The sequence below is a fragment of the Rhodococcus sp. 852002-51564_SCH6189132-a genome, from assembly GCF_001665495.1.
GTDB classification, from domain to species: domain Bacteria; phylum Actinomycetota; class Actinomycetes; order Mycobacteriales; family Mycobacteriaceae; genus Rhodococcus; species Rhodococcus pyridinivorans.
In genome coordinates this window covers 114,213-158,784 of the sequence record NZ_LZMJ01000086.1, presented here as the reverse complement: position 1 = coordinate 158,784, position 44,572 = coordinate 114,213, and the positions used below count along the sequence as shown (strand labels likewise).

The 44,572-nt window shown below is 69.8% G+C and carries 36 protein-coding genes and 1 tRNA gene (1 of these 37 running past the window's edge); 14 read left to right on the top strand and 23 right to left on the bottom strand.

Annotation, left to right across the window (positions count from 1 at the left end; all coding sequences use genetic code 11):
- Nucleotides 1-93: 93 nt before the first annotated feature.
- A tRNA-Met gene (locus tag A5767_RS22185) sits at nucleotides 94-170 on the bottom strand.
- A 465-nt stretch (nucleotides 171-635) separates the two neighbouring features.
- On the opposite strand from A5767_RS22185, the gene A5767_RS22180 reads away from it, so the two are divergent.
- Complete coding sequence (locus A5767_RS22180) at nucleotides 636-1,160, top strand: transglycosylase family protein (RefSeq protein ID WP_006550275.1); 525 nt, start codon at nucleotides 636-638, stop codon at nucleotides 1,158-1,160.
- Between the two features lie 111 nt (nucleotides 1,161-1,271).
- Here A5767_RS22180 and A5767_RS22175 read toward each other — a convergent pair whose 3' ends face one another.
- The gene (locus tag A5767_RS22175) at nucleotides 1,272-4,286 is read right to left on the bottom strand and encodes a UPF0182 family protein (protein WP_174556232.1); all 3,015 of its coding nucleotides are present in this window, start codon (nucleotides 4,284-4,286) and stop codon (nucleotides 1,272-1,274) included.
- A 192-nt stretch (nucleotides 4,287-4,478) separates the two neighbouring features.
- On the opposite strand from A5767_RS22175, the gene A5767_RS22170 reads away from it, so the two are divergent.
- Nucleotides 4,479-5,084: a PPA1309 family protein gene (locus tag A5767_RS22170; protein WP_006550273.1), complete on the top strand. Its 606-nt coding sequence runs from the start codon at nucleotides 4,479-4,481 to the stop codon at nucleotides 5,082-5,084.
- 63 nt (nucleotides 5,085-5,147) lie between these two features.
- Here the strand turns inward: A5767_RS22170 and A5767_RS22165 are convergent, their stop codons facing one another.
- Nucleotides 5,148-6,173, bottom strand: a complete 1,026-nt coding sequence (locus A5767_RS22165; protein ID WP_024101465.1) for a YlbL family protein — start codon at nucleotides 6,171-6,173, stop codon at nucleotides 5,148-5,150.
- 115 nt (nucleotides 6,174-6,288) lie between these two features.
- Here A5767_RS22165 and A5767_RS22160 point away from each other — a divergent pair, with 115 nt between their 5' ends.
- The 3 genes from A5767_RS22160 to A5767_RS22150 all read left to right on the top strand — a co-directional run bounded on the left by A5767_RS22160 (nucleotide 6,289) and on the right by A5767_RS22150 (nucleotide 10,032).
- The gene (locus A5767_RS22160) at nucleotides 6,289-7,734 is read left to right on the top strand and encodes a zinc-dependent metalloprotease (protein WP_024101466.1); all 1,446 of its coding nucleotides are present in this window, start codon (nucleotides 6,289-6,291) and stop codon (nucleotides 7,732-7,734) included.
- 85 nt (nucleotides 7,735-7,819) lie between these two features.
- Complete coding sequence (locus tag A5767_RS22155; RefSeq protein WP_064255714.1) at nucleotides 7,820-8,710, top strand: hypothetical protein; 891 nt, start codon at nucleotides 7,820-7,822, stop codon at nucleotides 8,708-8,710.
- Nucleotides 8,707-10,032, top strand: a complete 1,326-nt coding sequence (locus A5767_RS22150; protein ID WP_033097113.1) for an ABC1 kinase family protein — start codon at nucleotides 8,707-8,709, stop codon at nucleotides 10,030-10,032. Before A5767_RS22155 ends, A5767_RS22150 begins: the two co-directional genes overlap by 4 nt.
- 19 nt (nucleotides 10,033-10,051) lie before the next feature.
- Here A5767_RS22150 and A5767_RS22145 read toward each other — a convergent pair whose 3' ends face one another.
- Nucleotides 10,052-10,378, bottom strand: a complete 327-nt coding sequence (locus A5767_RS22145; RefSeq protein ID WP_228044579.1) for a WhiB family transcriptional regulator — start codon at nucleotides 10,376-10,378, stop codon at nucleotides 10,052-10,054.
- A 661-nt stretch (nucleotides 10,379-11,039) separates the two neighbouring features.
- Nucleotides 11,040-13,184, bottom strand: a complete 2,145-nt coding sequence (locus tag A5767_RS22140) for an ATP-dependent DNA helicase UvrD2 (RefSeq protein ID WP_064853143.1) — start codon at nucleotides 13,182-13,184, stop codon at nucleotides 11,040-11,042.
- A gap of 109 nt (nucleotides 13,185-13,293) precedes the next feature.
- Between A5767_RS22140 and A5767_RS22135 the strand changes: the two genes are divergently transcribed.
- Nucleotides 13,294-13,548 carry a mycoredoxin gene (locus A5767_RS22135; RefSeq protein ID WP_024101470.1) on the top strand — a complete coding sequence of 85 codons (255 nt, stop codon included), beginning with the start codon at nucleotides 13,294-13,296 and terminating at the stop codon, nucleotides 13,546-13,548.
- A gap of 156 nt (nucleotides 13,549-13,704) precedes the next feature.
- Here A5767_RS22135 and nudC read toward each other — a convergent pair whose 3' ends face one another.
- Together nudC and A5767_RS22125 are read right to left on the bottom strand one after the other, a co-directional pair.
- Complete coding sequence (nudC, locus tag A5767_RS22130) at nucleotides 13,705-14,604, bottom strand: NAD(+) diphosphatase (protein WP_006550265.1); 900 nt, start codon at nucleotides 14,602-14,604, stop codon at nucleotides 13,705-13,707.
- Between the two features lie 9 nt (nucleotides 14,605-14,613).
- Nucleotides 14,614-15,702, bottom strand: a complete 1,089-nt coding sequence (locus tag A5767_RS22125; RefSeq protein ID WP_006550264.1) for a potassium channel family protein — start codon at nucleotides 15,700-15,702, stop codon at nucleotides 14,614-14,616.
- 121 nt (nucleotides 15,703-15,823) lie between these two features.
- On the opposite strand from A5767_RS22125, the gene A5767_RS22120 reads away from it, so the two are divergent.
- Entirely contained in the window at nucleotides 15,824-16,213 is a 390-nt protein-coding gene (locus A5767_RS22120; RefSeq protein WP_033097208.1) for a DoxX family protein, read from the top strand.
- Nucleotides 16,214-16,263: 50 nt separating this feature from the next.
- Nucleotides 16,264-17,325 (top strand): NAD-dependent epimerase/dehydratase family protein, encoded by a 1,062-nt coding sequence (locus A5767_RS22115; RefSeq protein ID WP_064853142.1) that lies wholly within the window; start codon nucleotides 16,264-16,266, stop codon nucleotides 17,323-17,325.
- A gap of 7 nt (nucleotides 17,326-17,332) precedes the next feature.
- Here A5767_RS22115 and A5767_RS22110 read toward each other — a convergent pair whose 3' ends face one another.
- Both A5767_RS22110 and A5767_RS22105 read right to left on the bottom strand, forming a co-directional pair.
- The gene (locus tag A5767_RS22110) at nucleotides 17,333-20,689 is read right to left on the bottom strand and encodes an ATP-dependent helicase (protein ID WP_064853141.1); all 3,357 of its coding nucleotides are present in this window, start codon (nucleotides 20,687-20,689) and stop codon (nucleotides 17,333-17,335) included.
- Entirely contained in the window at nucleotides 20,686-24,012 is a 3,327-nt protein-coding gene (locus A5767_RS22105) for an ATP-dependent helicase (RefSeq protein ID WP_064853147.1), read from the bottom strand. The genes A5767_RS22110 and A5767_RS22105 overlap by 4 nt, the downstream gene beginning before the upstream one ends.
- 154 nt (nucleotides 24,013-24,166) lie before the next feature.
- Here A5767_RS22105 and A5767_RS22100 point away from each other — a divergent pair, with 154 nt between their 5' ends.
- Both A5767_RS22100 and A5767_RS22095 read left to right on the top strand, forming a co-directional pair.
- Entirely contained in the window at nucleotides 24,167-24,952 is a 786-nt protein-coding gene (locus A5767_RS22100; protein WP_197483288.1) for an alpha/beta hydrolase, read from the top strand.
- 3 nt (nucleotides 24,953-24,955) lie between these two features.
- A complete protein-coding gene (locus A5767_RS22095) occupies nucleotides 24,956-25,297 on the top strand; it encodes an MGMT family protein (RefSeq protein ID WP_006550258.1) in 342 nt (113 codons plus the stop codon).
- Here the strand turns inward: A5767_RS22095 and A5767_RS22090 are convergent.
- The 3 genes from A5767_RS22090 to A5767_RS22080 are packed head-to-tail and all read right to left on the bottom strand — an operon-like array spanning nucleotide 25,256 to nucleotide 27,610.
- The gene (locus A5767_RS22090) at nucleotides 25,256-26,620 is read right to left on the bottom strand and encodes a DUF6297 family protein (RefSeq protein WP_064853139.1); all 1,365 of its coding nucleotides are present in this window, start codon (nucleotides 26,618-26,620) and stop codon (nucleotides 25,256-25,258) included. The two genes, A5767_RS22095 and A5767_RS22090, sit on opposite strands and share 42 nt — an antisense overlap.
- Complete coding sequence (locus tag A5767_RS22085) at nucleotides 26,611-27,264, bottom strand: ABC transporter ATP-binding protein (protein ID WP_039584788.1); 654 nt, start codon at nucleotides 27,262-27,264, stop codon at nucleotides 26,611-26,613. Before A5767_RS22085 ends, A5767_RS22090 begins: the two co-directional genes overlap by 10 nt.
- Nucleotides 27,197-27,610, bottom strand: a complete 414-nt coding sequence (locus A5767_RS22080; protein ID WP_033097107.1) for a DUF6412 domain-containing protein — start codon at nucleotides 27,608-27,610, stop codon at nucleotides 27,197-27,199. Before A5767_RS22080 ends, A5767_RS22085 begins: the two co-directional genes overlap by 68 nt.
- 119 nt (nucleotides 27,611-27,729) lie before the next feature.
- Between A5767_RS22080 and A5767_RS22075 the strand changes: the two genes are divergently transcribed.
- Nucleotides 27,730-29,466 carry an NTP transferase domain-containing protein gene (locus tag A5767_RS22075; RefSeq protein ID WP_064853138.1) on the top strand — a complete coding sequence of 579 codons (1,737 nt, stop codon included), beginning with the start codon at nucleotides 27,730-27,732 and terminating at the stop codon, nucleotides 29,464-29,466.
- A gap of 1 nt (nucleotide 29,467) precedes the next feature.
- Here the strand turns inward: A5767_RS22075 and A5767_RS22070 are convergent, their stop codons facing one another.
- From A5767_RS22070 to A5767_RS22035, 8 genes are all read right to left on the bottom strand, one after another.
- Nucleotides 29,468-30,196 carry a sirohydrochlorin chelatase gene (locus A5767_RS22070; protein ID WP_024101478.1) on the bottom strand — a complete coding sequence of 243 codons (729 nt, stop codon included), beginning with the start codon at nucleotides 30,194-30,196 and terminating at the stop codon, nucleotides 29,468-29,470.
- Complete coding sequence (locus A5767_RS22065) at nucleotides 30,193-31,332, bottom strand: uroporphyrinogen-III synthase (RefSeq protein WP_024101479.1); 1,140 nt, start codon at nucleotides 31,330-31,332, stop codon at nucleotides 30,193-30,195. The genes A5767_RS22070 and A5767_RS22065 overlap by 4 nt, the downstream gene beginning before the upstream one ends.
- Nucleotides 31,329-31,763: a nitrite reductase small subunit NirD gene (gene nirD, locus A5767_RS22060; RefSeq protein WP_006550251.1), complete on the bottom strand. Its 435-nt coding sequence runs from the start codon at nucleotides 31,761-31,763 to the stop codon at nucleotides 31,329-31,331. The genes A5767_RS22065 and nirD overlap by 4 nt, the downstream gene beginning before the upstream one ends.
- Before the next feature lie 89 nt (nucleotides 31,764-31,852).
- Nucleotides 31,853-34,369: a nitrite reductase large subunit NirB gene (gene nirB, locus A5767_RS22055; RefSeq protein WP_033097106.1), complete on the bottom strand. Its 2,517-nt coding sequence runs from the start codon at nucleotides 34,367-34,369 to the stop codon at nucleotides 31,853-31,855.
- Nucleotides 34,370-34,398: 29 nt separating this feature from the next.
- Complete coding sequence (locus A5767_RS22050) at nucleotides 34,399-35,853, bottom strand: nitrate/nitrite transporter (RefSeq protein ID WP_039584791.1); 1,455 nt, start codon at nucleotides 35,851-35,853, stop codon at nucleotides 34,399-34,401.
- Between the two features lie 121 nt (nucleotides 35,854-35,974).
- A complete protein-coding gene (locus tag A5767_RS22045; protein WP_006550248.1) occupies nucleotides 35,975-36,829 on the bottom strand; it encodes a TIGR02569 family protein in 855 nt (284 codons plus the stop codon).
- 75 nt (nucleotides 36,830-36,904) lie between these two features.
- A complete protein-coding gene (gene moeZ / locus A5767_RS22040; RefSeq protein ID WP_064853137.1) occupies nucleotides 36,905-38,137 on the bottom strand; it encodes an adenylyltransferase/sulfurtransferase MoeZ in 1,233 nt (410 codons plus the stop codon).
- 108 nt (nucleotides 38,138-38,245) lie between these two features.
- Complete coding sequence (locus tag A5767_RS22035) at nucleotides 38,246-39,304, bottom strand: DUF3152 domain-containing protein (RefSeq protein ID WP_442978771.1); 1,059 nt, start codon at nucleotides 39,302-39,304, stop codon at nucleotides 38,246-38,248.
- Between the two features lie 194 nt (nucleotides 39,305-39,498).
- Between A5767_RS22035 and A5767_RS22030 the strand changes: the two genes are divergently transcribed.
- Entirely contained in the window at nucleotides 39,499-40,155 is a 657-nt protein-coding gene (locus A5767_RS22030; protein WP_006550245.1) for a TetR/AcrR family transcriptional regulator, read from the top strand.
- A 145-nt stretch (nucleotides 40,156-40,300) separates the two neighbouring features.
- Here A5767_RS22030 and A5767_RS22025 read toward each other — a convergent pair whose 3' ends face one another.
- Nucleotides 40,301-40,531 (bottom strand): DUF3107 domain-containing protein, encoded by a 231-nt coding sequence (locus tag A5767_RS22025; protein WP_006550244.1) that lies wholly within the window; start codon nucleotides 40,529-40,531, stop codon nucleotides 40,301-40,303.
- 57 nt (nucleotides 40,532-40,588) lie between these two features.
- A complete protein-coding gene (locus A5767_RS22020) occupies nucleotides 40,589-41,293 on the bottom strand; it encodes a ferritin-like fold-containing protein (RefSeq protein WP_006550243.1) in 705 nt (234 codons plus the stop codon).
- A 206-nt stretch (nucleotides 41,294-41,499) separates the two neighbouring features.
- Between A5767_RS22020 and A5767_RS22015 the strand changes: the two genes are divergently transcribed.
- Both A5767_RS22015 and A5767_RS22010 read left to right on the top strand, forming a co-directional pair.
- Nucleotides 41,500-43,164: a DEAD/DEAH box helicase gene (locus tag A5767_RS22015; RefSeq protein ID WP_033097103.1), complete on the top strand. Its 1,665-nt coding sequence runs from the start codon at nucleotides 41,500-41,502 to the stop codon at nucleotides 43,162-43,164.
- 4 nt (nucleotides 43,165-43,168) lie between these two features.
- Nucleotides 43,169-44,374 (top strand): Rv3212 family protein, encoded by a 1,206-nt coding sequence (locus A5767_RS22010; protein ID WP_064853135.1) that lies wholly within the window; start codon nucleotides 43,169-43,171, stop codon nucleotides 44,372-44,374.
- A gap of 56 nt (nucleotides 44,375-44,430) precedes the next feature.
- Here the strand turns inward: A5767_RS22010 and A5767_RS22005 are convergent, their stop codons facing one another.
- Nucleotides 44,431-44,572 carry the 3' portion of a ParA family protein gene (locus A5767_RS22005; protein ID WP_024101487.1) on the bottom strand. It continues 659 nt past the right edge of the window, so 142 of the gene's 801 nt are visible here — the last part of the coding sequence; the start codon falls outside the window, past its right edge — the gene reads right to left on this strand; it ends in the stop codon at nucleotides 44,431-44,433.

Below are 44,572 nucleotides of genomic sequence, written 5' to 3'. Positions count from 1 at the left end.
TCCCTCGCACCCCTTCATGGGTAACCCCCCGGGGGGGGGGTGACCCCCTCGAACGAACGACGGCGGGGCGCCCCCCCCCCCCGGCCTTCGTGGTGGTAGCGGGGACAGGATTTGAACCTGCGACCTCTGGGTTATGAGCCCAGCGAGCTACCGAGCTGCTCCACCCCGCGTTGCATGAATGAACCTACACGAGCACGAAAACGGAATGCAAATCGCCTCGTCGGACGCGGATGGGCCTCGACGACAACCGAAATCGCAACCCCGAGGTGTCTCGGTTCACATTTCCACCATGACTATCGCCACATAACGGCGGTGTAACGATCTTGCATCGACCCCCGTTATCACCTTCCTGAGCTGCGAAGACTCAATCGTCCCATCCCATCAGGTGGACAAACACCTCTCCCGGCGGAGGATGACGCGCCGCGGAGCGCTTTGTACTGTCGGTCCCGGCTCGAAACAGCCGAGCCACCACCGGCCCGTCGCCGCCAGTCTGCCCCGCGGGATCCGGTGCCTACGAAGACCCGAGGGGCAGGGACGCAACCGACGTGGTCCCCGATCCGGACGGAGACATTTCTCCGTCGACCGAGATCGACGAGGGCCGTCGCGCTCCGCGAGCGCGGGAAGGACTCCACAGAATGACCAACTTCAGCACGCGTGCATTCCGCACTGCCGTCGTCACCGGTGCACTCGCCGCGGTTCCGTTCGCGCTCGCCACCGGCACCGCGTCCGCCGCCCAGCACAACTGGGACGGCGTCGCCCAGTGCGAGAGCGGTGGCAACTGGGCCATCAACACCGGCAACGGCTACTACGGCGGCCTGCAGTTCTCGCAGAGCACCTGGGAGGCCAACGGCGGCAGCGGCCGCGCGGACCAAGCCTCGAAGGCGGAGCAGATCCGTGTCGCCGAGAACGTCCTGCAGACGCAGGGCCCCGGCGCGTGGCCCGTCTGCGGTCAGTACCTGACAACCGAATCCGCGCCGGCTCCCGCCGCACCCGAGGCGCCCGCACCGGCACCCGAGGCTCCGGCACCCGCGGCTCCGGCCGCCCCCGAGTTGCCGGCCGAGGTCACCCAGGCCGTCGACACCGCGAACCAGCTCGCCCAGCAGTACGGCTTCGGCGCCGAGTTCGCGCAGATCGTCGATATCACGCTGGCCGGTCGCTGACGCAGACCGTCTCTGCGAACACGACGAAGGCCCGCGGTGCGAACCGCGGGCCTTCGTCGTGTCGGTTTCCGTTACCGGATCAGCCGCCGGTGGATTCAGCCGCCAGTGGATTCAGCCGCCCGTGGATTCGTAGGCATCGACGGCTTGCTGCACCCGCCGCAGCGCCCGTCCGTAGGCTTCGAAATCGCCGCTGGTCTGCGCGTTGGCCAGCTCCGCGAGTGCCGAATCGAGCTCCGCGACCGCGGCATCGCGATTCGCGGGAGTCGTCGGCGCCGGCGAGGTGGGCTGCTGTTGCTGCTGATCGGAAGGCTGGTTCTCGTCCGTGGTGCCCTCGATCACCTCGCCCCGCGTCTCGTCCTCCACCTCGGCGGTGGGCAGCGCCTCGCCACCGGGAGCGGTGGCCGCGTCGCCGACGCCGGGACCGAACACCTGGTCGAGCGCACCGGCGAGAGTCGGTGCGTAACCGATCCGGACGCCACCGCTGGCACCCGGCTCCCGGTAGCTGACGAGCACGCGCGACAGCTGCGGGAAGGTCGACGTGCTACCCGCCGTCGCGTTGCGCTCGGTGTACATCGGCTGGACGTACAGGATGCCGCCGTCCGCGATGGGCAGGGTGAGCAGGTTGCCGTATTGGATCCGGTTGGACCGTTCGAGCAGGGTCCGTTCCGAAGCCACTCGGGTGTCGGAGATCATCGCATTCTGCGTCTGCTCCGGACCGAAGGTCTGCGTATCCGTCGGCAACTGCAGGATCGTGAACTTCCCGTAGTTCTCCGGATCGGATTCGACCGAGATGTACGCCGACAGGAACTGCCGGTTGTAACCCACCATCGCCGAGGTCAGACGGAACCGGGGATCCGCCGTCTCGCGATCGCCCATGAGCAGGTAGTAGGGCGGCTGGTTCGCGCTGGTGTCGACCGTCGGGTCCGCCGGCACCGACCAGAACGCATTGTTCGTGAAGAACTCGCGCGGGTCGTCGACGTGGTACTTGGCGAGCATCTCGCGCTGCACCTTGAACAGATCCTCCGGGTACCGGAAGTGCGCCCGCAGCTCGTCGGAGATCTGGTCCTGCGGGGTCACCGCATCAGGGAAGACACCCATCCACGCCTTCAGGACCGGGTCCTCATCGTCGACCTGGTAGAGCGTCACCGTGCCGTCGTAGGCATCGACCGTCGCCTTCACCGAGTTGCGGATGTACGAGACCTCCTTGCGGGGCAGCAACCGGCCGGTGTTCTGGTCGATGCTGTCCTCGACGAGGCCCTCGAGCGACGCGCGCTGCGCGTACGGGTAGTAGTCGAGCGTGGTGTACGCGTCGACGACCCACTTGATGCGGCCGTCGATCGCGGCCGGGTAGGCGTCGCCGTCGGCCGTCAGCCACGGCGCGACCTTCGTCACGCGCTCACGCGGGTCGCGGTTGAACAGGATCTTCGAGTCGCTGCCGATGGCGCTCGAGAACAGGATGTTGCGTTCGCCGTACTTCGCGGCGAAGGCGAGCCGGTTGAACCAGTTGCCGATGTCGACGCCGCCCGAGCCGGTGTAGGTGTACTTTTCGGTGTCGGTGTCGTACTCGCGCGGACCGGACGAGTCGGCGCTGTTGCCGACGATCGCGTAGTCCGGATCGGCCTCGGCGATGACCTCGCCGTAGTAGATGCGGGGCTGCTCGACGGGGATGACCTGGTTCTCCGCAGCGAGCGACGCCAGGTCGCTGACGAAGTAGACGGGATAGCCGCTGTTGCTGTTGGCGGCCTCCTCCGCCGAGGCACTCGCGGCGGCGTTCACGCGGTTGGCGGGCGCCGCGACGAGACCGTTGCCGTGCGTGTACACGGTGTGGCGGTTGATCCAGTCGGTCTGGTTGCCGGTCAGGCTCGTCGGCGAGAGCTCACGCGCCGCGACGATGTAGTCCTCCATACGACCGTCGAGCTCGTACCGGTCGATGTCGAGCGACTCGGGGTAGCCGTAGAAGTTCTTCAGCTGCGTCTGCTGCGTGAACGTGCGGGGAAGCACGTTCGGGTCGAGCAGGCGGGCGTTCGCGATCGTGGTGATGTCGGCCGGGATGTTCTCGGGCGAGGTGGTGCCCACACCCGGGTAGTCCTCGTACGCCACCTTGTCGTCGGTGATGCCGTACGCCTCGCGGGTCGCGGCGATGTTGCGCTCGATGTACTCGCTCTCCTTGTCGGCAGCGTTCGGGCGCACCGAGAACTGCTCGACCATGAGCGGGTACACCGCGCCGACGAGGATCGACGAGAGCACGAGCAGCGCCGTCGCGAGCGCGGGGATCCGCAGGTCGCGCAGGAAGATCGCGGCGAAGAACGCGATCGCGCAGATGACGGCGATCGCGAGCAGGATGAGCTTGGCCGGCAACACCGCATTGATGTCGGTGAAGCCACCGCCGGTGAAGGTGGGTTCCTTGCGGCTGCTCCACAGCAGTTCGTACCGATCGAGCCAGTAGGCGAACGCCTTGAACGCGACGAACAGGCCGGCGAGGACCGCGAGCTGCACACGCGAGGCCGTCGACATGCTTCCCCCGCGACCGGCGAGGCGGATGCCGCCGAAGATGTAGTGGGTGACGAGATTCGCGATGAACCCGAGCACGATCGCGACGAAGAACCAGTTGAGCAGGAAGCGGTAGAACGGCAGGTCGAAGGCGTAGAAGCCGACGTCGAGACCGAACTGCGGATCGGTGGTGCCGAAGTCGCCGCCGTTGAAGAACATCTGGACGGTGACCCAGCCGGCCTGGGCGACCAGACCGGAGAGCACACCGAGCACGACCGGGATACCGATCCCGAAGGCGCGCATGCGCGTCATCACGGTGGTGCGGTAGCGCGCCACCGGATCGTTGGGTCCGGTGGTCGGCACGAAGACCGGGCGCGACCGGTAGGCGAGCAGCATCGCCAGCCAGACGACACCGCCGATGAACAACCCGACCGCCAGGAACAGTGCGATCCGGGTCAGGAGAACCTTGACGTATACGTCCCGGAAGTCGACCTCGCCGAACCAGAGCCAGTTGGTGTAGGTGTCCACCAACCGTGGTCCGAGCAGGAGCAGCACTGCGGCCACCACTGCCAGGATCAGCAGAACTCTGCTCCGCTTCGACAATGTAGGTACTCCGGTCGGGGGCCTCATGCCCACGTGCCACGCTCCCAACTCGTCCGGCGGCGCGATCGCACCGCATCTGTACATCTCGCGCTCGACGAAAGCGTGCGAGCACGCCTCGTTCTCACGGAGTGACCGTTTCGCCCCACTCTACGGAATCCTCGTACAGGGGGTCGCACGACGCAGATCCGGCAGCGCACACCCGCGTACGGGTGCCAGGATAGGCCGGTGAACCAACGTCTTCCCGTACCTTCCGAACAAGGACTCGCGCGCGCCGTCCACGAGATCATCGATTTCGCGGATGCGGAGGGTTGGGACCGCCCTCCCGTCATGTTCGCGCTCGTCCCGACCGTGCTTCTCGCAGCCGCCGAACCCGCCCTCGCCGACCAGCTCGACGAGGGACACGAGTACACCCCGATCGCGCAGGAATCTTTCCCCGACGACGTCGAGGGCGGCAGTCCCGCACTCGAGGAGTTCCTCGCCACGACCACCTGGCCCGGATCGGTTGCCGGGTGCGCTCTCGTGCAGGAGGTGGTCGTGCTGCCGCCGAGCGCCGAGAACGAACTCGACGACGCCTTCACGCCGTTGCTCGCCGACGCCCACGCGGCAGACGAGGCGGCCCGGCTCGCAGCGCACAGTCACCCGGAACGACGCGCCGCCCGCCTCATCTCCGCGGTCCTGCGCGACGGGCCGTCACTCTCGCTCCTTCAGTTGCGCCCCCTCGACGACGACGATCCGTTCGCGGGCACTGAACTGCGGACCTACGACAACCTCGCCCCGCACGTCGTGGCCGCGTTGTACGCGACCCTCGAGGCGAGCGACGACGACTACTGAGAGGGCGATCACCGCACTGCCGGCCCCCGTGCGGCGCGCGGGATCGGCTGCCGACGGGCGGGATCAGCTGCAGGCGGGCGCGTCGCGTCCGTCCGCGATCGCTGCCAGCGCGTCGATCGCACCCTCGAGCGTCTCGACCTTCACGAGCTGCACACCCTCGGGGGCGCCGCTCTGCGCCTCCGCGCAGTTCTCGGCGGGCACCAGGAATACGGTCGCGCCGTCCTCCGACGCCGCGGTGAGCTTGTGGGTGATCCCGCCGATCGGACCGACCATCCCGTCCGAGTCGATGGTGCCGGTACCGGCGACGTCCAGACCGCCGTTGAGCAGGCCCGGGCTGAGCTTGTCCACCACGGCCAGACTGAACATCAGGCCGGCGGACGGTCCGCCGATGTCGGCGAGGTTGAAGGTGACCTCGAAGGGCACCTCGGGAACCTCCTCGGTGGCGATGCCCAGGAAGCCCTTGTCCGGGTCGCCGGGCCGGGAACCGACAGGAACGTCGAACGACTCCTCGGCATCGCCGCGCCGGACGGTGACGTCCACCGACTCACCGGGCGGCACGTCGCCGACCGCGCGCTGGACCTGGCCGGCCGTGCGCATCTCCTCGCCGCCGACGGCGACGATCCGGTCGCCCGCCTCGAGCAACCCGGCGGCAGGGGCGTCCTGGCCCACCTCGGCGATCCGCAGGGTCACCGGCAGGTCGAGATAGTGCAGGGCGGCGAGTTCGGCGGACCGCTCCGACTGGGCGAACTGCGCCTGGTCGACGGCCTGGACCTCGTCCTTGCTGCGGTCGGGCGGGTAGACCTGCTCGCGCGGCGCCACGCCGTAGCGCCCGCTGATCCAGGCGGTGAAGGTCTGCGCGAGGGTGAGATTGTCGGTGACCCCGACGGTCGTCATGAACAGACTGCCCTCGGTCTCGTCCGCCTCGATCCCCTCGAGCGCGACGACCGGGGTGCCCTCGATCTCCCCGAGCGTGTCGAAGACGGGGCCGGGGCCGAGCGCCACGTACGGCGCCCGGACGTTGAACGCCACGACCACGATGACGAGGATCGGGAGCACGAGCGCGAGCGGCAGGACGTAGCGACGATTCACCCGGCCAGGGTAACGGTCGCCCGACCACCCCCTTCACACCACGACCGTGTCGTGTTCGCCATGAGCGTGACCACGACGCCGGTCCCCGCCCTGGACGCCTTGTACCGTTGGATACATGAGCGACACGCCCTTCGGATTCTCGAATCCCGACGACGACCCCGACCGTAGGAAGGACGAGGGTTCCGGTAGCGGCGGAGCCGGTGGCGGCATGCCCTTCGGATTCGGACTCCCCGGCAGCGGTGGGGGCGACAACCCGTTCGGCGGTCAGGGCTTCGATCCCGCGCAGTTCGGTCAGATGCTCAGCCAGTTCGGCCAGATGCTCGCCGGTATGGGCAGCGCCATGGGTTCCGGCGGCGGCTCGGGTCCGGTCAACTACGACATCGCGACGAAGCTCGCACGTCAGCAGATCGGGTCCGTCGACCCGGTCTCGCCCCGTACCGCCGACGCCGTGACGGACGCCGCGCGTCTCGCGGAACTGTGGCTCGACGCGGCCACCACGCTGCCCGCGGGTGCGTCGAAGGTTGTGGCGTGGACGCCCGTCGACTGGCTCGACAACACCCTCGAGACGTGGAAGCGCCTGTGCGATCCGATCGCCGAGCAGGTCAACGGCATGATGCTGAACGGTCTGCCCGAGGAGGCCCGTGCGATGGCCGGGCCCATGCTCGGGATGTTCTCGCAGATGGGTGGGGTTGCTTTCGGCTCCCAGCTCGGCCAGGCCCTCGGCCAGTTGTCGAAGGAAGTGCTCACCTCCACCGACATCGGTCTCCCCCTCGGCCCGGAGGGCACCGCCGCTCTCCTGCCGGCCGCGGTCGAGAGCTTCGGTGAAGGACTCGAGCAGCCCGCTCAGGAGGTGCTCGTCTTCCTCGCCGCACGCGAGGCCGCCCACCAGCGCCTCTACAGCCACGTGCCGTGGCTGCGTCAGCGGATGCTGGCGACCGTCGAGGAGTACGCACGCGGCATCCGCATGGACATGTCGTCGATCGAGGATCTCGCCCAGGGACTCGACCCGTCGGCACTCACCGACCCGTCCAAGCTCGAGGAAATCCTCAAGCAGGGCGCGTTCGAACCCCAGACCACCCCGGAGCAGAAGGCCGCACTCGAACGACTCGAGACGATGCTCGCGCTCGTCGAGGGCTGGGTCGAGACGGTCGTCGCCGACGCGCTCGGCGAGCGGCTCCCGGGTGCCTCGGCCCTCACCGAGACCCTGCGCCGTCGCCGCGCCACGGGCGGACCGGCCGAGCAGACCTTCGCTACGCTCGTCGGCCTCGAGCTCCGGCCCCGGAAGGTGCGCGAGGCCGCTGCGCTGTGGCGACGCCTCACCACCGACGCCGGCACCGAGGCCCGCGACCATGTGTGGGCGCATCCCGACCTGCTGCCGGACTCGTCGGATCTCGACAACCCGACGGCCTTCGTCGATCGTGTGATCGGCGGTGGCACCGGAGCCTTCGAGGATCCGATCGCCCAGCTTCAGGCGACCATGGAACGTGAGCAGGCCGAACGGGATCGCGCGGCCGAGGACGGATCCGGCGAGGACCGGCCCGGGGACGACAGCACCTCCTAGAACGACCCGATAGAGGCACCCGCGCCTGTGGACAAACTGCTCCTCGTGAGCCGTCCACGGGCGCGGATACTGTCAGTCTGTCTCCATGATCACCGCATCGCGCGAGACGACCACGAATCCCGCGCCGGCCGAGGCTGCGGTTCTCCGGGTCGATCCGGAACTGGCCGTGCTCGAGCGGTCCGACGGCTCGCTCCAGCTCGGCTGGGGTCCCGGCACCGCGACCGTCGTCCTGCCACCCCAGGGCATGGACAGCTTCGACCTCGGCGTTCTCGTCCGACTGCTCGACGGCCGGCTCACCCTCGACGAGGTGCTGGACGTCGCAGCCGAGCGCGGGCTTCCGTCCGGACGGGTCCGGCAGGTGCTCGATGAGCTCACCGCGACGGGTGCGGTCCGGCAGGTCCCCGCGTCGCACGGTCCGGCGCGACCGCGGCGGGTGCGGGTCCACGGCTCGGGTCCGCTCGCTTCGGCGATCGTCGAGGATCTCCCGGTATGGGATGTGCGGTGGGTGCGCTCGTCGTCCGGTGACGAACTGCAGGACCCGGCCGACTGTGTCGTCCTCGCCGACGGGCAGGTGCCCGACCCCCATCTCGTGAACATGCTCGTGCGGGCCGGTATCCCCCATCTCGCGGTGCGGATCAGGGACGGACGCGGCATCGTCGGCCCGTTCGTACTCCCCGGCCGGAGCAGTTGTCTGCGCTGCGCCGATCTCGTGCGGGCCGATCTCGATCCGTCCTGGCCGCGACTGGCGAGTCAGCTGTACGGGCGGCAGGGCCACGCCGGCAGGGCGGTGACGTCGGCGACCGCGGCGATGGCCGTCGGCCAGATCGAGGCGTTCCTCTCCGCAGATCCGTCCGTGACCCCGGCGGTCGACCGCACACTCGAACTGGACCTGCGAACCCACCGCATCGTCACGCGCCGATGGTTCCGTCACCCCCGGTGCGACTGCTCGGCCATCGCTCGGGTCGGTCAGGCATGATGGGGGGCGTGCCAGACATCCCTCGCAGAAGCTCGTCCCGCACTGCCAAGCTCGCGAGCATTCCTCTGGGAATCGCCGGGCGCGCCGCTGTCGGTTTCGGCCGTCGACTCGCCGGCGGAGATCGGGAGGAGATCGACGCCGAGATGACGGCGAAGGCCGCCGAACAGTTGTTCAGTGTGTTGGGCGAACTCAAGGGCGGCGCCATGAAGTTCGGCCAGGCCCTGAGCGTGATGGAAGCCGCCGTCCCGGAGGAGTTCGCCGAGCCGTATCGGGAGGCGCTCACCAAACTGCAGGCGGAGGCCCCTCCACTGCCCGCCCAAGCCGTGCACCGCGTGCTCGACCAGCAACTCGGCACGAAGTGGCGTGAGCGCTTCGAGTCGTTCGACGACGTGCCCGTCGCGTCGGCCAGTATCGGCCAGGTGCACCGGGCCGTGTGGTCGGACGGACGCGAGGTCGCGGTGAAGGTCCAGTACCCGGGCGCCGACGAGGCTCTGCGCGCCGACATGCGCACGCTGTCCCGGTTCGCCGGATTGTTCGCCACGATGATGCCGGGTGCCGATGTGCGTGCGCTGCTCGACGAGTTGTCCGCACGCACCGAGGAAGAGCTCGACTACCGGATCGAGGCCGACAACCAGCGAGCCTTCGCGAAGGCCTTCGCCGGCGACGAGAAGTTCGTGATCCCGCGTGTCGTCGCGAGCGCCCCGAAAGTCGTCGTGACCGAATGGCTTTCGGCCACTCCGCTGTCTGTGATCATCAGCGGTGGCACGCGGGAGCAGCGCAACCGGGCCGGTGCGCTGCTCGCGGAGTTCCACTTCTGTTCGCCCGCGCGCGCCGGTCTGCTCCACAGCGACCCGCATCCGGGCAATTTCATGCTTCTCGACGACGGCCGTCTCGGAGTCATCGACTTCGGGGCCACGGCGTCGATGCCCGACGGCTTCCCGCCGGTGCTCGGACGGATGGTCCGACTCGCCCTCGAGGAACGTTTCGACGAACTCACCCGGCTGCTCTACGACAACAAGTTCGTCCTGCCCGGCCGCACGGTCACCGACGAGGAGATCGCCGACTACCTCCGGCCGTTCACCGACCCGATCCACACCGAGTCGTTCCACTTCACCCGCACATGGCTGCAGCGGGTGGCGGGCACGGCCACGGACTTCTCGAGTTCGACCTTCAAGACGGCTCGGACGCTGAATCTTCCGCCCGAGTACGTGAGTGTGTTCCGGGTGCTGCTCGGCTCGGTCGGCATCTGCGCTCAGCTCGACGCCGAGGCGCCGTACATGCGCATCCTCAGTGAATGGCTACCCGGCTTCGTCGAGGAGTGACGAAGCCGGGCAACCGTATTCACGCACAGACCAGTTCCTTGCGGGGTTCGGGCAGCGGATTCTTCCGCGGCCGGCCCCGCGGCCGCTTGCGGGCCACGACGACACCACGGTCGATGATCTCCCCGCCCCACACGCCCCAGGGTTCCTCCCGCTCGAGAGCGGCGTCGAGACACTGGGCACGCACCGGGCAGCCCGCACACAGCGTCTTGGCGTACTCGAGATCGGCCGGGGTCTCAGCGAACCAGAGGTCGGGGTCGTTGTCGTGGCACGGCAGGGTGTCGCGGTCGCGGTCGTTGCGGGAGACCGCGAAAGTGTCGCTGCGCGACAGGATGTCGGTACAACGCATCTCGTCTCCTTCCGTTCGGTTCGGCAGGCTCGACGGGTATTCGCTCGGCACGTGAGCTCCTTCGTTGGTTCGGTGGAATGCGATGCGAACCCGGCCGGAGAACGAGAAAGGCCACGGTCCGCTGGGCGGGGTCCGTGGCCTGGAGGAGACGAAAGGTCTACCGGGAAACAGTTCCCGATCGACTTCCGACCACGGACGAGACGGCGGCGGCGTGCACACGTCGGCGTGCACGCGGCGCGGCTGCCACTGCGGGTGCCACAGATGTGGCGGTGCGAGTGGTAGCGGCGGCCCCAGCGACACGAGGGGCCGCTGCCGCTGCAAAAGCATCGAAACCGAGCATCGGGGCCACCTCACTTTCTCGTCGCGCACGGACCGTCTCCCGTGACATCGTCATCCAGACTAGATTCGTGAGCACGATCGGCACAAGTTATTTTCTACCTGCGGTTTCGTGCCGCGTTCTTCGTCCCCGCACCAAAGTCGGAGGGCATGTCCCTCGCGACCACGAGACTCCTGCCCGACCTCGACGAGGCCGAACGCCTCGTCCTCGGGCTCGATGCGTTGCGCGCCGACGACGGCTCGAACAAAAGCACCTTCCGGGTGTTCCGCGACCGGCCGGGCACTACTTTTGCCTGTGCGCCGAATGAACACGGTCGGGTAGTCGTCAGAGGTCGAGGGTGTCGACGGTGCGCTCCCCCCGCACGAGGGCGAGCACGTCGGCACCGTACTGCTCGAGCTTCTTCGCCCCGATCCCCGGGATGGCGACCAGCGCACGATCGTCGCGCGGCTGCTGTTCGGCGATCGCGACGAGGGTGTTGTCGCTGAAGACGACGTAGGCCGGAACCTTCATCTCCTTCGAACGCTCCCGGCGCCATTCCTTGAGCGCGACCAGCAGATTCTCGTCGAGATCGGATGGGCAACCCTCGCAGCGGCCGAGCATGGTCGAGGTGGTGCCCATGAGCGGCTTGCCACAGACGCGGCATTGCGGGCGCTTCTTCCGCGGGGAGGACGGTTCGGCGATCTTCGACGCGGGTGAACTGTCGGGGATGAGCCCGTGAAGGAATCGAGAGCGTCGCCGCGACCGACGTCCGCCCGCCGTGCGGGACAACGCCCACGACAGTTGCAGGTGCACACGGGCTCGGGTGACACCGACATAGAGCAGCCGCCGTTCCTCCTCGATGCCGGCCTCGTCGGGCGGTGTGTCCTTGTCGCCGGTGACATGAGTGATCGGCAGGGTGCCGTCGGTGAGTCCGACGAGGAAGACGGCGTCCCATTCGAGGCCCTTCGCCGCATGCAGCGACGCGAGGGTGACGCCCTGGACCGTCGGTGGCTGGCGCGCCTCGGCACGGGCCGCGAGATCGCGCAACAGACCCTGCAGATCGAGATCGGGTTCGTGCTCGAGCAGTTCCTCGGTGAGCTGCACGAGCGCGACGAGCGACGCCCAGCGCTCGCGTGCCTGCGCACCCACCGGTTCGGTGTCGGTCAGGCCCAGCGGCACCAAGGTGGCCCGGACGAGGCTGCGCAGCCCGGCACCGCGACCGGCATCCTCCGGCAGGTCGTCGCGCGTACCCACCTGACGCAGGGCGTTGACCGCCTGCCGGACCTCCGCGCGGTTGAAGAAACCTTCACCGCCGCGCACCTGGTACGGGATACCCGCCTGCGTGAACGCCTGCTCGTAGGCCTCGGACTGGGCGTTGATGCGGTAGAGCACCGCGATCTCGGCCGCCGGGACCCCCTTGCCCATCAGCTTCGCGACGGCCTTGGCGACCGCCTGCGCTTCGGCCGGTTCGTCGTCGAACTCGGCGAAGGTGGGCTCCGGCCCGGACGGACGCTGACCGATGAGCTCGAGCCGGGTGCCGGCGATGCGGCCCCGCGCCGCGCCGATCACGCGGTTGGCGAGGTCGACCACCTCCGGCGTGGAGCGGTAGTCGCGTTCGAGGCGCACGACCGTGGCGTCGGGGAACCGGCGGGAGAAGTCGAGCAGGTGCTTCGGGGTGGCGCCCGTGAACGAGTAGATGGTCTGGTTGGCGTCGCCGACCACCGTGAGGTCGTCGCGCGCGCCGAGCCACGCGTCGAGCACGCGCTGCTGCAGCGGCGTGACGTCCTGGTACTCGTCGACGACGAAGCAGCGGTAGCGGTCGCGGAACTCCTCGGCCACCGCGAGGTTGTCCTCGAGGGCCGCGGCGGTGTGCAGCAGCAGGTCATCGAAGTCGAGATACATCCCGTCGCCCGACCGGGTCTTGAGCTGCTCGTACGTCTCGTAGACACGCGCGACCCGCTCGGGATCGGCCGGTGGGGTGCGGTGGGCGCGGGCGGCCGCGGCGGGATAGTCCTCGGGCGCGACGAGCGTGCCCTTGGACCATTCGATCTCGGACAGCAGGTCGCGCACGGTGTCGGTGTCGGTCGGGAAGCCGCACCGGTGCGCCGCCTGCGAGACCGCCGCGAACTTGCGATCGAGCAGTTGCCAGGGTGTGTCGCCGACCACCTGCGGCCAGAAGTACCGCAGCTGCCGCAGCGCAGCGGCGTGGAAGGTGCGGGCCTGCACCTGCGTACCGTCGCCACCGATGCCCAGGGCGCGTAGGCGGGAACGCATCTCCCCTGCCGCGCGGGCGGTGAAGGTGACGGCGAGGACTTGGCTCGCGGAGACGTGACCGGCCGAGACGAGATGGGCGATGCGGCGGGTGATCGTGCGGGTCTTGCCGGTACCGGCGCCGGCGAGCACGCAGACCGGCCCGCGTGGGGCGAGCACCGCTGCTGTCTGCTCGGGGTCGAGACCGTCCACCACATCCGCACACATGGCCTCCATCATGACAGCGACCGCCGACAGCGCAGCCCACCGGTGAGATCACCCGGTGTGGTGAGGACCACAGCTCACCCCGCCGCGGAACATGTTCGGCGGCTGTGATGTTCTCGAAGACATGACGCCCACCGACGCACCCGCCCTCACCGTCTACTCCACCACCTGGTGCGGTTACTGCAGGCGGCTGAAGACCCAGCTCGACCAGAACGGCATCCCATACGCCGAGATCGACATCGAGTCGGATCCGGCCGCCGCGGAGTTCGTCGGCAGCGTCAACAACGGCAACCACGTGGTGCCCACCGTCAAGTTCGCCGACGGCAGCACCGCGACCAACCCGTCGCTCGCCGAGGTCCAGCGCGCTCTGGGTCTGTAGCTCCCGCTCTTCCGGTAAGGCCGGTCGCGTTCGTCGCGGCCGGCCTCTCCCGTGTCCGGGCCCGACTCGATCCTGTGCCCTCTACCGCAGTGCCCTCTACCGCAGTGCCCTCTACCGCAGTGCCCTCTACCGCAGTGCCCTCTACCGCACGGCCTGCTACTCCTTGGCCCAGCCCTCGAGCATCCCGCGCGCAATGGAGATCGAACCGGGCAACAACAGCGGGGCGTCCTCGGCGGACGCCCAGTCGCCAGTCGCCAGCGCCGCACGGACCTCGTCACGAGTGAACCACCGCGCCTCGGTGATCTCCCCGTCGCGGAAGTCCAGCGCCTGCTCGGGATCGGCGATCGCCGCGAATCCGAGCATGAGCGATCGAGGGAACGGCCAGGGCTGACTGCCGAGATACCGCACGTCGCGCACCTCGACACCGACCTCTTCACGGATCTCCCGCACCACGCACGATTCGAGCGACTCACCGGCTTCGACGAAGCCTGCGAGAACGGAGAAGCGCCGCTCGGGCCACACCGGTTGCCGGGCGAGCAGCACCCGGTCGTGTCCGTCGTGTACGAGGCAGATGATCGCCGGGTCGGTGCGAGGGAACTCCTGGTGTCCGGTCTCGGTGCTGATCCGCGACCAGCCGGACATCGTCGGACGGGTGGGCGAGCCGTCGACCGCGCTGTAGCCGGCGTTGTCGTGCCAGTTCAGCAACGCGACCGCGCTGACCATCAGATCGGCGTCGGCATCGTCGAGACGCTCGCCGATGCGCCGCAGATCGGCCACCGTGCCCGTCTGCGCCAGGACGCGAGACGCCCAGACGTGGTGTCCGTCGCGGATACCCAGGAAGATCGCGCCCTCGACCGGTTCGGGACCGAGCTCGGACGCCTCACCGAGCACGAGCGCGTTGTCGGAGACACGGACCTGGTTGCGACGATCGACCCGCAGGAGTTTCGCACCGGCCCAGCCGGCGCGCAGGGCGTCCTCGTCCGAACGCAGTTCCTCCGCCCGGTCGACGACGGTACGTGAGAGCAGCGGGGTACCCGACAAAGCGAAACCGGTCACATCAGCACCCTAGCCACGCATGGCGCCCGGCGACGAACCCACCAGCCGGATGTAGAGCAGTTTGTCGTTCGCTTCGAGCGCGTCGACCTCGGGCGAACCGATCCGCCACATCCGCCCGTCGCGGACGACGGCGAGCACGATGTCCTTGAGATGCCGCGGGGATCCCCCGACCTCGCTGGGGTCGACATCGCGTTCGGTGATGGCGAACCCGGCTTCCGGGGTGAGCAGGTCCTCGATCATCTCGACAACGTTCGGCGTGGTCGTGGCGATGCCGAGCAGTCGCCCCGCCGTCTCCGACGAGATGACCACCGAGTCGGCACCGGACTGACGCAGCAGGTGGGTGTTCTCCGACTCGCGGATGGCGGCGACGATCTTCGCGCGCGGGGCGATCTCGCGGGCGCTGAGGGTCACGAGCACCGCGGTGTCGTCGCGGTTCGCGGCGACGATCACCGCCGACGCGTGCTGCACCCCGGCGAGCCGGAGCACATCGGACTTCGTCGCCGAACCCTGGACCGTCACGAGGCCCTGGCCGGCCGCGGACTCGAGAACCACCGGATCGGTGTCGACCACGACGATCTCGGACGGGGGTACCCCGTCGCCGAGCATCGCGTCGACTGCGGTACGGCCCTTGGTGCCGTAACCGATGACGACGGTGTGATTACGCACGCGGCGCCTCCAACGCTGGATCTTGAATGCTTGCCGGGAACTCTCGGTCAGTGCCGACAGAGTGGTACCGACGAGCACGATGAGGAAGAACACCCGGAGCGGGGTGATCAGCAAGATGTTGATCAGGCGCGCTTCGGGTGTGAACGGGGTGATGTCGCCGTAGCCGGTGGTCGAGAGCGAGACCGTGGCGTAGTAGACGCAGTCCAGCAGCGACAGTTCGTCGCCCTGGGCGTCGCGGTAGCCATCGCGATCGAGGTAGACCACGACGACCGCGAGGAACAGCGCCGCGAACGCGTAGCCGATGCGACGCGCGATCGCGAGTCCGGGACTCGTCTGTTCCTGGGGTACGCGCAGCACACCGACGAGCGCGAAGTCGGGGCGCTCGGTGAGCTGATCGGAGCGGCTGAACCGCGCACGCAACCTCCCGGGCATCGCGGTGTCCCACCTTCCTGCTGTCGGCCTCCACTGGTGGCCACCCTCGGTCGTCGCGGTACCGAACGAACTGCGCCCGATACCGGATCGCAGCGTACCGCCGCGCGCTAGTGTGGCACGCATGTCCACGAAAGCGTCGCAGCGCTCTGCGATCCGGCTGGCAGGTCTACTTCTCGGCGTGGGGGTCCTGCACTTCGTGCGACCGGAACCGTTCGACGGCATGGTGCCCCGCGCCCTGCCGGGTGATGCCCGCACCTACACCTACGCCTCGGGGGTCGCGGAGATCGCCGTCGCCGGCGCGCTCGCCGTGCCCCGCACCCGGCGCCTCGGCGGTTCCCTGGCCGCGGCGCTGTTCCTGGCGGTCTTCCCCGCCAACGTGCAGATGGCCGTGACGTGGCTGCGCAGCCCGAAGCTCTCCCCCGCCGCCAAGGCGGTGTCGCTCGCCCGGCTCCCGCTGCAGGTCCCGCTCGTCACCGAGGCACTGAAGGTCCGCCGCACATCCTCCCGCTGAGCTGACCACACGCGGTGAGTGAGGTCACAGCGAGCGGGTATGCGTTCGGTATGGACACCGCACGTGGTCTGAAGGTGGTCGTCGTCGGCGCGACCGGAAATCTGGGAACCGGGATCGTCGAGGCGCTCGGACGCGAACCCGACGTCGCCGAGATCGCCGGCGTCGCGCGACGACCGACGGAATGGACGTCCCCCAAGGCGACCTTCACGGTCGCCGACACCACCACCGACGACTTCCGCCCCATCGTGCGGGGCGCGGACGCGGTGATCCACCTGTCCTGGCTGTTCCAACCCACGCACCGCCCGGAGGTGACCTGGGAGAACAATGTGCTCGGCGCGATCTCTGTCTTCGAGGCGGCTGCCGCGGAGAAGGTTCCCGCGCTGATCTACTCGTCGTCGGTCGCGGCCTATTCGCCCGGACGCTCGACGGATCGCGTCACCGAGGACTGGCCCACGCACGGGTGGCCGGGTGCCGCCTATCCCCGCGAGAAGTCGTATCTGGAACGTTTTCTCGACACCCTCGAACTGCGGGCGCCGGAGATGCGCATCGTACGGATGCGGCCCTACTTCCTCTTCAAGCGCGAATCGGCGACCTCACAGCGACGCCTGTTCGTCGGCCCCCTGCTCCCGGGAAACCTGCTGCGCAGCGGACTGCTCCCCGTGATGCCGCTGGTCGAGGATCTGCGTGCCCAGGTACTGCACACGAGCGACGTGGCCGACGCCTTCGTCCGTGCGACCGTCCGGCCCGTCCGCGCGTTCAGCCTCGCCACGGAACCGCCCGTGGACGGCGCGTTCCTGGCAGAGATGTTCTCCGCCAGGAAGATCCCCGTACCGCGTGCAGCACTCCGCAAGGCCGTGCGGGCGGCCTGGCACGCGCATCTCGTTCCGGCCTCCCCCGGCCTGCTCGACACCGTGCTGCAACTTCCATTGCTCGACGGCACGCGCGCCCGCACAGAACTGGGCTGGGAACCGCAGTATTCGCCGCCCGAGATCCTCGAGGAATTCCTGTCGGGACTGCGGGAGGGAGCCGGGATGCCCACCGCTCCCCTTGCACCCGATACTGCCGGACGCCGGGCACACGAAGTGGCCACCGGTATCGGGCAGCGCCCCTGAGGTTGCGTCACTCGCCGTCGGCACGCCCTCGCAGATTCCCCGCCTCGAGCACGAGGCGTTCGAGCATCGCCGCATTCGGCAGTTCCTCGGGCGCGACGGTGTGTCCGGTGCGGACGTAGTGGAAGGCCGCTCGGACCTTGTGCAGCGGCAGTTCGGCCGGTCGGCCGGTGAGCCGCTCGGTCCGCGCTGCCATCAACTGGGCCCAGGCGAGCCGGTAGGCGGCGAGCTGCACACCCACCGCGGCGAGCTTCTCGCTTTCCGGTTCGGCGCCGGTCTTCCAGTCGATGACCGTCCAACCGCCGTCCGGATCCTCGAAGACGGCGTCGATACGTCCGCGGATCACGGTGCCGCCCAGGGCCGTTTCGAACGGCACCTCGACCTCGACGGGGTTGCGCGACGCCCACTTCGACCGCAGGAATGCCTCCTGGAGCCGGTCGAAGTGCGAATCGTCGCCGTCCTCGTCGTCGGCACCGGGAAGCTCGTCGAGGTCGAGCAGGCGCGTCGCGCCGAATCTGCGCTCGAGCCACGCGTGGAAGGCGGTGCCGCGACGCGCGAGCGGATTGGGCCGGAACGGCAACGGACGACGCAGACGCGCGGCGAGGGCGTCGGGATCGGTGGCGAGATCGACGAGTTGGCTGACTGACAGCTGTGCGGGCAGCACCACCTCGGCGCTCTGCTCGGCGCGCTGTTCGCGTTCGGCCAGGAGCGCATCGACGTCGGTGGCCCACTCGTCGGGATCGTCGTCGTATTCGGTCGGGAGGTCGGTCCGGTCGAACTCGGCGAGGACCAGTGCCGCGCCGCGTTCGACCTCGGTGCGCCGGGCACCGAGCGGGTCGCGCGGCCACAGTGCGCTGCGCGGTGAGGCCGTGAGCGGGTTCTCCTCCTCCGGTTCGGGTTCCGGAGCCCAGTGGTCGATCGCACCGAGTTCGGGCCGGGCCGTGACGATCTCGTGCAGTTCCTCGAGGAACGGCGAGGGTCCCTTCGGTTCGGATCCGGTGTCTGCCCAGTGGTGGGCGGAGACGAACAGTGTTCGTTCGGTGCGGGTGAGAGCGACGTAGAACAGCCGACGGTCCTCGTCGAGCTTGCGGCGCTTGAGCGCGTCCTTGTGGGAGTCGATGGCCCGCTCGAGCATCTTGCGATCGGAGAGGTCGTCGAGCTCGAGCACGGGCACACCGTCGGTGCTGCCCGGATCGTCGGCGGGCAGCACCCGGTCGCCCCGCAAGTGCGGGGGAAGTTCGGTCGTCGAACCGAGCCAGGTCGCGGCGGCGGTGGAGGATGGGAAGACCCCGGCAGCGACATGTGGGACGGCGACGACCTCCCATTCGAGGCCTTTCGCGGAGTGGACGGTGAGGACCTGCACGCGGTCGGGGTCGACTTCCACCTCACCGGGCGCGAGCCCCTGCTCGATCTCCTCCGCCGCCGCAAGATAGGACAGCAAACCGGGCAGGGTCGCGTTGGTCCGCCCCGCGTAGGACGCGACGACCGAGGCGAAGGCGTCGAGATGCTCGCGGCCGGCGACACCGCGTCGGCGGCCCACGCGGGCCTCGGTCTCGATGCCGATACCGAGCACACGCTCGACTTCGGCGACGAGTTCGGTGAGCGGCTGGCCGAGCCGCTCGCGCAGGGAGGTCAGCTCGCGACCGAGCGCGACGATGCGCGCGTAGCCGAACTTCGAATAGCGGCTGCTGTCGCCGGGATCGGAGATCGCATCAGCGAGACCGGCCTGGTCGGCATATTCACCGGGCAGCGCCGAATCGAGGGCGTCCTCGAGCGCGTCGGGATCGGTCACCGCACCGGCGACACCCCAGCGTCCCGCGATGGCCAGTTCCTGGGCGCGCTCCCACAGTGCCTTCAGGTCGGCGGCACCGAGCTGCCAGCGGGCGCCGGTGAGCACCCGCACAGCTGCGCTCCCGGCCAGCGGATCCGCCGCCAGGCGCAGCATCGCGAGCACGTCGGCGACTTCGGGCGTGTGCAGCAACCCGCCGATGCCGACGACCTCGACCGGAAGGTCGCGGGCGCGCAGCGCCTCGGCGATCGGAGCGGCGTCGGCGTTGCGTCGGATGAGGACCGCAGCGGTCGGCGGTGTGCGTCCGGACTCGCGGGCGGCGGCGTACTCGTCGGCGATCCGGTCGGCGACCCAGTCGCGTTCCACCGCGACGTCGGAGTGCAACGCGAGGCGGACGTCGCCGGCGGCCGCGTCGGGGCGGGGACGCAACTGGCTGACCGACACCCCGCGATCGCGCAGAGGTTCGGACGAGACGTTCGCCAGTTCGAGGGCCTGCGGCGGATTGCGCCAGCTGGTGAGCAGTTCGCGGGTGGGTGCCGGCTCGCCGTCGGCCGCCGGGAAGTCGGTCGCGAACCGCGGCAGGTTGGCGGCCGACGCGCCGCGCCAGCCGTAGATGGACTGCATGGGATCGCCGACCGCGGTGACCGCGAGACCGGGATCGGCGCCACCGCCGAACAGGGCGGCGAGTAACACGCGCTGGGCGTGCCCGGTGTCCTGGTACTCGTCGAGCAGCACAGCCCGGAATCGTTCCCGCTCCCCGGCTCCCACCTCGCGGTGATCGCGGGCGACCCGCGCGGCGAGCGACATCTGGCTCCCGAAGTCGAGAGCACCTTCGCGGCGCAGTGTCTCGGACAGCCGTTCGACGAGCGGAAGCAACTGCAACCGCGCGTGCTGGGTTTCGAGGTAGCCGAGCAGCGTCTTCGCCGGTGCTCCGCGCTGCCCCGGGCCGGGCGGGAGGGTGTGCACCAGCTGTTCGAGTTCGACGTGGGCGTCGCGCAGCAGATCCGGCTCGACGAGGTGCTCGGAGAGCTGGCCGGACAGGGCGAGAACGGCCTCGGTCACCGATGCGGGATTGCGGTCGGTGTCGAGTTCGCCGTCCCACGAGCTGACCACGCGGTGCGCGACCTGCCACAGCTCGGTCTCGGACAGCAGCGTCGCCGATGGTTCGATGGGCAGCAGCAGACCGTGCTCGGTGAGCAGGCGACCGGCGTATGCGTGGTATGTGCTCACCTCGGGTTCGCTGCCGAGGATCCGTGCGCGCAACCCGCCGCTCGGATCGAGGTCGCGCAGGAGCGCCGATCCGGCGAGCTTGGCCAGGCGCGCCCGGATGCGGGCCGTGAGCTGCTGCGCGGCCTTACGCGTGAAGGTCAGGCCCAGTACCTGCTCGGGTTCGACGAGACCGTTGGCGACGAGCCACACCACCCGCGCGGCCATCGTCTCGGTCTTGCCGGCACCGGCCCCGGCGACGACCAGCATCGGGCCGGGCGGGGCCTCGATGACGGCGGCCTGCTCGGTCGTCGGCGGTAACTGTCCCAGTGCCTCCGCCAGGCGCTTCGCGCTCACCCGTGGTGCACTCATTCCCCTGTCACCTGTCTGCCTTCGTCGTGTGCCGGGCAGCTCGACAGCACCGGGCAGTGCCGGCACCCGTCGTTGACCCTCGCAACGAAGCGGGGGCCGCGGGTCGCGGCCGCCGCGTCGTGGATGATCTCCCGCCACTGCGCGAGACCGTCCTCGTCGAGGGGCGGCTGCACGCGCTGCGTCGCGCCTTCCTTGTTGTGCGGCTTCGCCACGAAGACCAGGCGCGCGCCACCGGGCTCCGATGCCGGTTCGCCCTCGATCGCGCCGGCCGCCGCGGCCACCTGGTAGGCGGCGAGCTGGGCATGATCGCGCGCGGCGTCCTTCGACACCGGGTTCTTCGCGGTCTTGACGTCGATGACGACCGGGCGGCCCTCGGCGTCACGTTCGAGCCGGTCGATGCGACCACGGAGCCGCACGCGGGGCTTGTCGTCGGAATCGGGTTCGAGGATGCCGTCGACCTTGATCTCGACGCCGATCTCGGTGAGCTCTCCGCGTGTGCCCTGCAGCCACGTCGAGAAGGTGTCGAGCATGCGGCGGGTGCGTTCGAGCTCGCGGCGGGCATACCATTCGGCACCCAGATCGACCGAGTCCCATGCCTTCTCGAGGGCCTGGTCGATGCGGTCGGGAGGGATCCGCCCGGCGAGCGCCTGGACGAGGGTATGTACCAGCGTGCCGGTGACGGCATGGCTGTTCTCGCCGTCGGAACCGCCGTGGCGCTCGAACATCCACCGCAGCGGACACGTCGTGAGCTGTTCGACCGTGGACGGCGACAATCGCACCGCGTCGTCGTCGGGATCCCACAGCGGGTCGGCGGTGCTGGGATCGGCCGTGCCGTACCAGTCGTCGGGGTGGGCGCCGCGCACCCCGGCGCGCGCGAGCCGCGCGAGTTGCTGGGCGGCTCGCTGCTGTCGTTCGGGTTCGGTCTCGGCGATCTCGGGATCGCAGACCACGCTGCGCAGTTCGGCGACGAGGGCGGGCAGGGCCAGCACGCGGGTGCGGACCTCGTCGGGCACCGGTTCGGCCAGGAGGTCGTCGGGCGCGTCGAGGTCGTCGGTGCCGACACCGCGCAGTTCGTCGACGAAACGGGACCGGACCAGTTCGCTGTCGCCGCTCACCGAATCGACGGCGGTCACCAGAAGGTGGGTGCGGGCGCGACTGCACGCCACCAGGAACAGGCGCCGCTCCTCGGCGAGCAGCGGTGCGGTGCGGGAGAGCCGCGCACCGGCCTCGTCGCCGCCGTCGGCACCGGAGACCGCGTCGATCAGGGCCTCGATGCCGAGCAGGGTGCCGCGGGCGCGCAGGCTCGGCCACAGCCCTTCCTGGACACCGGCGACCACCACGACGTCCCATTCGCGACCGGCGGCGGAGTGCGCGCTGACGACCGTGACCGCTTCGGATTCGGCGGCGACACGGGTGCGAGCCGTCGCAGGGATCTCCTGCTCGGTGAGATAGTCGACGAACCCGGCGATGTGTGCGCGGGGCAGACGGTCGACGTAGTCGGCGGCGGCGTCGAACAGAGCCACGACGCCGTCGAGATCGCGGTCGGCCTGCGCCCCGATCGGCCCACCCCAGGCCGACGCGGCGGCCCATCGCCGTTCGAGTCCGGTGGCCTGCCATGCCTCCCACAGCACGTCCTCGAGACCGCCCCCGCGCAGCGCCGCCGAGCGGGCCTTGCGCAGCACACCGAGCACCTTCCTCAGCGGTGCCGCCTCGACGTCGGTCAGCCCGCGGATCAGATGCGAGTTCCCGGCGGTGTCGTCGCCCTCGGTGAGCAGGATGCGCAGCAGTTCGGCGGAGTCGCGGTCGTTGCCCGATGCTAGCTCGACCCGCCGCAGACCACGCCGCAGTCTCCGCAGCGCGACCGGTTCGGCACCGCCGATGGGCCCGGACAGCAGGGCAAGTGCTTCGTCCCCGCCGAAGCCACTGTCGGATACCGCGCGCAGCACGAGCAGCAGTCCCGCGACGCTGTGCTGGCGGGCCAGCGGGAGTTCGGAGGCGGCGGTCGTCATCGGGACGCCCGCCGCGAGCAGCGCGCGACGCAGCGGCGCGAGTACCCGCGGCACGGACCGGACAACGATCGCCATGCGCGACCACGGCACACCGTCGACGAGATGGGACCGGCGCAGGGTGTCGGCGACCAGCGCCGCCTCCTTGGCCTGCGACGAGCACACCGCCACGCGGACCTGCCCCGGATCACCCTCCTCGACGCGGTGCCCTGCCATACCCCGGTGCGGCGGCAGGCCCGGCAGTCTGCGGGTGATCCCGTCGGCGACGGACGCCACCTCGGGAGCGGCACGATGGTTGACACCCAACACGATGCGGCGCGATCCGTCGGCCTCGCCGAGGCTCTCGAGGAAGGAGGTGTCGGCGCCGCGGAAGCCGAAGACGGCCTGATCGGGGTCGCCGGCGATCGTGCTCGTGCGGGTGCCGGTACCGATCACGCGGACCAGGTCGGCGGCCTGCGGATCGAGATGCTGGGCGTCGTCGACGAGCAGGTGGCGGATGCGGCCGCGCTCGGCGGCCAGCAGATCGGGATCGGTCGCGAACGCCGCGAGCGCCGCGCCGACGAGTTCGGCCGCGTCGAGTGCCGGAGCGGTGGCCTCCGGAGCTTCGAGACCGACGGCACCGCGAAGCAGCATCACCTGCTCGTAGCGCTCCGCGAAACGCCCGGCCGCGACCCATTCGGGCCGATTGCGGCGCTCCCCGAGCGCGACCAGATCCTCCGGGCCGAGACCGCGCTCGTTGGCGCGCAACATCAGGTCGCGCAGTTCGACGGCGAAGCCCGTCATGCCCAGTGCCGGACGCAACCGCTCGGGCCACATCCCGGCGCCGTCATCGATGTCGCCGCGCAGCAGTTCGCGCAGCACGGCGTCCTGTTCGGCGCCGGTGATCAGACGGGGCGGCGGATTGCCGTGCGCCGAGGCCTGCAACCGCAGCACCGCGAAGGCGTAGGAGTGGACGGTACGGACGAGCGGCTCGCGTGTGGCGCGGGGCACTGCGCCGTCGCCGAGCGCGATCAGACCGGCCGTGATCGCCTCGCGCACGGCGGTGGCGGCCCGCCGCGAATGCGTGAGGATGAGCACCGACTCGGGATCGGCGCCGGAGGCGATGCGGTGGACCGCGAGGTCGACCAGCAGGGACGTCTTGCCCGTGCCGGGACCGCCGAGGACCTGCCACGGCCGCCAGCGGAGGGAGGGCGGGGCGTCGTCGAACAGCACGCGCACGTCGTCGGGCCACTCGCGGGCCACCGGCGCCTCGGCGGACCTGCGCACGAGGCGCGCGGCCGGGCGGCGGACGCGATCGGGGATCTGCGGTTCGGACATGCGCGAGACGGTGGCGGGCAGGTCGGTGACCTGCGCCCGTGGTGGGTGCAGGTCGGGGATGCCGGTATCGACGTCGAGCATGACCCCATCCCACCAGACGGGTACGACAGCGTCCGGGGCACACCGCGGAGTCACGACTGGGATAGTGGTCGGCGTGAGTGCCACGGATCTTCTGCACACCCATCTGTTCGGCCCCGTCGACGGACCGGAGGTCCTCGCCCTGCACGGACTCACCGGTCACGGCCGACGCTGGCGGAACCTCGCCGAACGACACCTGCCCCACCTGCGGTTCGTCGCTCCGGACCTCCGGGGTCACGGCCGGTCGCCGTGGACTCCCCCGTGGTCGTTCGAGGCGCACATCGCCGACCTGAAGGCCGTGCTGGACGCACACACCACCGGTCCCGTCACCGTGGTGGGCCACTCCTTCGGTGGTGCCCTCGCGCTGCATCTCACCGCCGCGGTGCCCGACAGGGTGCGGGCGCTGGTACTCCTCGATCCGGCGATCGGCCTCCCGGCCGACCGGATGCTCGAGATCGCCGACCTCACCCTCCACAACCCCGACTACACGGACGAGGCGGAGGCGCGGGCCGAGAAGGTCCACGGCGACTGGGGCGAGGTGGCCCCCGAGTTGCTCGACGAGGAGATCGCCGAGCACCTCGTCGAACTCGACTCGGGGCGTGTCAACTGGCGGATCTGCGTACCTGCGCTGGTGACCTCGTGGGGCGAGCTGGCCCGCGGACCCGTCCTGCCGCCGGCCGGTATCCCGACGATCTTCGTGCAGGCCGGGAAGGTGCAACCCCCGTACACCACGTCAAATTTCCGTCGCGACCTGGCGGAACGACTCGGCGACGACCTGACCCTGCTCGAATTCGACTGCGACCACATGATCGACCAGGCGCGTCCCGCCGAGACCGCCGAACTCGTGGCCCGGATGGTGTAGCCGGTGGTCACCACGGACGAGCAGATCGAGCGGGTCCGCGAACTCGTGGCCTCCGTGCCCGCAGGCCGGGTCGCGACCTACGGCGACATCGCCGGTGCCGCGGGCCTGTCGAGTGCACGCACCGTCGGATGGATCATGCGGACCGATTCCGCCGACCTGCCGTGGCACCGCGTGGTCCCGGCGTCCGGGCGACCGGCCTCGCACCTCGCGCGCCGGCAACTCGCGCGTCTCGAACTCGAGGGCGTCCCGATCTCCGGCGACCGGATCGATCTCACCCGTGCTCGACACCGGTTCCCGCCGGGCTCAGGCGAGCACGGCGGCGAGCCACGCGCAGACGACGAGTAGGTCCGGTCCCCGCGCCCACTGCCGGAGCAGATCGACCGGAATCTGCCCGACGGCCGTCTCGAGGATCAGACCGTCGTACCCGATCGGAGGTCGCGTGCGCATCCGATAGGCGGCCGCGCACCCACCGACGATGACGATCACGACGCTCGCCACCGACGCACTCCCGGCGAATCCCGTCACGGCACCGGCGACGACCGCGGCCGACCCCGGGACGGCCGAGAGTGCGCGACGCAGGTACGTGTCGCTCGTACCGAGCAGGACGGCGAAATCGGGATCGCGGCTCACGTCGCGCAGACCCGCACCGAAGATCGTCGCCACGGTGAAGACGGCGACGAGCTGCACCACGACAGCGGCGGGCGGCGATACGACCGACATCAGCACCACGACGCCGAGCAGCGCCACGCACGCGACGAGCACGGGTGTGGGCCTACGGACATGGCGGAGCAGATCGGAACGGACGAGTGCCGCGATCCGGCGGCGCGGCAGGGCCCGCGAGCGGCGGGATCCGATGCGCAACCAGGCCTTCCGTTCGACCACGCCTGTCAGCAGCGAAGGATCGAGTGCCGTGAACGACGCCGACACACCGACCGCGGTGTCCGATCCCACCCTCCACTCCGGTGCAGCGATCCTGTCGCATCGACGCAACGCCGAGACCGCCGGTGCCGCAACGGCGATCCACGCCCCCACCACGAACAACGGTCCCGGCGGTGGCACCGCGACGCCGACGGCGGCGACCGTCACCACGCCCGGAACGGCGACGAGGCACGGCCCGACCACGACCCGCACGACCGCGGGCACGAGTACCCGGCACTGCACGAGCATCGGAAGGGCGACGGCACCGACACCGAGAGCGGCAGCGAGACATGTGAACGCGACGCGCCCCTCCGGGGTGGTCACGAACGTCGCGAACCGTCCCGCGAGAGCACCCGCGATTGCACCGCAGATCAGGAGCGCCGCGACTCTCGGGCGGAGTGCCGCACCGCGATCCACCGGTGTGGACAGCAGCCAGAACTCCGTCTCGGTACCGCACGTCACCGGACCTGCGGCCCGGGTGGACGCCGTCCCCGCAGCGACCGCGATCGCGACGACGGCCCATCCCCACGCCGAGGTGCACCCCGAATCGCGCACGATCGGGTCCCCGCACGCGAAGGTCGTCGCCGGAAGGGAGAACAACCACCACGCCAGTCCCCCGCCGACATACAAGCCGAGGACGACCAGCACAGCGAGGGCCGGACGATCCACCAGCGGCGCGCGCCGGCGCTCGAAGGCGTGACGGAGCGCGCGGAGGTCGCGCGCGCCGGGGACGGTTCCGGTCAGCTCCATCGGTCCGCCTCCACCACCTGGTCGGCGACCGCGTCCACCAGGGCGACATCGTGCGAGACCATCAGCACGGTGCCGCCCGCGCGCTTCTCGGCTTCCAGTGTGGACGCCAGCCACCGGCGACCGGCGTCGTCGAGATGCTGTTCGGGTTCGTCGAGGACGAGCAACCGCCGGGGCCGTACCAGCGCGGAGGCCAGCGCGAGCCGGCGGCGTTGCCCGCTCGAGAAGGCCAGCGGCAGTCGATCGGCCGACGCGGCGAGACCGACCTCCTCGAGGACCTGTGTCGCCGCGTCGAACGGGTCGGTCACGCCGTGACCGGTGGCGACGAGTTGCAGGTGTTCGTGCGCGGTGAGATGCGCGAATGTCGCCACGTCGCCGAGGACTGCGGCGACCTGCCGTCGCAGCGTCGGCGAGCTCTCGTCGACGGGGACGCCGTGGATCTCGACAACGCCCTCGTCGAGTCGGTCGACGCCGACGACGCATCCGAGCAGGGTGGACTTGCCGGTGCCGTTCGCGCCGATCACGGCGCAACATCGGCCGGGGGCGACGTCGACGTTCACCCCGGTGAAGACGGTCAGGTCACCGAACGAGCGGTGGGCGTTGCGGACGGACACGGCGGGTGTGCCGTGCGGATAGGGATCGAACATGGAAAATCTCCCGGTGTTCCTCGTCGGACGGAGTGTCGAGGGCGAGGACGGAACCGGGTGAGCGCGGACGTGGCCGTCCGGCGGTGTCGGGGTGGGAGTGGCGGCGGAACCCGCCGCGCAGACGTCGTTCCTCGGAGGTCGGGCCCCGGATGCTGCGACCGAAGGCGAACAGCGGATCCTCCGCGGCGGCGACGAACGCGAGTGCTGCGACGACCACCACCAGCAGGCCGAGGAGCAATCCGGCGGTGTCGCCGGTGGAGACCGCGGTGACCGGAACGACCGCGGAGACGAGCCAGGACATGAGGACGACGAACACCGCCGCGCCGTTCCGCCAGCCGAAGAACATACCCGCCAGTCTATCCGCGACACGGCAGTGCGATCGGTGCCGGACACGGCAGTGCGATCGGTGCCGGACACGGCGAGTACAGACGATCACGAGCGCGGCGGATGAGGCAGCATGAAGACATGAGCACGCTCACCCACGTCGAAGCCGTGATCGTCGCGGGAGGCCGCGCGACCCGCATGGGAGGCGTCGACAAGCCCGCTCTGACCGTCGGCGGCCGCAGGATGCTCGACACCGCCCTGGGCGCGGTCGAGGGGTGCGCGCGGGTGACGGTGGTGGGTCCGCACCGCGACGATCTCGACCTCCACGTGCTGCAGATCCAGGAGACACCGCCCGGCGCGGGTCCGGTCGCGGCGCTGGCAGCGGCGGATCCGGTCGCCGATCTCGTGGTCACTCTCGCCGCCGACCTTCCGTTCGTCACACCGACGACGGTTGCGGCCCTGCTGGAGGCCCTGAACGAGGATGCGACGGCCGAGGCCGCCTTCGCGGTGGACGACACCGGCCGGGTGCAGTTCCTGCTCGCCGCGTGGCGGACACCGGCGCTGGCCGCGCGTCTGGAATCTCTCGGTGGAGACGTCGCGAACCGGCCCATGAAGGCGTTGTTGCCCGAGCGGTACGTCACCGTCTCGGTGTCCGAGGCGACCGACTGCGACACCCCTGCCGATCTGGAGGCGGCGCGCGCCGGATCCGCGACCGCCCGTGTGGCCGCCGATCCGGACCGGGCGCGGAGAATCCTACGGGAAGCGTTGTCGCCGTTGCCTTCCCGCACCGTTCCGGTCGAGGAGGCGCGGGGCGCCACATTGGCGGCTCCGCTCGTCGCGGTGGAGGCGTTGCCTCGCGTCCGCACCTCGGCGATGGACGGTTACGCGGTGGCGGGCGACGGACCGTGGTTGTTGCGCAACGAGATCCGCTACGCGGGCGACGGAGGCTCGCTCACGCTCGGCGACGGGGAAGCGGCCCGGATTGCGACGGGCGCCCACCTGCCGGCCGGCGCGACCGCCGTCGTGCGCGACGAGTTCGTCCGCGTGGAAGGCGGTCTCGTCAGTCGCCTGCCCGATGCGCCCGTGCGCGACGATGCGCGGCGCCGCGGGGAGGACTGGGAGTCGGGGACGGTCCTCGCCGAGGCCGGCACCGCCGTGAGCCCGGCGGTCGCCTCCGCGGCCGCCAGCGGTGAGGTCACCGAACTCCGGGTGCGAGGTCCTCTACGGGTGCACATAGTGCTCACCGGCGACGAGATCCGACGCACCGGCCCTCTGCGCGAGGGGCAGACGCGCGACTCGCTGGGTCCGGTACTCCCGGACTTCGTCCGCTGGTGCGGCGCCACGGTGGTCGGTGAAGGGCATCTCCGCGACACCGCCGACGGATTCGATGCGTTGTTCACGGGCACCGATGCCGATGCGATCGTCATCGTGGGCGCGACGGGCGGTGGCGCCGCCGATCAGTTGCGCGGTGCGCTGGCGCGGGCCGGCGCGCAGGTGGTCGTCGAACGGGTGCGGTGCAAGCCCGGTGGATCACAGGTCGCGGCGACGCTGCCGGACGGCCGTGCCGTGCTGGGACTGCCCGGGAATCCGGTGGCGGCGGTGTCGACGCTGCTGGTGCTGCTGCCTGCGATCGTCGACGGCCGCACCCTCCGCACCCCGGCGACTCCTGTGACCGCTCCGCTGGCGAACGCCTCGGAGGTCGTCGGCGACATCACGCGGTTGCTCCCCGCCCGCCAGGACGTGCAGGGACGATGGTTGTGCGACAACACGATTCGCACCGCGCATCTCGCCGGCCTCATCGGGCGCAGCGCGATCGCCGTGGTGCCACCGGGAGCGGTGGACGGCGACCGCGTCGAATTGCTGCCGCTCCCCCGCTGATTCAGGCGCGGTGGCGAGCCGCTCCCACAGGAGCGAGGCGCAACGCATCGACTGCGGAGCGGTAGCGCCGGGCCACGAGGTCGACGACGGGTTCGGCGACACCGATCGGCGCAGCGACGCCGTCGGCGCCGACCTCCGCCAGGCGGTGGTGGAACAGACCGTCGGCGAGAAGATACGACGCGACGAACACCCGGTGTGCGCCGCCGGCGCGGACCTCGTCCACGACGGTCGCGACCCGCGGTTCTCCGGTGGCGATCCATCCGACGCGCACCGGGGTCTGCACGAGCGACGAGACCATGCGGGCCGTCACGTGGACGTCGTGGCGGGCGCGAGGGTCGGACGAGCCGGCGGCCGCGAGAACGACGTCGTCGCCCTCGACCCAGCCGGCCTGCCGCAACCGCTCGACGAGGACACGGGCGAGAGCAGGATCGGGACCGAGCGCGGGGGTGATCGTCACCGCGTCGTTCCCGCCGGCCGCGACCTCGCGCGGAACGTCGGTGTGCACGTGATAGCCGGAGGCGAGGAAGGCGGGGACGAGCACGGTCGGACGGCCGGTGTCGCGCAGGACCTCCGAGGGCGACGGTCCGAGGACATCGACGAAGGCGACACGGGTGGGACCGACGCGGGAGGAGACGGCATCGGCGAGCGCCGCGATCATGTCGACACCGCGCGGATTGCGGGTGCCGTGCGCGACGAGCAGGAGCGCCGGGTCGGCGTGTGTACCGGTCATGGATGCATTCCTTCCGGGTCGACGGCGAGGCGGTAGCCGCGCTTGACGACGGTCTGCACGATCGCCGGTGCGCCGAGAGCCGAGCGCACCCGGGCGACCGCGGTTTCGACGGCGTGAGTGTCGCCGCCACCGCCGGGCAGGGCCGCGAGGAGTTCCTCGCGGGAGACGACGAGACCGGCGCGCGCGACGAGTGTGCGCATCAGGGCCATCCCGGTAGGGGGAAGGCACCGCACGGTGCCGTCGACGATCACGCAGCGCCCTCGCGGGCTGAGGACGTGACCGCCGGCCTCGATGCGCACAGCCCGCCGGGGCAGTTCCTCGGCGATGTGCCGGGCCAGCGAGCCCAGCCGGGATCGGGTGGGCATGCTGACGGGTACGTCGAGTTCGGTGAGCGGTGCCGCGGTGACGGGACCGACGCACACCGCGGTGACGCCGGTCCGCAGCGACCGGAGCATCGGCTCGAGCCAGCCGGTCTCCTTGGCCCGCATGAGCATCGACGCGACGGCCGGTGCACTGGTGAAGCTCACGGCGTCGAGTCCGCGTTCGACGATCTGCTCGATCATCCGGTCGAGCGCGGTGAGATCCTCGGGGGCCGTCCATCGGTAGACCGGGACGGGCACGACGTCGGCGCCCGCAGCGCGCAGCGCATCGCACACGTCGGTCCCAGGCTCCCATTCGGTGCGCTCGCCGTGCAACTGCACCGCGATGCGGCGGCCGGCGACCCCCTCCTTCAGCAGAAGTTCGAGCACCTCGGCGGTCGATTCCGAGGAAGGAGACCACTCCTCGCGGAGTTCGGCGGCCCGGATCGCGCCCGTGACCTTCGGGCCACGGGCGAGGATCCGGCTCGAGCCGAGTGCCTGCGCGAGGTCGTCGGCGAGTCCCCAGCCCTCCGCTGCACCCATCCACCCGCGGAATCCGATCGCCGTGGTGGCGATCGTGATGTCCGGGGGCTGCGCGACGATGCAGCGGGTGACGCGCTCGAGCTCGTCGTCGTCGGACAGCGGGATGATGCGGATGGCGGGGGCGTGCACGACCTCGGCCCCACGCCTGGTGAGGAGCGTGGCGAACTCCTCGGCACGCCGAGCTGCCGTCACGCCGATGGTGAATCCCCGCAACGGCGCGTTGTCGTCGCTCACGAACCCTCTCCGGTCGGCCCCTCGTGCCGCTGGTCACGGGGGACGAGGCTGTGGATCTGGACGACTCCCGCCCATACGCGCACCTCGTAGACGGGCAGACGCACCGACGGATCGTCGAGGTACCGGCCGTCGTCGAGGGAGAAGACCTGCTTGAGCAGCGGCGACGCCACGGTGGGCTCTCCGCCCCGGTCGCCCACGATACCGCGGGACATCACCGCGGCGCGGCCGAACGGATCGAAGTTGCTTACTGCGCGCAGCGTTCCGTCGTCGAGCAGGAACAGGGCCACCTGCTCGCCGCCGCGCAGCAGCACGGCCACGCCGCGGCCCGGAATGAGATGGCTGAGTGGACAGGCCGAGGTCCATTCCAGTCGCCCGTCGAACACGCTGTCGCGCGTCGATCCCCCTACGGTGTGCGTCTCGATGACGGTCATCGCTGTCCTCCTTGAAACTGCTGTCCTGAAGTGTGGGTGCCGGGTGTTTCGAGCGCGTTACCCGCTCGTTCCCTCGGGGTAAGCGGTCGTCACGCCCCGGTTCCGGGTCCGATGCCCGGCATACCCACGAGGACGGGGACCTTGCGGGGGCCGCTGTCGTCGAAGCGGACCGTGGGGTCGGGCTGCTCGGGCGCGTTGACGAACGAGACGAACCGCGCCAGCTTCTCCGGATCCTCGAGGACACCGGCCCACTCGTCCTTGTAGCCCTCGACATGCTTGGCCATCGCGGCCTCGAGATCGTCGGCGATGCCGAGGACATCGTCGCACACGACCTCCTCGAGGTGCGCGAGACCGCCCTCGAGTGCGTCGAGCCACGGCGCGGTGCGCTGAAGCCGGTCGGCAGTGCGGATGTAGAACATCAGGAACCGGTCGATGTAGCGGACGAGGGTCTCGTCGTCGAGACCACCGGCGAGGAGCTGTGCGTGCTTGGGCGACTGGCCGCCGTTGCCGCACACGTACAGGTTCCAGCCGTTCTCCGTCGCGATGACACCGACGTCCTTGCCGCGTGCCTCGGCGCATTCACGGGCGCAACCCGACACACCCATCTTGAGCTTGTGGGGCGATCGCAGTCCGCGGTAACGCAATTCGAGGGCGACGGCCATCCCGACCGAGTCCTGCACGCCGTAGCGGCACCAGGTGGAGCCGACACAGCTCTTGACGGTGCGCAGCGACTTGCCGTACGCCTGGCCGGATTCCATGCCGGCGTCGACGAGACGCTTCCAGATCTGCGGGAGCTGTTCGACGCGGGCACCGAACAGGTCGACGCGCTGACCGCCGGTCATCTTCACGTAGAGACCGAAATCGCGTGCCACCTCACCGATCACGATGAGCTGCTCGGGGGTGCACTCGCCACCGGGCATGCGCGGCACGACCGAGTAGGTGCCGTTCTTCTGGATGTTGGCGAGGAAGTGGTCGTTCGTGTCCTGCAGACCTGCCTGCTTCGGGTGCAGGATGTGGTCGGAGTCGGTGGACGCGAGGATCGAGGCGACCACCGGCTTGCAGATGTCGCAGCCGTGTCCGGTTCCGTACTGCGCGATGAGCGCGGAGAAGGTGCGGATGCCGGTGGCCTGGACGATCTCGAACAGTTCGGCGCGCGACTGCTCGAAGTGCTCGCACAGGGCCTTCGACATCTGCACACCCGACTGGGCGAGCAGTTGCTTGATGCTCGGGAGGCAGCCGCCGCAGGTGGTGCCCGCACTCGTGCACGACTTGATCTGCGCGATGTCGCAGGCGCCCTCGGAGATCGCGCCGCAGATCGCGCCCTTGGTGACACCGTTGCACGAGCACACCTCGGCGTCGTCGGGCAGCGCGCCGGCGCCCGGCTTCTCCCCCACCGGGGAGATCAGCGTGGCCGGATCACCCGGCAGTTCGCGGCCCACCAGCGGTCGCAGCGTGCCGTAGGCGGAGGCGTCGCCGACGAGGATGCCACCGAGCAGGGTCTTCGCGTCGTCGGAGACGACGAGCTTGGCGTAGGTGCCCTTCGCGGAGTCGGACAGCACGACCTCGAGGGCGCCGGGCGTCGTCGCGTGGGCGTCGCCGAAGCTCGCGACATCCACGCCGAGCAGTTTGAGCTTCGTCGACAGGTCGGCGCCGGGGAACTCGGCGGTGCCGCCGACGAGCCGGTCGGCGACGACCTCGGCGGTGCTGTAGCCGGGGGCTACGAGTCCGTAGCAGGTGCCCTCGACGGCCGCGCATTCACCGATCGCGTAGACGGCCTCGTCCGAGGTGCTCCGACAGGTGCGGTCCGTGAGCACACCGCCGCGGCCGCCGAGTTCGAGTCCGGCCTCGCGGGCGAGTTCGTCCTGGGGACGGATGCCGGCGGAGAAGATCACGAGCCCGGCCGCGAGGACGGAGCCGTCGGACAGGGTCACCTGGAGCGCCTCAGGTCCGGCCTCGATCTTCTCGGTGCCCACACCGGTGTGGGTGACGAGGCCGAGGTCGGTGACGAGACGGTCGAGGACACGGCCGCCGCCCTCGTCGACCTGGGCGGGCATGAGCCGGTTGTTGTACTCGACGACGTGCGGGGTCACGCCCAGCAGGCGCAGCGCGTTGGCGGCCTCGAGTCCGAGCAGGCCACCACCGATGACGATGCCGGCGAGGCCGGCGGCCTTGGCGCGTTCGGCGGCGGCGCGGATGCCGTCGAGATCGTCGAGCGTGCGGTAGACGAAGCAGCCGGGCAGGTCGTGGCCGGGCACGGGGGGCACGAAGGGGTACGAGCCGGTCGCGAGGACGAGGCTGTCGTAGGGCAGAACGTCGCCGCCGGCGGTGGTGACGGTGCGGGCCGCGCGGTCGATTCCCACGGCGCGGGTGCCGACACGCAGGTCGACGAGGTCGTCTGCTGCGTAGTCGTTTCCGGCGAGGGCGAGTTCCTTGCGGTCCCAGGCTCCGACGTAGGACGACAGTCCCACGCGGTCGTAGGCGGCGTCGGCCTCCTCGCCGAGCACGGTCACCGACCAGCTGTTCTGCTCGTCGCGGACGCGAAGGGCTTCGACGAAGCGGTGGGCGACCATTCCGTGTCCGACGACGACGACGTTCTTGCGGCTCATGATGTTCTCTTTCTTCGTGCCGGGATCGGTCAGACTGCGACGCGGGCCGGGGCGGGAGCCTCGGTGGAGGGCTCGCTCGTGGGGGTGGTGTTCGGGCGGCGGAGGAAGACGAACCAGGTCACCGCGATGCACACGAGGTAGAAGATCGCGAAGACCCAGAAGGCCATCGTCGCGGACTGCGCCTCGCCGCCGTAGGAGGCGCGGAAGACGAGGTTGATGCCCACGCCGCCGAGTCCGCCGATGGCACCGGCGAAGCCGATGAGGGCACCGGACATGCTCCGCGACCAGGCGGCCTTCTCGTCGCGATCCAGTTCGTCGAGATCCTGCGCACGGGCCTCGAAGATGGACGGGATCATCTTGTAGACCGAGCCGTTGCCGAGCCCGGAGAGCAGGAACAGGGCGATGAAGCCGAGCACCATGGCGGTCAGCACACCGCCGGTCGCGGCGCCGGTGGTGCGGTCGTCGAGGGTGCCGGCGACGATGAGCACCGCGGCGGCCAGGGCCATCGCGACGAAGGTGTAGAGGGTGATCTTCCCGCCGCCGATGCGGTCGGCGAGCTTTCCGCCGAGCGGGCGCGAGATGGATCCGAGGAGCGGGCCGATGAAGGCGATCTGCGCGGCGTGCAGTGCGGCCTGGGCGGGGGTGTCGCCGCCGGCGAGGAAGTTGATCTGCAGGACCTGACCGAAGGCGAAGCTGAAGCCGATGAACGAACCGAAGGTGCCGATGTAGAGGAAGGAGATGATCCACGAGTCGCGGAACTTCAGCGCGGCGCCCATGGCCCGCAGGTCGGCCTTCTGATCACGGAGGTTGTCCATGAACAGGGCGGCGCCGAGCGCGGCGACGGCGCACAGGACCAGGTAGACCGCGCACACGATCCAGGGCTCGGTGTTGCCGACGGTGGCGATGACGAGCAGGCCGATCAGCTGGACCGCCGGGACACCGATGTTCCCGCCGCCGGCGTTGAGTCCGAGGGCCCAGCCCTTCAGTCGCTGGGGGTAGAAGGCGTTGATGTTGGTCATCGACGAGGCGAAGTTGCCGCCGCCGACACCGGCCAGTGCCGCGACCAGCATGAACGTCGTGTAGGAGTGACCCGGGTTCAGCATCAGGTACAGCGCCCCGATGGTGGGGATCAGCAGTACGAGGGCACTGAAGATGGTCCAGTTGCGGCCACCGAAGCGGGCGGTGGCGACGGTGTAGGGGATGCGGAGGATCGCGCCGACGAGCGTGGGGACGGCGACCAGGAAGAACTTACCGGCGGCGTCGATGCCGTACACCTCGGTGGGCATGAACAGCACCATCACCGACCAGATCGACCAGACGGAGAAGCCGACGTGCTCGGCGATCACCGACCAGATCAGGTTGCGCTTGGCGACCTGCTTGCCGCCGGCCTCCCACGCCTCCACATCCTCGGCGTCCCACCGCTCGATGTTGTGCTTGCGCGCGAATTTGTCTCTGAGACTTTCTTTTTCGATGAAGGTCGTCATCGCCGTTCCTCCTCGGGTCCGTGTTGATCCCAAGGTAGGAAACGGGTGTTGCTACGGTGCTGCCCGCGGTGACCGTCGCGTCAAGAGTTGCTCACCCCGGCCCCGGCCGCCCTGTGAGGTGTTACAGGAGGAACCGCACGAGGTCGGCGGTGTGCGCCAGGCCCGGGAAGGCGTCCTCGGTCGAGCGCGGGTGCAGCGCGTGCACGGCCAAACGGAAGATGACCGCGCGCAGCAGCATCTGCGGCCATTCCGGCAGGTCCTCCCAGCGACCGATGAGCCCTTCGTCGGCACCGCCCCACGACAGTGCGTCGACGACGGCGACGGCGGCCGCCCACGAGGCCGGACGCCAGTAGGGGGTGATGTCGGTCAGCCCGGGTGCCGCGCGCCCGGCGAACAGGACGGTGCCGAACAGGTCGCCGTGGACGAGCTGGTCGGGCAGGTGCACGGGCTTGCGGAAGGTCGCGAGCTGGTTGATCAGGTCGAGACTCTTACGGCCGTCGGGGGTCACCGTCTCGGGCGCACCCGCCGCGCGGGCGCTGCGCAGGGGCACGGTTTCCCAGGCCGCGCGGTCGGCCGCGACGAAGACGTCGACGTCCTCCCAGGGTGCGACCGGAGGCTGCATGAGGAAACGGGGACGTTCGAGCTGCGCGGTGGCGGTGTGCAGCCGCAGCGACAGCGAGACCACTTCGTCGTGCCTGGGCTCGGACGTACCGACGATGTAGGTGTCGGCGCGCCATCCGGAGACCACGTAGCGACCGTCGGTGGACCGCACCGGACGGGCCAGCCGCACACCGTCGACGGTCAGGGTCTCCCGCACTTTGGCGGACCAGGCCGCGCGAGCATGATCGGCGACTCGGGACAGCACCACGTCTCCACACCGGAAACCGCCGTCCCAGTCGGGCCCGAGCGGGACCGGTTCGACGTCGCGGAGACCGAATGTGGAGCACACGTGCTGAGGCGGTTCGAGTGAGCTCACGCAGCTCAACCTACCGCCGCACACCGCTCGGATCGGGAAGGCACTCCGCTGTTTCAGGTCACAACGAGGTCACCGTCAGTACACCGGTAGCGAGGGATCCACCTGCTGCGCCCACGCGATCACCCCGCCGTGCAGATGTGTCGCGTCCGAGAATCCGGCGCGCGCAAGCACTTCGAGCGCCTCGGCCGATCGGATTCCCGTCTTGCAGTACAGCACGATCGGCGTGTTCTGCGGCAGGTCGGCGAGGACCTCACCGGAGAGGATGCGGTCCTTCGGCACGAGCCGGGCACCGTCGATACGGACGATCTCCCATTCGACGGGTTCGCGCACGTCGATCAGCGCGAGGTCGCGGCCCTCGTCGAGCATGCGGCGCAGTTCGGTGGGGGTGACGGCCGATCGCGCCGACGCGGCGGCATCGGGAACGATCCCGCAGAAGGCCTCGTAGTCGACGAGTTCGGTGACCGGCACCCGTCCCGGATCGCGACGCAGGGTCACCGTGCGGAACGACATCGCAAGCGCGTCGTAGATCATGAGGCGGCCGAGCAACGGCTCACCGATCCCCGTGATGAGCTTGATCGCCTCGGTGGCCATGACGGTGCCGATCGTGCCGGGCAGGACGCCGAGTACCCCGCCCTCCGCGCAGGAGGGAACCATCCCCGGTGGCGGTGCCTCGGGGTAGAGGTCGCGGTAGTTCAGGCCGCGCCCATCCGGGGCGTCCTCCCAGAACACCGACACCTGGCCTTCGAAACGGAAGATCGATCCCCACACGTAGGGCTTGCCCGCGAGGACCGCGGCGTCGTTGACGAGATAGCGGGTCGCGAAGTTGTCGGTGCCGTCGAGGATGAGGTCGTACTGCTCGAACAGCTGCACGGCATTGCTCGACTCCAGGCGCGTCTCGTGCAGGCGCACAGTCACACCGTCGTTGATCGCCAGGATGCTGTCGCGGGCACTGTCCGCCTTGGGCCGTCCGACGTCGGAGCGGCCGTGGATCACCTGGCGCTGCAGGTTGGACGTCTCCACGTCGTCGAACTCGACGATGCCGATCGTGCCGACCCCCGCCGCCGCGAGATACAGCAGGGCGGGCGAACCCAGGCCGCCGGCGCCGATACACAGCACCCGCGCGTTCTTCAGGCGACGCTGGCCGGTGACCCCGACATTCGGGATGATCAGGTGACGGCTGTACCGCGCGACCTCCTCGCGACCGAGCTCCGGGCCGGGTTCCACCAACGGCGGAAGGGATCGGCGCGTCGACGGTGTCGTTGCGGTCACGGGTTCTCCTGTCGCGATGCGTCCTGCGTCACCGTCCATGGTGCCATTCCCTGCTGCGACCCCCATTCCGCCCGTCGACCCCCACCTCGCCCGTCGACCCCCACCTCGCCCGTCGACTCCGCCCGGCCCGTCGACCCCGACCGGCGCCTACGCCCGCGGGTACGGCCACGGGTTGAACCGGCACCGCGCCCCGTCGGCGGGGACCGTGCCGCCCGGGTCCAAGCGCGCGATGTCGTCGTTGGCGGTGCCGAAGGTCTGCTGCATCATGATCGGCGCGAGGCCGCCGTCGGTGGTGCAGGCATCGTGTTGCGCCAGGCCGATGGCGTGGCCGACCTCGTGATTGACGAGATACTGGCGGTACGACCCGATGTCGCCCTGGAAGGCGACGGCCCCGCGCACCCACCGCGCTTCGTTGAGGAACACCCGCTCCATCGAGGGGTTGAAGCACGATCCCTCGAGCGGGATGTCGTAGCCGCATCCTTCGCGAATGGTCATCTGCGAAGTGAGGGAGATCCGGAAGTCCGGCTCGCCGGTGTCGATCCGGCGGAAGGCGACCGCCTCGTCGCCGATCCAGCTGCGCGGGTCGGCGAGGGTCCGGTCGACCATCGACGCGAAGGCCGCGTCGCCGCCGTAGCCGGTGGTGTCGATGCCCTCCTCGAGTTCCACCGTGTAGGTGAACACACGGGTCTGCCCCGCGCCGACCTGACCCGTGGTGCCGGGCACGACCCGCCACTCCCGCGCACCGACCTCCGTGAACGGGCCGCCCTCCGGCAGCGCACCGGACTCGAGCGACTCGGGGAAGGTTCCCTCGGGTTGCGGGGCCTCGACGATGATCTCGGTGACCTCGCTCGCGTCGGTCTGGTCGGCGGGCTCCTCCGCTCCGGCGCCACGCGCGGCGTCCCACAGCACGATCAGGGTCACGACGGCGAGGATCGGAACGGCGTAGGCGCGCCAGCCGTAGGTGGCGACGAACCTGCCCACGCGGGTCTGCTTGCGGACGTCCCGTTCGGGTCGCGGTCGGCGCGGCGGCCGGTCCGGCCGTCCCACCGGGTCCCACACGGCACGCAGGGGCTGGTGCGACCGGCGACCCGCCTCGGGTCGTTCCGTTCCTCGCGACCGGGACGAACCGGGCAGCGTCGGGGAAGGATCTGTCGGCGAGGAGCCCTGCGGGTCCCTGCTCTCGCGCACTCCTCCACGCTCGATCACGGATGTCAGGATGTCATATCGAGACCATTTCGATATCCGAAGCGCCGAACCTGCGCCCCCATTCGTGCACCGGGAACGGATACTGGGCGGTAGGCCGATCCGTTCGACACGCGACTTCACCTGTAACGTGCAGAGACGAGGAGCGCCGAGGTGGTACAGGCCACGTTCGGAAGTAGTGCAGATTGGGAGTAAGCATGACCGACGTCACCGAACGAGCATCCGGCCGGGGTTCCAACGGCAAACGGGGCGCCCGGATGCCGCGTGACGAGCGTCGTGCCCAGTTGCTCGAGGCTGCCAGCGAGGTATTCGTCACACGCGGTTACCACTCGGCCGGCATGGACGAGATCGCCGAGTGTGCCGGAGTGAGCAAGCCCGTCCTGTACCAGCACTTCCCCGGCAAGCTCGAACTGTATTGCGCCGTGCTCCAGAACTACGTGGACACCCTCATCAACGGCGTACGCCAGGCCCTGCGGTCCACCACCGACAACCGTCAGCGCGTGCGCGCCGCAGTGCAGGCCTTCTTCGATTTCGTCGACAACGACAGCCAGGGATTCCGGCTCGTCTTCGAATCCGATCTGATGGGCGAACCGCAGGTGTCGCGGCGAGTGGAGCAGGCCACCGAGGCGTGCGTCGACGCCGTCTTCGACCTCGTCAGCCACGACTCCGGTCTCGATCCGTACCGGGCCCGCATCCTCGCGGTCGGCCTGGTGGGAACGAGCCAGTTCACCGCACGCTACTGGCTCGACGCCGCACGTCCGATCCCCAAGGAGGACGCCGTGGACACCACGGTCGCGCTGGCCTGGGGCGGTCTGAAGCACGTGCCGCTGCAGCCGGAACTCCGTCGTCGCTGACGACACAGAGGCGCACCGTCGTCGCTGACGACATATGAGCACCGTCGTCGCTGACGACATATGAGCACCGTCGTCGCTGACGACACATACCGAGAACGACGAACGGGCCGGGCGACATGCCCCGGCCCGTTCTCGTCGGTCGCTCTCAGTTGGCGGCGAAGCCGACCTTGCCCAGCGTGGCAGGACCGATGTCCACGTAGCTGATCTTGGCGGCCTGCACGAGAACCTTGCGGCCCTTCTCGTCGACAAGGGCGAGCACCCCGTCGTCGGCGCCGTTCAACGCGGCCCGGACGAGCTTCTCCACCTCGTCGGGCGTCTGGTCGCTGACGACGACAACTTCGCGCGGGCTGTCCGCGACGCCGATCTTGACCTCCACGGTGGACCTCCGATTCTCATGCATTGAAACCGAGCTGGTACTGCTATCAGCCCCAGGCTAATGCAGTCCGAGCACCGACATCCGCTCGGCGTGCTCGACCTGCATGCGATCGAACAGCGCGGCGATGTTAGCCAGGTCACCGGACGCGAGAATCACCAGCTCGGCGAGTTCCTCGTTCTGCGCGAGGACGTACTGCGCCTGGGTGATGGCCTCGCCGAGCAGCCGGCGTCCCCACAGCATCAGGCGGTCCTTCTGCAGCGGGCTGCGCTCGACGACCTCGCGGACCTCATGCACCACGAACTCCGAGTGGCCGGTCTCGGCGAGGACCTCCCGGACCACCGTGGACACCTCGGGAGCAAGCATGTCGGCGATCTCACAGTAGAAATCTGCGGCGATCCTGTCACCGACGTATGCCTTCACGAGAACCTCGAGCCACGTCGACGGAGTGGTCGAGGCGTGGTAGGCGTCGAGGGCTTTGCGGTAGGGCTCCATCGCCGCGTAGATCTCCACACCACGATCGGTGAGCGCGGTGTGGAGCGTCTCGAAATGGCTCATCTCCGCAGCTGCCATGCTTGCGAGGGCGACCCGCCCGCGCAGGGACGGGGAGAACCGTGCGTCCTCGGCGAGCCGGTAGAACGCCGAGATCTCGCCGTACGCGAGCAACGCGAAGAGCTCTGCGACACCGGGGTGATCGGCGGGGACTGCGGGTCCGCCCGGCGTCGTGCCGGACTCGGAGGTGGACTGCGGCGTATCGGCTCCCATGACGACGAAGCGTAGTACTACCTCGTGGAATGCGCCGGAACCGGTACAATGGATCGGGAAGCCCGCGCTTCGAGCCGCCGACCGTGGCCCGCGAGCTTCCCAGATAATGTGCGCGCACCCGAACTGCGGATCGCTGCCGCGCTTCGCCGAGCCTGGTGGAAACCGCTCGCGCTGAGGTGCAGGCCGGTCGCCTTTCCCCCTCGTGCGTGCGTGCCGAGACCAGGAAGGCCGGACCCCTGAGCAAGATCACCATCGACCACGAAGACGACGCGAGCGAAACGACCGTCTCCGCACAACTCGACTCCACCCACGTACCCCCCACCTTCGGCGAACTCGGTGTCCGCGACGAGATCGTCCGCGCCCTCGCCGAGGTCGGCATCGAACGCACCTTCGCGATCCAGGAACTCACCCTGCCGCTGGCCCTCGCCGGCGACGACCTCATCGGGCAGGCCCGTACGGGTATGGGCAAGACCTTCGGCTTCGGCGTTCCGCTCCTGCATCGCATCGCCACCGAGGGCTCCGGCACGACCACCCTCGACGGCACTCCCCGTGCACTCGTGATCGTCCCGACCCGCGAGCTGTGCATCCAGGTCACCAACGACCTCGTGAACGCTTCCAAGTACCTGCCCGGCAGCCGCAAGTCGGGCCTCGAGGTCCTGTCGATCTACGGTGGGCGCCCCTACGAGCAGCAGATCGACGAACTGAAGAAGGGTGTCGACGTCGTCGTCGGTACTCCCGGCCGTCTGCTCGATCTCGCCAACCAGGGCCATCTGATCCTGGGCAAGATCGGCGTGCTCGTCATGGACGAAGCCGACGAGATGCTCGACCTCGGCTTCCTGCCCGACATCGAGCGCATCCTCACGATGGTCCCCGACCGTCGTCAGACGATGCTGTTCTCGGCCACCATGCCCGGCCCGATCATCACCCTCGCCCGCACGTTCCTGAACCGCCCGACGCACATCCGGGCCGAGGAGGCCGAATCGTCGGCCGTGCACGAGCGCACCCAGCAGTTCATCTACCGGGCGCATGCACTCGACAAGGCCGAACTCGTCGCCCGCGTACTGCAGGCCGAGGGTCGCGGCGCCACCATGGTCTTCACCCGCACCAAGCGCACGGCGCAGAAGGTGGCCGACGACCTCGTCGAGCGCGGTTTCGCGTGCGGCGCGGTGCACGGCGACCTCGGTCAGATCGCGCGTGAGAAGGCACTCGACAAGTTCCGCAGCGGCAAGATCGACGTGCTCGTCGCCACGGACGTCGCCGCCCGCGGCATCGACATCGACGACGTCACCCACGTCATCAACTATCAGTGCCCCGAGGACGAGAAGACCTACGTCCACCGCATCGGCCGTACCGGTCGCGCCGGACGCACCGGTATCGCGATCACCCTCGTCGACTGGGACGACGTGCCGCGCTGGCAGCTCATCGACAAGGCTCTCGATCTCGGTATCCCGGATCCGATCGAAACCTACTCGAGCTCCCCGCACCTGTTCGAGGAGCTGAACATCCCGTCCGACGCCACCGGACGCGTCCGCAAGGCCGCTCCCGCCGCCTCGGAGAACGGTGAGAAGCGCGAGCGCGTCGAGCGCGAGGGCGGATCCCGCCCGAAGCGCAACCGGGTCCGCCGTCGTACCGTCCGCGGAAAGTCTGCCGACGGCTCCGCAACGGATGTGGCCGCAACCGGTTCGGACGACTCGGTGAATGCCGAGAACGAGCCTGCCGCAGCGGAGACGGGTGAGGACACCGGGGCGGCCGCTCCGGCACGTCGTCGCCGTCGTCGCCGTCGCACCCGCTCGGGCGAGGGCCCGGCCGGTCGCGCAGAGCAGCAGGACACGTCGAACGTGGAAGCGGTCTCGACGTCGTCTGCCCGATAACCACGTGCTCGCGCCCGAGCGCCGCACCCGCACCGACCTTCTCGTCGCAGCCGCACTCGTCGTCACCGCTCTGGTGGCGGCGAGTGTCGTCTGGCTGAACTCGGATGCGCGGGGCACCACGTCGACCACCTGGGACGGCCCTGTCCCCACTCTCGCTGCCGCGCAATCTCTTCCGCGCACGCTCGCCGAACTCTGGCGTGCTCCGAGTACGGCGACGACCGCACCGGTGGTGTCCGGCGGCACGGTCGCCACGGCAGACGGTGGTGCGGTCGTCGGCCGCGACCCGCAATCCGGCGAGGAACGCTGGCGGTACGACCGCGACCGGGCGTTGTGCGCGGTCACCGAGGCCTGGGGCGACGTGGTCTCGGTCTATCGCGGCCCGCGGGGATGCGGTCAGGTCACCGCGCTCGACTCGGGCAGTGGCTCTCGGGGCGCGCAACGGTCGAGCGACGCCGACGATCCGATCCGGGTCGTCGGCGCCGGTTCGCACCTGATCGCCTTCGGCGAGTCACGTCTCGAGATGTGGCGCTCCGATCTGGTGCGCACGGTCGAGTACGGGCGCGTCGACGCACCGGTGAACCCGAACGCGCAGCCACGATCGGGTTGCGAACTGCGCTCGGCGGATTCGGGCGCCGAAGTGCTGGCCGTGCTCGAGCAGTGCGCGAACGAGCCGACCAATCGGCTCACCCTTCTCGATCCCACCCCCGACGACAGCACCAAGCCCGAGGAGTTCGCGTCGTCGGTGCTGCCGGAAGCGGGCGGGGACTCCCGCATCGTCGCGGTGGTCGGCGACCGCACGGCGGTCTACCTGGCCCCGGACGACAACGACGGGCCGCGCATCGAGGTCTTCGACAGCGAGGGCGTCCTCCTCGACACGCACGCCCTGTCGCGTCCTGCCGGCGAATCGGACGACCCAGCCCTCGAGCGCGGCGGCGTGCTCGTGTGGTGGACGGGCCGCGACACCGTCGCGTTGTCGACCACCGATTTCGCCCCGCAGTGGACCGTCGAGGACACTCTCGGCAGCGGCGACATCATGGCCGGTTCGCTGCTCCTTCCCGTCGAGGACGCCCTCGTGGGAGTCGACTCACGGACCGGTGAACCCGGCCCGCGCATCGACGTCGAGCGCGGGACGGTCTCCACGGTGAACGTCGCCGTCGCCGGGGATGTCGTGGTCGAGCAACGCGGCGATGAGCTCGTGGCACTGCGCTGATGGCGAGCCGTCCCGGTCGGTGCTGAAAGCGAGCCGTCCCGGTCGGTGCTGACGTCTCAGTCCGCGACGGCGGTCTCGAAAGTCTCGAGTTCCGCCTCCCCCGACCAGTAGCGCAGCAGGTTCTCGGAGAGCGCCCGGTACGCCTCGGCGCCCTTGTTCTTGCGTCCCGCCAGCACCGTCGCGCCCGAGGCGGAAGCC

Bases quoted from the DNA above. Each gene is read 5' to 3' on its own strand.
- A5767_RS22180 (WP_006550275.1), top strand. From the start codon at position 636: ATGACCAACTTCAGCACGCGTGCATTCCGCACTGCCGTCGTCACCGGT.
- A5767_RS22160 (WP_024101466.1), top strand. From the start codon at position 6,289: ATGAGCGACACGCCCTTCGGATTCTCGAATCCCGACGACGACCCCGAC.
- A5767_RS22155 (WP_064255714.1), top strand. From the start codon at position 7,820: ATGATCACCGCATCGCGCGAGACGACCACGAATCCCGCGCCGGCCGAG.
- A5767_RS22150 (WP_033097113.1), top strand. From the start codon at position 8,707: ATGATGGGGGGCGTGCCAGACATCCCTCGCAGAAGCTCGTCCCGCACT.
- A5767_RS22145 (WP_228044579.1), bottom strand. From the start codon at position 10,378: ATGCGTTGTACCGACATCCTGTCGCGCAGCGACACTTTCGCGGTCTCC.
- A5767_RS22140 (WP_064853143.1), bottom strand. From the start codon at position 13,184: ATGATGGAGGCCATGTGTGCGGATGTGGTGGACGGTCTCGACCCCGAG.
- A5767_RS22135 (WP_024101470.1), top strand. From the start codon at position 13,294: ATGACGCCCACCGACGCACCCGCCCTCACCGTCTACTCCACCACCTGG.
- A5767_RS22125 (WP_006550264.1), bottom strand. From the start codon at position 15,702: ATGCCCGGGAGGTTGCGTGCGCGGTTCAGCCGCTCCGATCAGCTCACC.
- A5767_RS22120 (WP_033097208.1), top strand. From the start codon at position 15,824: ATGTCCACGAAAGCGTCGCAGCGCTCTGCGATCCGGCTGGCAGGTCTA.
- A5767_RS22115 (WP_064853142.1), top strand. From the start codon at position 16,264: ATGGACACCGCACGTGGTCTGAAGGTGGTCGTCGTCGGCGCGACCGGA.
- A5767_RS22110 (WP_064853141.1), bottom strand. From the start codon at position 20,689: ATGAGTGCACCACGGGTGAGCGCGAAGCGCCTGGCGGAGGCACTGGGA.
- A5767_RS22105 (WP_064853147.1), bottom strand. From the start codon at position 24,012: ATGTCCGAACCGCAGATCCCCGATCGCGTCCGCCGCCCGGCCGCGCGC.
- A5767_RS22090 (WP_064853139.1), bottom strand. From the start codon at position 26,620: ATGGAGCTGACCGGAACCGTCCCCGGCGCGCGCGACCTCCGCGCGCTC.
- A5767_RS22085 (WP_039584788.1), bottom strand. From the start codon at position 27,264: ATGTTCGATCCCTATCCGCACGGCACACCCGCCGTGTCCGTCCGCAAC.
- A5767_RS22080 (WP_033097107.1), bottom strand. From the start codon at position 27,610: ATGTTCTTCGGCTGGCGGAACGGCGCGGCGGTGTTCGTCGTCCTCATG.
- A5767_RS22075 (WP_064853138.1), top strand. From the start codon at position 27,730: ATGAGCACGCTCACCCACGTCGAAGCCGTGATCGTCGCGGGAGGCCGC.
- A5767_RS22070 (WP_024101478.1), bottom strand. From the start codon at position 30,196: ATGACCGGTACACACGCCGACCCGGCGCTCCTGCTCGTCGCGCACGGC.
- nirD (WP_006550251.1), bottom strand. From the start codon at position 31,763: ATGACCGTCATCGAGACGCACACCGTAGGGGGATCGACGCGCGACAGC.
- nirB (WP_033097106.1), bottom strand. From the start codon at position 34,369: ATGAGCCGCAAGAACGTCGTCGTCGTCGGACACGGAATGGTCGCCCAC.
- A5767_RS22050 (WP_039584791.1), bottom strand. From the start codon at position 35,853: ATGACGACCTTCATCGAAAAAGAAAGTCTCAGAGACAAATTCGCGCGC.
- moeZ (WP_064853137.1), bottom strand. From the start codon at position 38,137: ATGGACGGTGACGCAGGACGCATCGCGACAGGAGAACCCGTGACCGCA.
- A5767_RS22030 (WP_006550245.1), top strand. From the start codon at position 39,499: ATGACCGACGTCACCGAACGAGCATCCGGCCGGGGTTCCAACGGCAAA.
- A5767_RS22020 (WP_006550243.1), bottom strand. From the start codon at position 41,293: ATGGGAGCCGATACGCCGCAGTCCACCTCCGAGTCCGGCACGACGCCG.